We start from the raw sequence: 57,671 nt of genomic DNA on the forward strand, positions 1-57,671 counted from the left end.
GCCATTTCATCGCCATCCCGCCGAGCATACAGGCCTCGGAAGAACCAATGGTGTTGGTGCCAACGGCCTGACCATTTTTCGGTGCAGGCGCATGCCACAGATCGGCAACCATGTTTACGCAACGCAGGTCGATTGCAGCGGATTGCGGATATTCTTCTTTGTCGATCCAGTTTTTATTGATCGACAAATCCATCAATTTATGGACGTTTTCGTCGTCCCAGGTCTGGCAGAAAGTGGCCAGGTTCTGACGAGCGTTGCCATCAAGATATAATTCATCATTGATAATCTGAAATGCAACATCATCGCGCATTTCGTGCAGCGGAAATCGTTTTGACTCCGCGATAGTAGAAATGGCCTTTGCGCCAAAACGTGAATCGAGTAGTTCTGAGCGGAAATCCGTTAACAGCTTCTGGTCCATTTCGAACTCCTTAAATTTATTTGAAGGCAATAAAAAAGTAGGATTTATCCGCAATGGAAGCAAGGTATTACAGGCTTAATTTAAATAACAAAATCCTAAGCAGAAAAACGACTTTTTATAATATAAACATTTAATATGATAATATTAAAAACAGACTTTATTATCGTAATAAAAATCGCCCAAACACTCCTGTTCGGGCGATCAAATTAATTATTGTTTATCCTGCATATACGGCGTGTAAACCCCGTTCAGACTGTGCAGGAAAGCTACGATATCATCCACATCTTCCTGCGGCAGCTCTTTGCCTACCTGATAGCGCAGCATCAGTTTCACCGCCCCGTCCAGCGTCGGCACGTCACCGCGATGGAAGTACGGTGCCGTTAAAGCAACGTTACGTAAACCGGGTACTTTCTGACGCAATTTATCACGCTCTTCTTTAGTAACATTCATACGACCAATATCCGCCGCCGTAATTTCACCAAAGTTAAAGTCTTTTTTCAGCCCCAACGGTTCAAAGGAACGTCCGCCGAGAATAATACCACCATGACAAGTTGCACATTTATTATCTTTAAATAATTGATAGCCTTTTTTCTGTTGCGCCGTCAGAGCATTCTCATCTCCACGCAACCATTTATCAAATGGGGAATCCGGCGTAATTAATGTTTTCTCAAATTCAGCAATGGCATCAGTAATATTTTCGCCACTGAAACCTTGCGGATAGACTTCGAGGAACTGCGCTTTAAGCTGCGGATCTTTTTCCAGCTTAGCAATAATTTCGTCCCAGGATTTCGACGCCATTTCAATCGGGTTCAACGGCGGTCCACCAGCCTGATCCTGCAATGTTGCCGCACGACCATCCCAGAACTGCTCAACGTTAAATACTGAGTTAAATACCGTCGGCGCGTTAATCGGCCCAACTGCGCCACCAACACCAATCGATGTTTTTCTGCCATCGACGCCCCCCGCATTCAACGCATGGCAATGAGCGCATGAAATGGTGCTATCAGCCGATAAACGGGGATCGTGATACAGCGCAAAACCCAACGCCACTTTTTGCGCATCGGTAGGCAGTTTTTGCGGGATGGGCTGCACCGGTTCATTGCGATGCTCCGGAGCAGTATCATTGCTGGCGTAATATTCCGCGCGCTGTTTTGCAATCCAGGCCAGTATTTCCGCCCGCTCTTCATCACTCAACTTACCCGCCCAGTGAAGCGCGGTATAACGCGTTGGCGGCATAGTTTCATACTGCATCACCCATTCAATCTTATTCAGATCGCTTTGCGAAACGGGTTTATTAGCCAGCAGAGCCGCACGCACGGCCTCGAGGTTAAAAGATTTATATCCAAGCTTTATGTCGTAATCCATCAACTGTTTCGCGCCGGGAATATAATAATAGGCAGGTAATTCTGCCGAAGGCGTATGGCAATAATCGCATCCTTTTTCGCGGAGAAAGCCTAAAACCTTATTATTTTCACTGACAGCAGATGCCTGAACATCGGCCTGTTTACTGCGTTTATTATCGTGGTACCACACATAACCAGATAACCCTAAATAGCAAATCGCGACGCCAGCCAGGCCGATCGCGGTAATACGTGAGACCATTTTCATTATTCTTCCCTCACGGTAGTGAGTTATTGTGACCCAGAAAATTTTCCAGAATGCTGCAAACGTCTCTGCGAGACAAAGCCATCATAAAAAACAGGGAGATATGCTTTTTGATAGGAATCAATCAATTACATGAATATAAACTATCAATAAGATAGCCAGTGCCTATTACCCAGATCAGGAATGGCATATCATGATTGCGGCGAGAGCAGGATTGAATGTTCTGAAAATGAAAAACAACACGAAATCCGTATTTTTATAAATTCCATTGATATTAGTGCGTTATATTTTTTGGCAGGTTAATAAACGTGATCCACCGCACGCTTTGTCGCCCACCAGGCGGAGCGAATGACTACCCTTAAAGAAAAGCCCGATAATTAGCGACGAATTTCGGAGGTCGGATCCTTATGCTCAATCAGAAAATTCAAAACCCTAATCCAGACGAACTGATGATCGAGGTCGATCTCTGCTATGAGCTGGACCCGTATGAATTAAAACTGGATGAGATGATCGAGGCAGAACCGGAACCCGAGATGATTGAAGGGCTGCCCGCCTCTGATGCGCTGACGCCTGCCGATCGCTATCTCGAACTGTTCGAGCATGTTCAGTCGGCGAAAATTTTCCCCGACAGTAAAACCTTTCCCGACTGCGCACCCAAAATGGACCCGCTGGATATTTTAATCCGCTACCGTAAAGTGCGCCGTCATCGTGATTTTGACTTGCGCAAGTTTGTTGAAAACCACTTCTGGCTGCCGGAGGTCTACTCCAGCGAGTATGTATCGGACCCGCAAAATTCCCTGAAAGAGCATATCGACCAGCTGTGGCCGGTGCTAACGCATGAACCACAGGATCACATTCCGTGGTCTTCTCTGCTGGCGCTGCCGCAGTCATATATTGTCCCGGGCGGCCGTTTTAGCGAAACCTACTATTGGGATTCCTATTTCACCATGCTGGGGCTGGCGGAAAGTGGTCGGGAAGATTTGCTGAAATGCATGGCTGATAACTTCGCCTGGATGATCGAAAACTACGGCCACATCCCCAACGGCAACCGCACCTATTATTTGAGCCGCTCGCAACCACCGGTTTTTGCGCTGATGGTGGAGTTGTTTGAAGAAGATGGTGTACGCGGCGCGCGCCGCTATCTCGACCACCTGAAAATGGAATATGCCTTCTGGATGGACGGTGCAGAATCGTTGATCCCTAATCAGGCCTATCGCCATGTTGTGCGGATGCCGGACGGCTCGCTGCTCAACCGTTACTGGGACGATCGCGACACGCCGCGTGACGAATCCTGGCTTGAGGACGTTGAAACCGCGAAACATTCTGGTCGCCCGCCTAACGAGGTGTACCGCGATTTACGTGCGGGGGCGGCCTCCGGTTGGGATTACTCTTCCCGTTGGCTGCGTGATACTGGTCGTCTGGCGAGCATTCGTACCACCCAGTTCATCCCCATCGATCTGAATGCCTTCCTGTTTAAACTGGAGAGCGCCATCGCCAACATCTCGGCGCTGAAAGGCGAGAAAGAGACAGAAGCACTGTTCCGCCAGAAGGCCAGTGCCCGTCGCGATGCGGTAAACCGTTACCTCTGGGATGATGAAAACGGCATCTACCGCGATTACGACTGGCGACGCGAGCAACTGGCGCTGTTTTCCGCTGCCGCCATTGTGCCGCTCTATGTCGGTATGGCGAACCATGAACAGGCCGATCGTCTGGCAAACGCCGTGCGCAGCCGGTTACTGACACCTGGCGGGATTCTGGCAAGCGAGTACGAAACCGGTGAACAGTGGGATAAACCCAACGGCTGGGCACCGTTACAGTGGATGGCAATTCAGGGATTTAAGATGTACGGCGATGACCTTCTGGGTGATGAAATCGCGCGCAACTGGCTGAAGACGGTGAATCAGTTCTATCTGGAACAGCACAAACTGATCGAGAAATACCATATTGCCGATGGTGTTCCTCGCGAAGGCGGCGGTGGCGAGTATCCGTTGCAGGATGGGTTTGGCTGGACTAACGGTGTGGTACGCCGTTTAATTGGTTTGTACGGCGAACCATAATATTTTTACAGCCAGCCGCTAACTTCCTGCTGGCTGTAAAATTATCCTCTTCAGGAGGAGATATTTAACATCATTGCCGCCTGGGTGCGATTTTTGACTTCCAGACGGCGATACAGTGATTCCAGATGCGCTTTTACCGTTCCGGTACTGATATTCAGCGCCCTGCCGATCTCTTTATTTGATTCGCCCGCCGCTAACATGGTTAAAATCTCCCGCTGGCGGGCGCTTAACGATTTGAGATCTTTAATGTCCTTTTCCGGCGTCGTTCGCCAGTCTCCAGGCAGAAACATCATCCCCATCGCCGCACTATTTACCGCCAACGCAAATGTCTCGACGGTTGAATCACGAGGCACAATGGCCAGCACATTAAAATGAATAACTTCCTGTAACCACCGTTTGTTGCAATCCGTCGCCGTAATTAACACCTTAACCTCAGGAAATTGCACCACGGTTTTTTGCAGCAACCAGTAGCAAAACTCACCATCCTGATCGCCATCGAGCATCACTAAGGCTTCAGGGTAACTTTCCAGCTTTTGCCATAACTCGTCTGCCTGACTGGCCCCCTGAATACTCACTCCTGGAATACGATGCTGTAAACTGATTTTCATTCCATGAATAAATATTGACTGCCTGTCAAACATGACTATTTGCATAACTGAATCTCCACCTGAATACGTTAAAAAGACTTAAGTAGTGGAAGGGTATTACTCGCGAGAAAAAATAAGAATTCGCCATTTGGCGGTGGCCATTCTACAGAGATAACGCGTAGAAAATAGTTACCGATATAAATAGTTACAGCTAAACGCCTGAAATTACATGTCGAGGGCACTATTTAAAACATTTTTGAGGATTTCCTTATATCGGTAGTTAGTACGCATGCAATCAAAAATGAAATTCCGCGACCATAAACAAAAATAACAAACGGCAATGAGATAAAAATAAGCACAAATAGCCAATACATCTTCTATTCACTTTAAAGGGAATCGCTGAAAAATACGCTCTGTTTAAGGGAATTCACCTTTCTCATAAAGCTATTCCTCCCTTTTCCTGCTGAGAAATCGCCACATTCATCATGACAACATTGTGAAACCCGGCATTAGATGTTAGAAAAAACAATAAACAATGCGATATGCGCGCTACTGTTTCGTTGTGAACAACAATCGGTCAAAGAGATGGATAAAATTCACGCAATGCAGTTGTTCATCAAAGTCGCGGAGCTGGAAAGTTTTTCCCGCGCAGCGGATTTCTTTGCTTTGCCAAAGGGAAGTGTTTCGCGCCAGATACAGGCACTGGAACATCAACTTGGCACCCAGCTTCTCCAGCGCACCACGCGACGGGTCAAACTCACGCCAGAAGGCATGACCTATTATCAACGAGCAAAAGATGTGTTGAGTAATCTCAGCGAACTGGACGGTCTGTTTCAACAGGATGCCACCAGTATCAGCGGTAAATTACGCATCGACATCCCGTCAGGAATCGCGAAAAGCCTGTTACTGCCGCGCTTGTCGGAATTTCTCTATCTGCATCCGGGAATTGAGCTGGAACTGAGTAGCCATGACCGTCCGGTAGATATTCTTCATGATGGTTTTGATTGCGTGATACGCACTGGCGCATTACCGGAAGATGGCGTTATCGCCCGTTCTCTCGGCAAACTGACCATGGTCAACTGTGCCAGTCCACACTATCTGACGCGCTTTGGTTATCCGCAAAGCCCCGATGATCTGACTTCACACGCAATAGTGCGTTATACACCGCACCTGGGTGTACATCCGTTAGGTTTTGAGGTTGCCAGCGTTAATGGCGTCCAGTGGTTTAAGTCTGGCGGCATGTTGACGGTAAACAGTAGCGAAAACTATCTCGCCGCCGGTATTGCCGGTCTGGGGATTATTCAGATCCCGCGCATTGCCGTGCGCGAAGCCCTGCGTGCCGGGCGGCTTATTGAAGTGTTGCCTGGCTACCGTGCCGAGCCGCTGTCCCTTTCACTGGTTTATCCGCAGCGTCGGGAGCTTTCCCGGCGTGTAAACCTGTTTATGCAGTGGCTGGCTGGCGTAATGAAAGAGCACCTGGACTGACCGACTATACTTTTTAAGAATAACCACGACAGAAGGACAAAAGAGCGGATGACGCAGGAAAACGAGATCAAACGTCCCACCCAGGATCTGGAGCACGAGCCGATTAAGCAGTTGGATAATAGCGAGAAAGGCGGCAAAGTTAGCCAGGCGCTGGAAACCGTCACCACCACTGCCGAGAAAGTCCAACGCCAACCGGTTATTGCGCACCTGATTCGCGCGACAGAACGCTTTAACGATCGGCTGGGTAACCAGTTTGGGGCGGCTATCACCTATTTCTCATTTTTGTCGATGATCCCCATTTTGATGGTGTCGTTTGCCGCAGGGGGCTTTGTGCTGGCCTCCCATCCGATGTTGCTACAGGATATCTTCGACAAAATTCTGCAAAACATTAGCGATCCGACGCTAGCCGCCACGTTGAAAAACACCATCAACACCGCCGTTCAGCAGCGGACGACTGTAGGGCTTGTCGGTCTGGCAGTGGCGCTTTATTCCGGCATCAACTGGATGGGTAACCTGCGTGAAGCGATTCGCGCCCAGTCACGCGATGTCTGGGAACGCTCGCCGCAAGATCAGGAGAAGTTCTGGGTAAAATATCTGCGTGATTTTATTTCGCTGATTGGTTTGTTGATTGCGCTGATTGTGACGCTTTCTATCACCTCGGTTGCCGGTTCTGCGCAGCAAATGATTATTAGCGCCCTGCACCTGAACAGCATTGAGTGGCTTAAACCGACATGGCGGTTGATTGGCCTGGCGATTTCCATCTTCGCCAACTATCTGCTTTTCTTCTGGATCTTCTGGCGGTTGCCGCGCCACCGTCCGCGCAAAAAAGCCCTGATCCGCGGAACATTTCTGGCTGCTATTGGTTTTGAAGTGATTAAAATCGTGATGACCTACACCCTGCCATCGTTGATGAAATCACCCTCTGGCGCAGCATTTGGTTCCGTGCTGGGGCTGATGGCATTTTTCTACTTCTTCGCCCGTTTGACGCTGTTTTGCGCGGCGTGGATTGCCACCGCCGAATATAAAGACGACCCGCGAATGCCGGGGAAAACGCAGCCTTAAAATAGGCCGGATGCGGCGTACGAATTTATTCGGCCTGGCTCCCCGTAGGCCGGATAAGATGCGCCAGCATCGCATCCGGCTATAATGCGCACATAACCTCTTGAAACTCTTTCCCAGAGCCTCTTTAGCCATCTATTCAGGAGCAAACAATTTCATTCCAACTCATAACCCCAGCATATAAATCCAGTTGGTAACTTTTATTTAACCTAAAACCAGTTTAATCCACCATTTATAAAATTATGTGAAGCATTTCATAGAAGAAAAATCACTGGCCTAAACATTATCCCCTTTTTGCATGATTTTTGACCATTTCCGCGATTTGTTACACATTGAAATATCACTTTTGCTGTGCGTAATATGGCTATTCGTTAGCCAAAAAATAAGAAAAGATTATGCAAGCAACAGCCACAACACTCGACCACGAGCAAGAATACACGCCGATCAACTCGCGTAATAAAGTCCTTGTCGCCTCTCTCATTGGCACGGCCATTGAGTTCTTCGACTTTTACATTTACGCCACTGCGGCCGTTATTGTGTTTCCGCATATCTTCTTCCCGCAGGGCGATCCAACGGCAGCAACGCTACAGTCGCTCGCCACCTTCGCCATCGCCTTCGTCGCGCGCCCCATTGGCTCTGCCGTTTTTGGTCATTTTGGCGATCGCGTTGGGCGTAAAGCGACGCTGGTCGCCTCGTTGCTAACGATGGGGATTTCGACCGTGGTGATTGGTCTGCTGCCAGGCTATGCCACGATTGGTATTTTCGCCCCGCTGCTGCTGGCGCTGGCTCGATTTGGTCAGGGTCTGGGCTTAGGTGGTGAATGGGGCGGCGCGGCGCTGCTGGCGACTGAAAACGCCCCACCGCGCAAACGTGCATTGTACGGCTCCTTCCCGCAGCTGGGCGCACCGATTGGCTTCTTCTTTGCCAACGGCACTTTCTTGCTGCTTTCCTGGCTACTGACCGACGAGCAGTTTATGAGCTGGGGCTGGCGTGTGCCATTTATCTTCTCGGCGGTGCTGGTCATTATCGGCCTGTATGTTCGCGTGTCGCTGCATGAGTCGCCGGTGTTTGAGAAAGTCGCTAAAGCGAAAAAACAGGTGAAGATCCCGCTGGGTACGCTGCTGACCAAACATGTTCGCGTAACCGTACTGGGTACGTTCATTATGCTGGCAACCTATACGCTGTTTTACATCATGACGGTCTACTCTATGACCTTTAGTACCGCCGCCGCGCCAGTTGGGCTTGGCCTGCCGCGTAACGAAGTGTTGTGGATGCTGATGATGGCAGTTATTGGTTTTGGCGTGATGGTGCCCGTCGCCGGATTACTGGCTGATGCCTTTGGTCGCCGTAAAAGCATGGTAATCATCACCACGCTGATCATCCTGTTCGCGCTATTCGCCTTTAACCCTTTGCTCGGTTCTGGCAACCCGATTCTGGTTTTTGCCTTCCTGCTGCTGGGGTTAAGTCTGATGGGGCTGACCTTCGGTCCGATGGGGGCGCTGCTGCCGGAGCTGTTCCCGACAGAAGTGCGTTACACCGGAGCATCGTTCTCTTACAACGTATCGTCGATTCTCGGGGCTTCCGTTGCGCCATATATCGCAGCCTGGTTGCAGACTAACTACGGGTTAGGTGCGGTGGGGCTATATCTGGCGGCGATGGCTGGCTTGACGTTAATCGCCCTGCTGCTGACCCATGAGACGCGACATCAGTCGTTGTAATCAGAGTGAAAAGCCTGATGCGCTACGCTTATCAGGCCAGAATTTCCATACAATATATTGAATTAGCAAGGATTTGTAAGCCGGAGGCGTTCACGCCGCATCCGGCATGAACAAAGCACACTTTGCCAACAATCTAAATCTGTTTAATTGCCGGATGTCAGACATCCGGCAATTATCATCACTTCTTCATCTGCGACAAAATTGTCCGGCACTGATTAGCCTCCCCTTCGGAAGGTGAGATCAGTGCCAGCAATGCTGCCGCTGGCGTAACCAGCGTTGCCAGTGCCGCCGCAACAGCACCACGGGCAATCAACGGCCCGGCTTTCACCCCAGCCTGCGGATTTTTAAACGTCCCACGCACATACAGCGGCGAACGCAGCGTGATAATGCGAATCCCTTTACTTTCTGGATCGATAGTTAAATCCAGCTGTTCCGAAGCAAAACTTGCCGTGCCGGTAACATTGATCAACGCATTCTCGGTATCAAAAGCGAAAACCTGCGGACGCGCCACACCGTTGGCAATATCCAGATTCGCTGCCGCGCAGTTCACCCGCACCTCATCATCACCAAATATCGCACCGACAATGTAGTTGCCGACATTCAGCCCAACAATCTCCATCAGGTTGCGGCTCACCAGCCCGTCATTCATCAACAGTTTCAGGTTGCCGTTACTGTTGCCTAAAAGCGCCGCCACCGAGTTACCGCTACCGCGCAGTTCCGCGTCACCGTTCATTTCCCCCAGCGTCTTCTGCATCAGTTCTACATCGGGCATCAGTTCTTTCAGTTTCAGTCGACGAGCCTGAATATCTGCCCGCCCCTGCATCGGCTTTTTATCGCCTTCCAGATGAATATTCGCCGCAATGCTGCCGCCCGCTATGCCAAATTTCAGCGGTTGCAGGCGCAGGTCAGCATTTTTGAGGATGATATGAGTAGAAAGATCGCTAATCGGCAGGCTGCTGCCATGCTCAATGCGCCGCCCTTTGAAGCGAACATCGGCATCCATAACGTCCCATTTATCGGTTTCGAAGCGGTCATAAGGCAGCACTTTGCCCGCAGGCTGAACGCTTTTTTCGCCCTTCTTCTGTTCAGACCGTTTCGACTTTTCTGCCCCTTTCCCGGAATCAACGCCAATCAACGGTCCCAGGTCCGCCAGCCGCAATTGCCGCGACTCGACATCACCTTCCAGTTTTGGTCGTGGCTTGCCGGTGGTATAGATCAGAGAACCGTGGATATCGCTATCGCCAATGCGCCCATTAAAACCGCGATAATCAAAGACCGACGATTTTTCAGTGTCGATTTTCGCTACCAGCCGACCATCCGTTTCAAACGGCGGTGTATCGGGCAGCAGAACGCCCGTCAGTTCATAGAGATCACCCAGCGAATCGCCAGAAAATTTAAGCCGTAAATCGACACCCCCCATCTTCATTGGGTCATTCACAACGCCATCAAAAGCAACACGGGTGTTACCAGAGCGGAAATCAGCCTGTACCGGAAACGGCGTTCCTTCGCCACGCAGCGCCAGCATACCGCCTATTTTTCCCGTACCAGTGAGCGGTTCACCGTTATAACGTCCCTGCGCCTTCAGGCCAAAAACGTAATCGCCCACCTTTTCTTTATCCGCTTTACCTTTCGATCCGATAACTTCGCTGAACGGCAGCGGCTTGCCTAACGGATCGACAAAAATTTCCAGATCCGCTTTGCTTACTTTATCATCAATGGCGATCCGCCCTTGATCGAAAAGAATATTATCCAGCTGAAACGACCACGCCGACGGCTTTGCATTCGCGTCTTTGTTGTCATCGTTGGCGAGATTAAACGTCCAGTTATTGTTCTTTTCGGAGAGGCGAATCAGGCGCGCGTCGGGCTTTTCGAGCTTGATCCACGGCAACCAGACCGTTTTGGTCAGCAGCGCCAGCGGGGCCAGCGTCGCTTCTACTCGCGGCAAATGCACCATTGTGACTTCGGGAATATCCGGTGGATTGCCAAGAATGATGTCTTCCGCGTGTACATGGGGCCACGGCACCCAGCTGCGCCAGCCAGTTTCTTGTTTTTGCCGCTCCCACACCACGCCCAGATCGCCACGGATAGCGAACGGACGATTCAACTCCGCAGAGACTTTCTGGTTGATGGTCGGTTTGAGTCGATTCCAGTCAAAAGTTGCAATCAAAATGATCGCCACGACAATCAACAACAAGAAAGCCCCTGAAATCGCAGCGGTTATTTTGCCTGCCTTACTCATCGTTCGCTTCCTCATATTCTTCCTGTGCCAGTCCTAAAGATAGTCCAGCCAGGCGGAAAATGAGGCAGCTTATAGCGCCAGAACCGCCGTATTCAGCGTTTCTATCGGTGCCGGGCGTGAAAGAAACCAGCCTTGTGCGGCGAATGCGGGCGAGTTCTGAACATCACGCCACTCTTCTGGTGTTTCTACGCCCTCGACAATCACCCCGCGACAATAGCGATTCATTAGATGTAAAAGCTGAGAAAAGAGTGTGCGTCCTTCCGGTGACTGACGCAGCATCACAAACAGTTCTCGCGCGATTTTGATGTAGTCATAACGCACTTCACTTAGTGCAGAGAAATTTGCCATCCCGGTACCAAAATCATCCAGCCACAGCGGGCCAAATTCACACATCGAGGCAAAGGTTGAATCTTTCGGCAGGCGGATGTGTTCCACCAGTTCGAAACGCAGCCAGGGAAGATCCTCAATCTGGCGCAGGATTTTTGGTTGCTGACGCAGGGCGATGAGCGTAGGGCCATCAATATTGACCGATGCCAGCAGGCCGTGCTCTACAAAGAAGTCGGCTTTTTGCGCCAGCAAATCAATCTGCTCTTTCACAACCTCCATCCGATGGCTAACGGTGATTTCAGTAAAATAGCGATCCGGCGGCAGGCGTTGCGAAGGGTTCAAGGGATGCGTGACCACCGTTAATAGCTCCACGGCCATTAACCGCCCGCATGTTTGATAGATCGGCTGCCAGGTGTAAGCACGCTCACACTGCAACCAAAAACGCCGTTCCTGCAAGCTCTCGATGCTTGCTTCAGGGTTGCTTATTCGCTGGATAACCTGCCTTATCATCAAAGATGTCCTGTGTTTAAAAGTGATGCTGCCCGGACTCGACAAAGATTATCGGCGCGCAAGGGCAGAACTTTACCGCCTGGACGGGGTAAATTTCCCCACTCCACAACGGAATCTTTCAGGAATACGTTCTGGCTCAAAAAAATAATGGAACACTGTTTTAATATGGTTGACCAGCAAACCACCACAACGCAAACTAACGCTAATTTTTTACAGATCAGGTTCACGACTATGTCCAAAAAGATTGCCGTGATTGGCGAATGCATGATTGAGCTTTCCGAGAAAGGCGCGGACGTTAAGCGCGGTTTCGGCGGCGATACCCTGAACACTTCCGTCTATATCGCCCGTCAGGTCGATCCTGCGGCATTAACCGTTCATTACGTAACGGCGCTGGGAACGGACAGTTTTAGCCAGCAGATGCTGGACGCCTGGCGCGGCGAGAACGTTGATACTTCCCTGACCCAACGGATGGAAAACCGTCTGCCGGGCCTTTACTACATTGAAACCGACAGCACCGGCGAACGTACGTTCTACTACTGGCGTAACGAAGCCGCCGCCAAATTCTGGCTGGAGAGTGAGCAATCCGCGGCGATTTGCGAAGAGCTGGCGAATTTCGATTATCTCTACCTGAGCGGGATTAGCCTGGCGATCTTAAGCCCGACCAGCCGCGAAAAGCTGCTTTCCCTGCTGCGCGAATGCCGCGCCAACGGCGGAAAAGTGATTTTCGACAATAACTATCGTCCGCGCCTGTGGGCCAGCAAAGAAGAGACACAGCAGGTGTACCAACAAATGCTGGAATGCACGGATATCGCCTTCCTGACGCTGGACGATGAAGACGCGCTGTGGGGTCAACAGCCGGTGGAAGACGTCATTGCGCGCACCCATAACGCGGGCGTGAAAGAAGTGGTGGTGAAACGCGGGGCGGATTCTTGCCTGGTGTCCATTGCTGGCGAAGGGTTAGTGGATGTTCCGGCGGTAAAACTGCCGAAAGAAAAAGTGATCGATACCACCGCAGCTGGCGACTCTTTCAGTGCCGGTTATCTGGCGGTACGTTTGACGGGCGGAATTGCGGAAGACGCAGCGAAACGCGGGCACCTGACCGCAAGTACCGTTATTCAGTATCGCGGCGCGATTATCCCGCGTGAAGCGATGCCAGCGTAAAAGCAGCATATGCAAAAGGCTGGATAGAGTGTTACCCCCCTATCCAGCTCATCCATAAATACCTGATGGTTGTGCTAACTCATCACCATCAGGCATTACTGTACAGGTGGAATATCCGTCACTTCAGGATGTACGTCATCCGTGGCGACAGATGTGGCGGCAGCCGCAGTCGATGGGGCCATGATTTGATCCCAGGCCGCCTGCAACGCTTTCATGTTAAATTCCGGCTCGCCTTTCGGCTGCAGCAGTATTAACGCCATATCATTCGACAACTGCTGACGCAGATCCTGATTTAACATCTCCACCGTCAGGCTGTTAAGGAAATCCTGACGCAGTTTCTGATATTGCTCCGGCGCGATATCGACGACCTGATTTTGCAACGAACGCATCCGCTGCCCCATCAGAATATCGGTATCAGCTCGCGCATAGGCGGCAAACAGTTTCTGCAGCTCCAGTTTCTTTTGCGCCACTAACGCATTGAACTCTTCTTCCGGCAGACCTTTATCGCGAACCTTCGCCAGTTCACGCGCCACCAGATTAAGGTTGCTGTTCAGCTTGTCGTTTGGTGATTCGATGTTGATGGCACACTGCGCACGCAGATACAGCACACGACAGTCAAATCCAAGACCGATGTCTTTACTGTTACTGGCGCTTAACGCTTGCTGAACATGCCAGAACAGCGCCTCACGGGCCAGGTCCGCACGCCAGTAGCGCAGCAGTGCGGCTGATTCACGAATCGGCTGCCACGGCGTATCCCACATGATAGATAGCCGGTCCTGACGCACCGCGTCGGTCATAATACTCACCGCTTCCGCACGCAGCGGAGAAAGCGTCGGCACCGGAGCCGGTGTTTCACGTTTGCCTTTCAGTTCGCCAAACGTTTTATTGATTTGGTCGACGACCGAGCGCGCATCCACGTTTCCCACCACCAGCAGCGTCATTGCATCCGGGGTGTACCATTTCTGATAGAAATCTTTAATCTTTTCCGCTTCAACGGGTTGTTTCAGCGGATCGGCAGGATCGTGACCTAACAAGGTTGATCCTTTCAGACGATAACGCCACCAGCCCTCTTTAGTATCGGCAGGCCAGGTTGCCACCATGTCCTGACTTTGCAACGCATGGTTGATGGTTTCTGGCGTGATAGTCAGTTTGCCAGTGGCATTTGCCAGATAAGAGAGCGCCTCTTTCAGCAAGTCGTTACGGTTATTGGGCAAACTCAGATTAAACAGCGTGGTGTCATAAGAGACAATTACCGGCGGCATCGGGCGTTTAGGGTCGATCCCCTGCTGCCACAATGAACGCGCCTGCGCTGCGTCAAGGCCACCGCTTTGCGTTAGCGCAATACGAGGGATGGCGTGACTGTAACCGCTCTGTTGTGTACTTTCGGCGAGCGAACCGGTATTAACCAGCAGGCGAATTTCAACACGATCGCTGGGACGCTGGGGCGTAGTCAGCACTTGCCACTGTAAACCGTTGGAAAGCGTCCCCTGTTGCCATGCTGGATCAGGCTGGAGCGCATCTGCCTGCACATAGCCAGCAGTGGCCATCATCAGCAAACCGCCCGCTAAAAGTCGAATTTTTGTGCCCTGCATGTGAACCCCTGATCAACTATCCTGGTAATAAAAAACTGCCCGTTGTCGGTCAGTCTAAATGACGTTAAAAACACTTCGTGTTAGACCGCAAGAACATGAAAATGTCACGGAAGAAGTGAAATAAACCTGAACTCACCCAGGTGGTAAGTTCAGGCACAGGGGTCAATTATGCGCAAACACCCGCACTCGGGGAAGGGAGTGCGGGCATAAGTGGTGAGATTAAGAGGATAATTCGTGCGTTTTGCCATCCGGCGCACGATTATTCAGCACATCGTCCAGTTTTTTGTGGTCCAGTTCTTTCACCCACTTAGCAACGACAATGGTCGCTACGCCGTTACCGACCAGGTTAGTCAGCGCACGAGCTTCTGACATAAAGCGGTCGATACCGAGGATCAGCGCCAGACCCGCTACCGGCAAATGGCCCACCGCAGAGAGCGTCGCCGCCAGCACGATAAAACCACTACCCGTTACCCCTGCCGCCCCTTTAGAAGAAAGCAGCAACACGATTAACAGCGTGATTTGGTGGACGATATCCATCTGACTGTTAGTGGCCTGGGCGATAAACACCGCCGCCATTGTCAGGTATATCGATGTGCCATCAAGATTAAACGAGTAGCCTGTCGGGATGACCAGCCCCACCACCGATTTGCGGCAGCCGAGTTTCTCCATCTTGTCGAGCATACGCGGCAGCGCCGACTCGGAAGATGAAGTCCCCAGTACAATCAGCAGTTCTTCACGGATGTAACGGATAAATTTGAAGATACTGAAACCAGTCGCTTTAGCGATTGAACCCAGTACCAGCACCACAAACAGGATACAGGTGATGTAGAAGCAGATAATCAGCTGCCCCAGTTGCACCAGTGTGCCGACGCCGTATTTACCGATGGTAAACGCCATTGCCCCGAACGCACCAATAGGTGCCAGACGCATGATCATATTGATGATGCCGAAGATGACCTGCGAGAAACTTTCGATCACGTTAAAAATCAGTTGGCCTTTGCTGCCCAGACGGTGGAGCGCAAAACCAAACAGTACGGCAAACAGCAGCACCTGCAGAATGTTACCGCTGGCAAATGCGCCAATGACGCTCGCCGGGATGACATCCATAATGAAGGCGACAATGCCCTGGTCTTTCGCCTGATCGGCGTAAACCGCTACCGCTTTCGCATCAAGCGTTGCCGGATCGACGTTCATTCCGGCACCAGGCTGCACGACGTTAACGATGATAAGACCAATAATCAGCGCGATGGTACTGACAATTTCAAAGTAAAGCAGTGCGACTGCGCCGGTACGACCGACCGCCTTCATGCTTTCCATGCCCGCAATGCCCGTTACGACGGTACAAAAGATGACAGGAGCGATGATCATCTTAATGAGCTTAACGAAGCCGTCGCCAAGCGGTTTCATTTGCTCGCCTATTTCAGGATAGAAATGGCCAAGGAGAATACCAATGGCTATCGCTGTCAGGACCTGAAAGTAAAGGCTTTTAAACAGAGAGGTTTTCATAGGGTGTCCTTTAGTAAAACCACAGGTCTTGTAAGGTTATGGGGTACCTGCGGCCTTAAAATAACACCCAGACAACATCACAGAAATGTACCTGGATCATAATTGAAACAAAAAGGTTAAAAAGTTTGAGCTGGCTCGCACAAACCAGCACTTTTTAAAGTTTTGTAATCAGTTTGGGGTAGCTACTTTTCTTCCAGGTAACTCTCTTCGAAGATTTCAATAGGGAGTGGGCGAGCAAAAAGGAAGCCCTGGGCAATACCAACGCCCGCTTTTGCCAGCCAGTCGCGTTGTGCTTCAGTCTCCACGCCTTCGGCAATCATTTGTAGGTTCAGGCTCTGCGCCAGCATGATAATTGCAGCAATCATGCTGCTATCTTCCGGCAAACCTTCAACAAACATTTTGTCGATTTTCAGTACGTCGATTGGCAACGATTTCATATGCTGCAGCTGACGCAGCCCTGCGTAGCCCATGCCGAAATCATCCAGCGCCACCCGAACTCCGGCATTGCGCAGCGGACGGAGGATTGCCACCGCAGCATGAGGATCGTCAATACGTCGGCTTTCTGTCACTTCCAGAATCAGTGTTCCCGGCTGAATACGATAGCGGGTTAACAATTCCAGCATATCCGCCACCATATTTGGATGCATCAGTTGCAGCGCTGAGAGGTTTACCGACAAGGGCAGCATAATGCCGCGCTCTTGCCAGGCAGCAAGCAATCGACAGGACTCTTCCAGCACCCAGTGACCGACGGTAACCATCAGCCCACAGCACTCAATGCGATCGATTAAGCCATCGGGCAGGTCCCAACTGCCATCCGGTTGCTGGATACGCAGTAACACTTCCGCACTGACCAGTTTACCGCTGGTCATCTCGACCTGTGGCTGTAACCAAATCGCAAACTGATGATTTTCCAGTGCATTAAGGATATCGCTCTCTTCCGTCAACCGCTTCTGGGCGGCTTCCATCTGCTGCGGATCAAAGAACTGAATCTGATTTTTGCCTTTATGGCGAGCGGTAAATGCCGCAGAAATAGCGCGACTGTAAAGCTGTTCGGCGGTGAGATCGCCGTAGAACATCGCCACGCCAATGCTACAGTGCGGACGGAGTTGAATACGTTCAATCGGCAGGCGCTCGCTCATGATAGTGAGCACTTGCTGACCTAATGTGATAGCGTGCCACGGTTCCTGTACACCGTTGGCAATGACAGCAAAGTCATAACCGCTAATCTGCGCGAGGATCATGCGTGGCGACAGTACCGATTTGAGTTTTTCCACCAGCGTCAGCAGCAGAATTTCTCGTTGCGCCTCTTTCAGCACACCCGCAGTATCACGCAGGGTTTCACAGGTGATGATCATCAGCGCGGTGGTTTGTTTACGCGCCACCACCTGCTCCAGCATCTCCATCAGCAAGGCTTTGTTCGGCAAATCCGACACCGGGAAGCGCATCGCATTTTCGTTCTGTTCTTCATAATGGCGCTGCAGCAATTGCTGGTTGAGGTTGTAACTGCGCACCAACATACCGATTTCATCGTCCTGATGCAGACGCGGTAATGCCAGTTGGTGACCAACAAGCTCCTGGGGTGGGATGGCGTTAAGTTCGCGAGCAATATTGCGTAACGGATGCAAAATCAGGCGGTTAATGCACCAGCTAATCGCCACCGTCAATATTAACGACAAGAGTAAGTAAATGGTCACTAACGTTGAGAGGGTGCTCATCACGAACTTATACATGCGGAAGGAATCCGCCTGTAACACCAGATAGGCAATTGGCTGCGGGTTTGCCGGACGTTCCAGCGAGTAAACGCCCAGCGAGATTTGCACCGGTAGCTCAAACAGGCGAGTAACCATTACCGGCACCGGACGCTCTGGAATAAAACTTTTACGCAGCGCCTGGAACTGGTTAGGCAGCACTACATCGGCACGGCTGACCACGCCTGCCGGTTTAATGCTGGCAAGAATAGCTTCCGCTTCGGGAATATCGCCTTTCAAAATGGCAGAAGATAAGGGTTCGCGGACAGAGCGAGCAATGCTTTCCAGTTGCGTAGCCGTGTTATAGCGATTCTGCTGGACCAGATGGAACAGCAAAACGGTGCAAAAAATAAAAACGAACACCAGGACAACGGCTGCCACCATTGCCATCTGCTTGATTGTTAACGAGCGACTTACGCGCAAATTGTCTCCCCCCGGAAATCCCAGATTGCCGCCCGAGTATACCCGATCGCAGCGGCATTAAGAGAGGCGCTATCTGAAAACTTACCAGTCGGCGTAAGGTATCAGCGGCTGCGGCGGTAAATCCATGTCACCCTGCCATCCGGCGGCGGAATAACGTACGTAGAGCAGGAAATGGCTGGGGGCGTAATCTTTTGCCTGCTGGATATCAATTGCCGTGCCGACAAACCAGTTGGAAGTAACACGTCGTTCAAGTAATGCCCGCGCCGTGTAGCCAAAGCCCTGACTGCTGCCGCCATCGTTGGATTGCCGCGCAGCTTCTTCCTGCCAGTCGGTCGGGATCAGATTCATCAGCGGATAACGCGGCATGGTTTTGGTGCGTGAATGCGACCACGAGCCAGACGCCCCCAGCTCCCACGACCAGTTTTCCGTGCGCTCCCGCCACATCACCGGTATGGCAAACGACAGGTATTCCTGCGGACTGTAGTAACCGCCCTGACCGAGTGAGTAGCCACTCAGGTCTTTGTCATAATGCCAGATCATGTTGTTCAGGCCGATTGTGACGCGGCGATTGTTCTGGTTGATGACCTTATAGTAATAGCCCGTCATCCAGCGCACGCGCCAGTTATCTTCGACATTTTTACCGGTTAACTGATCACCGCTAAGCGATGCCCAGACGCCGTTTGCTTCACCTTTATCGTAGCTCAGACTTAGCCCCACGCCGTCGGCACGCACGCCGCCCCATTTTTTCCCGGTATTGCTCGGAGAGTCTTTTTGCCCACCAAAGGCCAGCAAAGAACTGGAGATAGGCCGACGGTGGGCGTTAACGGTGTAACCCAGCGGCCCGATATCATCGCTGTAACTGATGCCGCCGACCACATCCACCACGTTGAAGCCCATCGGCGTGGTACCGATATCCCAGCTCCAGACGTCATTTCGCCAGCCGACCGCCACGCTGGCACCGGAATCCGACTGGCTGCGGTTGCCGCTACAGTCCTGTAATGTACAGGTGCCCCAGTTGTCATCCCATTTGCCATCGGCATTAGTGGAGAAACTGCCGACGTTCATATTGACGAAATCACTGCGAAAGAACATCCGCCCGTCAGAATAGGGCGCGTCCACCTGCAACATAGTGGTGTGCGCTTTCAGATCGGAGTAACCACCGGTGCCGCTCGAACCCCAGTAATCGTGCTCGAGAGTGACGTTAAGATCCTGCTGGCGATAGAGGTCCGCCGCATCGCTGCGCACGCCGCGTTTCAGCCAGTCATCTTTCTCGTCGTTACGGGTCAGCCGGGTAAAAGTGTCGTTATCCTGCGGACGCGTCGTGGTCACACCGGATGCAACCATGGCGTCTTTGTAGGTTTCCAGCGCCTGCGTTGGATCGCCCGCCTGCGCTTCAAACTTCGCACCATCACGCAGTACCATCGCGCTTTCCATCGACGGTGGCTGAGATTTTGCCTGCGGGATCAACTTATTAAATGTCTGCTGCGCCGCTGCGGTATCGCCAAGCTGCGCCTGTGCCAGCGCCACGCGCCGCTGTGTGTTCAGCGAGGCGTTATCAGTGGCAGGCAGTTTCGCCAGCTGGCTACGTGCCGCCGCTTTGTCACCGGCAGCAATATCCACTTCCGTCAGACCAAGAATGGCATCGGCGTTAGTTGGCTCCCGCGTCAGGACATTCTGATATGCAGCGCGGGCGGCGGTGTAATCACGTCGCTGCTGCGCCCAGTCAGCCAGCGTGAGGTCAATACGCGAGGAAGGCGGTTGCTGGCGCAGCATCGCTTCCGCTTCTGCCTCTTTACCGTTTTCTCGCAGGCGATTAGCGGTTTCCAGCACCTGATCGTTTTGCAGTCGATTAACCAGCTCCTGAATATTGCTGTTCCACTGCCCGCGCGGCAGGCTGTTGATATGCGCCAGCGCCGCTCTGTCCTGGTCGTGACCGGAGAGGTACAGCCCGTAAGCGTAAACCTGCTCCGGGTCGTTCGGCTTCTGCTGCGCCAGATTGCGCATTAACGTATCGGCCTGGCTGCGTTGTCCGGCTTGCCAGAGATCCTGCGAAAGTCGGTAAGTAATCCATACACTGCCGGGGTCCAGCGCCAGTCGTTGCCGCTGAAGTGCTGCCGCCTGCGCCCATTTCCCCTGGTTTTCCAGTGCCTCTGCCTACTGTGCCAGACGGTCGTTTTGCAGGCTGCGTTCGATATCATCAATGCTGCGCCGCTGGCTGGCAGAGAGCGAGGCGATATACGCTTCGGCTTTTTCTGGCGACTGCTGGCGGTAAATATTCGCCAGCCCGCGCACGGCGTTAGTGTTGCCGCTGTCCATACGCAAGGTCTGCTGGTAATAGCGTTCGGCGGCGGGATAATCTTTGCGCGCCATCGCCACATCGCCCAGCCCAAGCACTGCATAGCTGTCGGTGTTATCGACATTACGTGCCTGCTGGAACAGCCGTTCTGCCCGGTCAGGATTATTGGCTTTCAGCGCGGCATCGCCCTGCTGGATCGCCAGCCAGTAGCGGTTTACTTTCAGCAGGCTGTTCCATTTGTCGTTATTGCTGTTGTGCGGATCCAGCGCGAGGGCTTTTTCCAGATTCACCACTGCATTGGCGCGATCGCCTTTCTGGGAATACGCCTGGCCCAGCGCCCCCAGAGCCTCACTGTCTTTCGGGTTCGCCCGCACCGCCTGTTGTAGTTCGGGAATGGCTTTACCCGCCATGCCAGAGTCCACCGCCGCTAAACCTTGCGCACGAGCGCGGAAAGCAGGGTCGGCCAGCTGTTTTTGCTGTTCTGCCAGTTGCGATTGTGCAGCAGCCACGCTATCGCCATCGCTAAAGATCGAGAGATATTTTTTCAGTGCCTGAACGCTGGCATCGCTGACGGGCATGTCTTTAATCTGCCCGTACCAGATTTTAGAGGCCCCTTCGCGCCCGGCGTTCGATTTCGCCATCTGTTCCAGGACGGCAAAACCTTCGTCACGGCGATCGCTACTAAACAGTAATAGCGCCAGATTGTTTTGCAGGCCCGTATTGCCCGGCGTATCCGCATTAATGCGTTTTAGCTGATTAATCGCTTCACCACGGCGAGCCGGAATTTTCGCCACCGTACTCCAGTACTCGACAGCAATGTCACCTTCCGGCGGCGCACCGTTGAACAGCTTGTTGTAACTCGCCACGGCCTCTTCCGCATGACCGGTAGTCGCCTGCAATCGAGCCTGTTGCAGTGCCTGACGACCATCCGGCGTAGACAGTAACATTGTGGTCCGCGACGATTTATACGCATTTGAACTCGGCGCTAACTGCGACAGCCGATCGAGCTGTTTTTGTGCGCCATCAATATCGCCCTGACGTAACAGAGAACGAAAACGGGCAGCAATCACATCCGGGTTATTCGGATCAATAAGTTCCAGCCGATACAACGACTGTTGCACCAGGTCTTCACGATGGGTCGCTTCGCCTAACCGAACTTGCTCCAGCAACTGTTGCTGAGCGGTTGGTGCTGCCTCGACCATCGGCATGACGGCCAGACCGAGGGAAAGCGTGAATATGTTTAGTGTGAATTTGCGCATTCCTGGCCCCAGTCAGGTAATAACTCACCTTTTGTCGAGAAGCGGAAACGGTGTTGATCCCAGCCTTGTCCAAACAGGGTCAGCACATAGTTGTAATAGGCATCGCTGCCGGGAAAGTTATCGGCCACGCGCTGGCGCTGAACGGCCTGCGCATCGCGGTTTTGTAAAAAGGGCAGCATGGCGGCAGAAAAACCGACCGGTCCTTTACCCTGCGCTTTCCCCGTAGGCACATCCACTTTTTCCGGCGGATAACCGTTTTTCTCAGTGAATGTCGCCATCGGTTTAAACCGGTTGAGCATCCGCGCTTTTTGCGGATCGCTGTCAGGCATCATGCCTACCCACATGTAAACGCGGATAGCGTCGTAGCTGCTGATCAATGTTTTTTCGGCTTTTAGCTGCCAGCCTTTGTCTTTCTCATAGCGCACCCAGTCTGGCGAAAAGCCTTTCGGGGCGGTTTCCAGCAATAAACGTTGATTGGTTTCGCGCAGCGTGGTCCACGGCGCGCCAAAGCGGGTGAAATACTGCGCCAGCGTCGGCGGCAGGTAGCTGGGGTTAAAACGCCAGCTGTTATCCTCAGCAAAACCCACTTTGCCCGGTAACAACATGGAGCCCAGCCCAGGCACCGTCACCACTTCCTCCCGCGCGATACGTTTTAGCAATGCGCTGCCGATGTCGGTATAACGCTGCTCTTTCCACAAACGCCCCGCCTCCAGCAACGACCAGGCCATCCAGACATCACCATCGGAGGCCGAATTGCTGTCCAGCACTTCCCACTTACTGTTCTCTTTCTTGCCCCACAGCCAGGCGGGCAAATGTTCTTTTAAAGAACCCTGAGCGAGATTGTTCTGCGTCCAGTCGAGAAGATTATCGAAAGCTGCACGGTCGTTAGCCGCCAGGGCAAAGAACATGCCGTAACTTTGCCCTTCGGAGGTGGTGATTTTGCGCGCGTCGCTGGGGTCGATGACGCGCCCTTCCTGACTGATGTAATCCTTTTTAAACTGCTCCCAGGCAGGCCAGGTACAGGCTGCCTGAACACTAAAGGCAGCCAGCAGCAGCATCGTCACGAGTCCACTACGCAACACATTCATCTTCAATTACTCGTTATCCGGGTTAAGACGACGACGACTAATAATACGCAGCAGACGCCACAGTACCCACGCCAGCAATATCACACTGATAGCCGCCAGCACCGCCAGCAGAATCGGATGGTTTGCCAGCGCATACCACAAGCGCTCGAACCACGGCAGATGACCTACGTAATAAACATCGCCAACACGTAGGCTGTTGATACCGGACTCGCGGATCACCGCGACCGAACCGAACATGGTGGCGCGTTTGCCGCTATCGTTCACCGCATCGTTAAGCATTTCATAACCGCGTGGGCTATCTGCCAGCAGCGCAATCACGCTGCGCTGGTCGTTATACGGCGACTGGAAACCAATCACCGCCGCCATCGCACCGGAAGAGGTCAGCGTTGACTGGGTTTCTGCCGCGCGATCGCTCTCGTCCGGCACAATACCGGGGAACGGGGTCTGGCGCATCGGCGTTTTCACCCAGCTTTCGGTAGCCTGCACCAACAGGTCGATCTGCTTATCGTCTTTCAGTTTGTCCGGGATACCACCGACGATCATGATGTCGGCATCTTTGCCCTGAATGGTGCTGCCATCATCGGTCACCGTCAGGTTAATCGCCGGGAAGCCCGTCTGCGCACCGATAAAGCCAACGGTATTCAGCAAGGTTTCCATCTGTGCTTCGTTTGGCGTTTTCGGCATCACGGTGATGGTTTGCGACAAATCCGCCATCCGGCTGAACGGGAAGCCCGCGTTAGCAAAGGCGCGTAGATCCGGCATCGGGATGAAGTGGTAATACTTCGAGAAGTCGATGGTGGAGTCGTCACCAATCACCACATGATTCTGCACCGGCTGGAAGGTAATGCAGTTATCCACCGAACCGCCCGGCATCGGGTTCATATACTCAAAGTCGAACCGCAGCTGGTTGGTCGCGCCCAGTTTCAGCGCCGGAATAGAGACATCCGTTTTGCCATCCAGCAAACCTTGTAATACCGGAATCCGCAGCAGCAGGCGGTTCGCCTCCTGTTTGCTGCTCAGGTTGAAGGATTGCAGGAACTGGTTATTCAGGCTGATATCCATCCGCGAACTGTCTTTCACCGGCGGCATGGTGTAGCGGTAATTAATATCCATATCAATGCCGGTACTGCGCATCAGGTAGAGATCCGGCGGCAGGTTTAGCGAAACGTTAATCGCTGCTGGCTCAAGACCGCTGGATTGTAATTGTTCTTCATAGGTTTTCAGTTCACCAAAGGTGACCGGACGATCGGTACGCACCCAGTTCGGCGCATCGTACGGTTTACGCGGTAGCAGCGGTTTCACTTCATTCACTACCACACTTTCACCACGGAACAGAATGTTACCCTGAGCGATACCTTTCGCTGCCTGCAACAAGTCTTTGTCGTCACGACCAAACACCACCAGCAGTTTGACGTAAGGATTCTGCGGATGGTTAATCATCTCAATCACCGGGGCTTTTACCGCCGGATGATCGCGCAGGAAGTCCGGGCGTTTGTCATTGGTGGCAAAGACAATGGCATTGCGATCCGGCAGTTGGTTATAGAGCACCGGGAAGTTCTGCCCACGCCAGCCAGAACGCGAACCAAACCACGAGGCGACAATGGCAGATGCTTGTTGCAGCTCAACATCCGGCGCACCCGCAAAGACCATCGGCAAGGTGTTGGTGCGGTTATCACGCGGGTCAAAGAATGGCACCGGGAAGTGTGACAGGTCATTCTTCACATTCAGGGTCTGATAGGTCAGATCCAGTCCACTGCTCCGCCCAACATCCAGCCAAAGCGTGGTGCTGGCCGGGTTTTCGCACACGTCCTGATAATGGCCGACAAACTCCAGCCGCACACGGTTGAAATCAGTAATAAACAGCGGGTTAATGGGCATTTGTGCCAGCGTTTTTTTACCCAACTGTTCTTTGGTCACTGGCAGCACGCCCATCAGTTCATCATTGAGATAAACCTTTAACTGCGACTGGACAGGCAGTAATGATGGCGATGGCGTGTATTCGAGGTTGAGCATCGCCTTCGTCACCACTTCATCGCTGCGCATACCAAACTCAATGCTGCCGTTCGGGTTAATGCCACGTAGCACCATGCTGCCCGGCGACGGCGCAATTTGCGCAAAGGTCAGCTTCACATCACGGGAAGGACCGTTCTGCGCCACGACTGGCGCATCTGCGCCCTGCACGCCCGGCATCACTTGCCCCACCTGCGGATTTTGCTCCGCCTGGGCGGCTACAGCTGGCTCAGCATTGATCAGTGGTTGCGTTGCTGGCGTCGCCTGCGTCATGAAAGAGGGGAACACACTCATCCCCAGAGCCACTGCACAAATCCAGAATATTTTTCTTTTCATCGCGTTATCATCATTGTTGAGCCAAAGCCTGATCCGATGGTTGTGCCGTTTCGCTCCGCTCCGGGCGGCGCGGAATAAACGATACAACCCAGGAAACCAGAGAAGTCAGCACACGGAATATGCCCTTCACCGAAGAAGGCGCAAATTCCGCCAGATGGCGGTAGCCACGGAAGCCGAGCTTCAGAATATCCAGCAGACTTTCCAGCGGCTTATCTTCCGGGTAGCTGTCCTGCCAGAGCGCCCATGTATCCGCACGGGCAAACGTACACTGCACAAAATCGATATGTTGCTGGGTAGTGAGCGGCATTAATTTCAGCCCAACTTCATTACCCATCACGCGCGCCACCTGAGCCGGGAAGACGTATTCCTGCTGACCGCGTTTAAGCAACAGATTCACTTTCTGCCCTTCCAGAATCTGCGCCTGACCGTTGATCTTGATCCCCAAACCACCGTCGGAGAAATCCTGAACGGTACACGAGAAGAGGTGACCATCTTCGCGGGCAATTGCTGCGGGCATCGTCATCTCCACGCGGTGCGATCGGCGTACCTGTTTGCTTTCTACCGATACTGCGACTGCGCCGCCGAGAATAATCAGGTTGTAGAATACCCACACCATACTGACGACCACGGTGAGCATCTCGGTTGGCGGACCATAGAAGTAGCGCCAGATCCCAACCGCTACGCCCACCTGGTTGAGCAGAACAAGGAAGATGTAGGGCCGCGAGATCACCCAGTCGACGTACTCTTCTTCCACCAGTCCACCTTTGGCGGTGACGTTAAATTTGCCTTTGTGCGGGTTAATCAGCGCCACCAGCGTCGGTGGTGCGATATACCACGCCAGCACTGTTTCGTAGATTTCACTCCAGAAAGAGTGGCGATATTTGCCCTGGATCTTCGAGTTAGTCAGGCTGGCATGGATCATATGCGGTAGCACAAACAGGGCGATCATCAACGCTGGCGCGTAGATGATGTAGGCATGAAACAGCAGGAACGCCAGCGGCGCAGTCAGGAAGATCAGCCGTGGAATGCCCGACAAGAAGTGGAACATGGCGTTGACATAGCACAGTCGCTGAGCAAACTTCAGCCCTTTACCGGTGAGCGGGTTATCGAGACGGAAGATTTGCACCATCCCGCGCGCCCAGCGAATACGCTGACCGATATGCGCCGAGAGACTTTCGGTCGCCAGCCCCGCTGCCTGCGGAATACGCATATACGCGGAGGTGTAGCCACGACGGTGCAGACGCAGAGAAGTGTGCGCATCTTCGGTTACCGTTTCGACAGCAATACCGCCAATCTCATCCAGCGGCTTACGGCGAATCACCGCACATGAGCCGCAGAAGAAAGTGGCATCCCACATATCATTGCCGTCCTGCACCAGACCATAGAACAGCGTGCCTTCGTTCGGTGTTTTACGGAAACGCCCCAGGTTGCGTTCAAACGGATCCGGCGAGAAGAAGTGGTGCGGCGTCTGCATCATCGCCAGCTGTTTCTCTTTCAGGAACCATCCCATGGTCATTTGCAGGAACGATCGCGTTGGTACGTGGTCGCAGTCGAATATCGACACGAACTCGCCTTTGGCATATTTCAGCGCATTGTTGATGTTGCCCGCTTTCGCATGTTCATGAGTGGTACGGGCGATATATTTCACCCCCACGTTTTGCGCAAACTGGCGAAACTCTTCCCTGCCGCCGTCATCGAGGATCCAGATGTTCAGCTTGTCTTTCGGCCAGTCGATACCCAGCGAAGCGTAAATGGTATTTTTCACCACGTTGAGATCTTCGTTGTAAGTCGGGACAAAGATATCCACCGACGGCCACAGCGACATATCTTTCGGCAATGGCACCGGCTAACGATTCAGAGGCCATACGACCTGGAAATAGCCGAGCACCAGCACAATCCACGCGTACGTTTCGGCGAACAGCAGAATAAGCCCGCACACCAGGCTGACCGGATCGTCCCAGTTTAACGTCGAGGTGTAACGCCACCAGATATAACGGCAAGAAACGGTCAGCGACAGCACAATCAGCATCAGCGCCGAGAAGCGCCCCGGCATCCGCCGTACGATCAGCGCTACCCCCCACAGCAGCATCAGGAAGATAAACTGCGCTAGCGGGTTAAACGGCTGAGTAACGCAGATTAACGCCAGAATCAGCGAGAAGGTGACGATGATACCAAGGATCAACCGCCGCGCCCCGGCACTCAAATGACCGAGCTCTTTTTTCTCATCAAGATGCTGTGTTTTATGGCTAACGCGCTCAGGCAGCTCGTTCATCCATTGATGGTAACGTCCACGAATATTTTGTAGACCTGAAAATGCCCGCCTGCGCGGTTTCGGCGTTTCTTTGCGCGATGCACCGATCAGTAACCAGCATGTTTGAATAAGATAACGGACCGGGTCCAGCGGACGCGGACGCGAGGCGTTGATATGCGGATACAGGTTTTTATGTTCTGCGCGAATACGCTGCCAGCGCGGGTGCTCCAGCGGAATAAAAATCCAGGCCAGGATCATCCAGAAACAGCCGAGCGTCGCGCTGAAAGCCGACGCGCCGTGACGACGATAATCGCGATAACGCCCAATAAGCCGTGCGTTGACCGGCGGGATAAGCAACCACCGGGTCAGGATACTCATGATGCACTCCCGACTGGCGTTTTCAGCCCGGAATAGTTCAACAGGCACCAGTTCGCCAGCGTCAGTATTTCTTCAGCCGCCAGCGCATCACTGCGAAATTCACCGACTGGTTGCTTAGCTGCCAGACATTCAGCCATCGCTTCATCACGATGAATGAGCATCGGCAGCAATCGGCGCTGGCTTTGCAACCAAAGCTGGTAAATATCGTCCTGAACCTGGCTGCCAATACGGAAGTCATTAATCAAAATATGTGCACCATCCGGCAGCGCTTGCTGATGCAGTCGGATATGGCAGTTGGCATCCACATTGACGATTGCCAGCGAGTGATCGCACAAACTCAGCAGCTGGTGGGTTATCTGCGAGGCATCACGCGGTAAGTCAATTAAAATCCACTGGTAACGCCCGCTGGCTTTTAGTTGCTGTAAGCCGGAGCAAATATCGCTCAGCCGGGTTTGCCAGTGCTGTGGATTTTCTTGTTCTTCAATGGATAACTGACCAAAAGGCAGCAAATCGAGCTGCGAGGTATAGCGCAACCCGGCGTCACGCCAGTCCTGGCCATCCAGCATAGCTCTTGCCCAACCCTGACGGTGGGTAAAATCAACGTTAAATGACAGGCGCAACAAGTTGTCCGGGCAGGCATCGACCACCAGGACATTTTCTCCCAACATTTGTAATGACCAGGCTAATGCGGCGGTGATGGTTGTTGTCCCCACGCCTCCCCGAACCCCCTGCAATCCCAGTACGGCCATTCACCAATCCCCTACTTTTGTTGCGCAAACTCTGCCAGCAACGGCCAGCGTTTTAATGCCGCGGCCAACTGTTCGCGTTGGGAAATATCGGCATAATCAATATCAGGCAGTGAAAATGCCTGCTTTAACGCCAAAATATCATTCTGGAAGATATAGCCTATCGCGGGATCAGGCAGAGTATCTGGTTCATTGTTATTCATTTTTCTTGATCCCTATGAAATAACCGTACCGTTCATGAGACAATTCTAACTGTGAGCATTTCGTCGGTTTATTGTTTACGGCGAGACGGGAATGTGCTCACTTTTTGACTTTCCGTTACGCAACAGAAAAAGTTAAAAACGAAAAGACTAAAATCACATGTCTTGTGACCTGCTAAATTGATTCACATGCTAAATCTGATAAGTTTTAATTTCAATGGTAGGTTTATTTCTTAGCTTTCGCTAGTAAACTGATAATCAGACAAAATGTTGACATGAGGGACATTGTGGACCCTGTATTCTCTATCGGTATCTCATCATTATGGGATGAGCTGCGACATATGCCAGCAGGCGGCGTCTGGTGGTTTAACGTCGATCGCCATGAAGATGCTATCAGTCTGGCGAATCAAACAATTGCATCCCAGGCTGAAACCGCACACGTCGCGGTCATTAGCATGGACAGCGATCCAGCGAAAATCTTTCAATTAGATGATTCTCAAGGGCCGGGAAAAATAACATTATTTTCAATGCTAAATCATGAAAAAGGTCTATACTATTTGGCCCGTGATTTGCAGTGTTCTATTGATCCCCATAATTACCTTTTTATTCTTGTTTGCGCAAATAACGCATGGCAAAACATTCCTGCCGAGCGGCTTCGCTCATGGTTGGATAAAATGAATAAATGGAGCCGGCTAAACCATTGTTCGCTTTTGGTAATTAATTCCGGAAATAATAACGATAAACAATTTTCATTGTTACTTGAGGAATACCGTTCACTTTTTGGTCTTGCCAGTTTGCGTTTTCAGGGCGACCAACATTTGCTGGATATTGCTTTCTGGTGCAACGAAAAAGGGGTCAGCGCCCGTCAGCAGCTTAGCGTTCAGCAACAAAATGGTTGCTGGACATTAGTTCAACACCAGGAGGCGGAAATCCAACCACGCAGCGACGAAAAACGCATTCTGAGTAATGTTGCTGTACTGGAAGGTGCGCCGCCGCTATCGGAACACTGGCAACTGTTCAACAATAACGAAGTCCTGTTCAATGAAGCCCGTACCGCTCAGGCGGCGACGGTGGTCTTTTCTTTACAGCAAAATGCGCAAATCGAGCCACTGGCCCGCAGCATTCATACTCTGCGTCGCCAGCGCGGTAGTGCGATGAAAATCCTCGTACGGGAAAATACCGCCAGCCTGCGCGCCACCGATGAACGTTTATTATTGGCCTGCGGTGCAAATATGGTTATCCCGTGGAATGCGCCACTCTCCCGCTGTCTGACGATGATCGAAAGCGTGCAAGGGCAGAAGTTTAGTCGCTATGTGCCGGAAGATATCACTACCTTGCTGTCAATGACCCAGCCGCTCAAACTGCGTGGTTTCCAGAAGTGGGATGTGTTCTGTAATGCCGTCAACAACATGATGAATAACCCTCTATTACCTGCCAACGGTAAAGGCGTTCTGGTTGCCCTACGTCCGGTACCGGGTATCCGCGTTGAGCAAGCCCTGACGCTATGTCGCCCTAACCGTACCGGCGATATCATGACCATTGGCGGTAATCGGCTGGTGCTGTTTCTCTCATTCTGTCGGATTAACGATCTGGATACCGCGTTGAATCATATTTTCCCATTGCCTACTGGCGACATTTTCTCAAACCGAATGGTCTGGTTTGAAGATGATCAAATCAGTGCCGAGCTGGTGCAGATGCGCCTGCTTGCCCCAGAACAATGGGGCATGCCGCTGCCTTTAGCGCAAAGTTCTAAACCGGTCATCAATGCCGAGCACGATGGTCGCCACTGGCGACGAATACCAGAACCAATGCGACTGTTAGATGATGCTGTGGAGCGCTCATCATGATGACCATCAGCGATATCATTGAAATTATTGTCGTTTGCGCACTGATATTTTTCCCGCTGGGCTATCTGGCGCGGCACTCTTTGCGACGCATTCGCGACACCTTACGTTTGTTCTTTGCTAAACCTCGTTATGTTAAACCGGCCGGGACGTTACGCCGCACGGAAAAAGCCAGGGCAACCAAAAAATGACTCAATTTACGCAAAATACCGCCATGCCTTCTTCCCTCTGGCAATACTGGCGCGGCCTTTCCGGCTGGAACTTCTATTTTCTGGTTAAGTTCGGCCTGTTGTGGGCGGGATATCTTAACTTCCATCCGCTCCTCAATCTGGTGTTTGCCGCGTTTCTGCTGATGCCCATTCCGCGCTACAGCCTGCATCGCTTGCGCCACTGGATTGCCCTGCCGATCGGCTTTGCTTTGTTCTGGCATGACACCTGGTTGCCTGGCCCGGAAAGCATAATGAGCCAGGGTTCGCAGGTGGCGGGGTTCAGTACCGATTATTTAATCGATCTTGTCACACGCTTTATTAACTGGCAGATGATTGGGGCCATTTTTGTTTTATTCGTGGCCTGGTTATTCCTGTCACAATGGATTCGCATTACCGTTTTTGTGGTTGCCATTCTGCTATGGCTGAACGTACTTACCCTGGCGGGACCAAGTTTCTCCTTGTGGCCAGCCGGTCAACCGACGACCACTGTAACAACGACGGGTGGTAACGCAGCGGCAACCGTTGCGGCGACGGGTGGCGCACCGGTAGTGGGTGATATACCCGCACAAACTGCACCGCCAACAACAGCAAACCTTAACGCCTGGCTGAATAATTTCTATAACGCGGAGGCGAAACGTAAATCGATCTTCCCGTCTTCGCTGCCCGCTGATGCTCAGCCATTTGAACTACTGGTGATTAATATCTGTTCGCTTTCCTGGTCGGATATTGAAGCCGCCGGATTGATGTCGCATCCACTGTGGTCGCATTTCGATATTGAGTTCAAGAACTTTAACTCCGCCACCTCCTACAGTGGCCCGGCGGCGATCCGTTTACTGCGCGCCAGCTGCGGGCAGACTTCGCACACTAATCTGTATCAACCGGCAAATAACGACTGCTATCTGTTTGATAACCTGTCGAAACTGGGCTTTACCCAGCACCTGATGATGGGACATAACGGCCAGTTCGGCGGTTTTTTGAAAGAAGTTCGCGAAAATGGCGGCATGCAGAGCGAATTGATGGATCAAACAAATCTGCCGGTTATTTTGCTGGGCTTTGATGGTTCGCCGGTTTATGACGATACCGCCGTGCTTAACCGTTGGCTGGACGTTACCGAAAAAGATAAAAACAGCCGTAGTGCCACGTTCTACAACACGCTTCCACTGCATGACGGCAACCATTATCCGGGCGTCAGCAAAACAGCGGATTACAAAGCGCGGGCGCAAAAATTCTTTGATGAACTGGACGCCTTCTTTACTGAACTGGAGAAATCGGGTCGTAAAGTGATGGTGGTCGTGGTGCCGGAACACGGCGGCGCGCTGAAGGGCGACAGAATGCAGGTATCTGGTCTACGTGATATCCCTAGCCCGTCTATCACAGACGTCCCCGTTGGGGTGAAATTCTTCGGCATGAAGGCACCACATCAGGGGGCTCCGATTGTCATCGACCAACCGAGCAGCTTCCTGGCTATCTCCGATCTGGTGGTTCGCGTTCTTGATGGCAAGATTTTCTCCGAAGACAATGTTGACTGGAAAAAACTCACCAGTGGGTTGCCACAAACAGCACCGGTCTCCGAGAACTCAAATGCAGTAGTTATTCAATACCAGGATAAACCGTACGTTCGCCTGAACGGCGGCGACTGGGTGCCTTACCCGCAATAAGAACGAAAAAGGCCGCAGAGTTTCACCCCTGCGGCCTGATCCGGACGCAAATTGCCATTACGGCAGCCTGACGCCCGCATGACACGTTACTTCCGCTTATTCAGCCAGTTCACGATCATACTGGCAAGAATGCCAGCAATGACCGGAGCCGCTAAATCATGCCAGAAGGCCATGCCCAGTTCTGCGAGCGTCATATAGCCGCCTGTGTTGTAATGACAACGTTTCGCGGCTATTCTTGAGTGGTCTAGGTTCAAGATTAGCCCCCGTGATATTGTCAGGTGCATACCTGCAACGTGCGGGGGTTTTCTCTCTCCAGCAACCAATGCCACCAGGGATAAAGCCCCCGCAACATTGCGCCTCACCGGAACCTTTCCGGCTTGCCGCTGATTTTACGATTGTTTTTTGCCGTCAGCACCCGGCAATCTTCCTCATTGCGTGATGCCTTCCAGCTTAATTTCTTTATTTGCAATAGTTGCAGCTCATATCCGGGCTGACTCCAGACTAGTAGTGAAATGCGCAATTTTGTAGAATTGCGCCTCCTCGCGACCTCCCCAGTGAATCTGTTGCCTCATTTTTTACATACTGCGTATTCGACTTCTCCACCTGTTGCGCAAGAGAAACTGGGGTTATTCATTTTTGCGAGGCCGACTTCTTTCTGGACAGGACTTTATGCAGCACAACACACTACCGAAACACGATCAGAAATTGCCGTTTACACGCTACGACTTCGGCTGGGTTTTATTATGCATAGGCATGGCGATTGGTGCCGGAACCGTGCTGATGCCAGTACAAATTGGCTTGAAGGGAATTTGGGTATTTATTACCGCAGCGATCATTGCTTATCCTGCCACCTGGGTAGTACAGGACATTTATTTAAAAACCCTTTCTGAAAGCGATTCCTGTAATGACTACACCGATATTATCAGTCATTACCTGGGGAAGAACTGGGGAATTTTCCTCGGGGTTATCTACTTTTTGATGATTATCCACGGGATTTTTATCTACTCTCTCTCCGTGGTTTTCGACAGCGCCTCGTACCTGAAAACCTTCGGTTTAACCGATGCCGATCTTTCTCAATCTCTATTTTATAAAGTCGCCATTTTCGCCGTACTGGTGGCGATTGCGTCTGGTGGTGAACGATTACTGTTTAAGATTTCCGGACCAATGGTGGTGGTCAAAGTGGGGATTATTGTCGTGTTCGGTTTTGCGATGATCCCGCACTGGAATTTCGCCAATATAACCGCCTTCCCGCAAGCCTCCGACTTTTTCCGCGATGTCCTGCTTACTATTCCATTTTGCTTCTTTTCCGCGGTATTTATTCAGGTACTTAACCCAATGAATATTGCCTATCGTAAACGGGAAGCGGATAAAGTACTGGCAACCCGGCTCGCGCTGCGTACCCACCGGATTAGCTATATCACGCTCATTGCGGTGATCTTGTTTTTTGCCTTTTCGTTTACCTTCTCAATTAGCCACGAAGAAGCCGTTTCTGCCTTTGAACAAAATATCTCGGCACTGGCACTGGCCGCGCAGGTGATCCCTGGGCATATCATTCATATCACCTCTACGGTACTGAATATCTTTGCCGTACTGACTGCATTCTTTGGCATTTATCTCGGTTTCCACGAGGCCATTAAAGGCATTATTCTCAATCTGTTAAGCCGAATTATTGATACCAGGAAAATTAACTCACTCGTGCTGACTCTGGCGATCTGCACTTTTATCGTCATTACGTTGACGATTTGGGTTTCGTTTCGTGTATCGGTACTGGTGTTCTTTCAGTTGGGAAGCCCGTTATATGGCATTGTGTCGTGCCTCATTCCGTTTTTCCTGATCTATAAAGTCTCACAACTGGAAAAACTTCGCGGGTTTAAAGCCTGGATGATTCTGCTGTACGGCATTTTGTTATGCTTGTCGCCACTGTTGAAGTTGATTGAGTAAACCGGAGCGCATGGCCCCGGTTTTGTGAGTTAACGCTGCGGATTTTCATCCTGATCAACGGCAAAACAGGCTACCAGTTGACCGCCGTAGTCTTTTAGCTGCGGCTGCAACTGGATGCAGGGGCCGAAGCGCCGACGACAGCGGGCGTTGAAGGCGCAGCCTGGCGGTGGATTCAGCGGGCTTGGCAGTTCACCGGTAAGTTTGATGCGTTCGCGACGATCGTCCGGGTTCAGGCGTGGTGTCGCGGAGAGCAATGCCTGAGTGTACGGGTGGCGCGGGTTATTGAAGATTTGGTCCTTCGTCCCCTTCTCCACGCAGCGGCCCAGGTACATCACCATCACTTCATCAGCAATGTGCTCCACCACCGACAGATCGTGCGAGATAAAGACATAAGATAGCCCCAGTTCCTGCTGCAAATCCATCATCAGATTCAGCACCTGCGCACGCACTGAGACGTCCAGCGCAGAAACCGGCTCATCGGCAATCACCACATCCGGGTCGAGCATCAGACCTCGGGCAATGGCGATACGCTGACGCTGACCGCCGGAGAACATATGCGGATAGCGGTCGTAATGCTCGGTTTTCAGGCCGACTTTCGCCATCATCGACAGGGCTTTTTCCTGACGCTGTTCTTTGCTTAAGCTGGTGTTGATCAGCAGCGGCTCTTCGAGAATCTGCCCAACTTTTTTACGCGGATTCAGCGAACCGTAAGGGTTCTGGAAGACAATCTGGATTTTCTGCCGACGTAGCTTCTGCGCCTGCGGATCGTGCTTGAGCAGATCCTGCCCCTGGTAATACAGTTCGCCGCCGGTGGGCGTTTCAATCATCGTCAGCAACCGACCGAGGGTCGATTTACCGCAGCCAGATTCACCTACTACTGCCAGCGTTTTGCCACGTTCAAGGTTAAACGAAACGCCATCCAGCGCCTTCACCAGACGTTCCGGCGCGAACATGCCTTTCTTCACCGGATAATGTTTTTTCAGGTCGATAGCCTGCAACAGCGGTTGTTGCGAGGTGGCCTCATGCGTACTCATAGTGTCGGCCTCCCGGCATCATCAAGTGGGTAATGGCATTTGGACTGACGCCCGTCAGCGAGCATATTCAGCGCCGGTTCTTCAGCACGGCATTTGTCAGTGGCGTAGGGGCAGCGCGGGTTAAGCAGGCAGCCGTTCGGGCGGTCGTACTTGCCGGGAACGACACCTGGCAACGACGCCAGACGTTCTTTGTCCTGAGCAAATTCCGGCAGCGCACGCAGCAATGCCTGAGTATACGGGTGACGCGGCGCCTGGAAGATAGCGTGCGCATCGCCCGTTTCTACTACCTGGCCTGCATACATCACGATGATTTTATGTGCCGCTTCCGCCACCAGCGCCAGGTCATGAGTGATCAACACCAGCGCCATGTTCTCTTTCTGCTGCAACTCCAGCAGCAGTTCGATGATTTGCGCCTGGATGGTCACGTCCAGCGCAGTGGTCGGTTCATCGGCAATCAGCAGTTTTGGTCGACAGGCAATCGCCATGGCGATCATCACGCGCTGGCTCATGCCGCCGGAAAGCTGATGCGGGTAAACATCCAGACGCGATGCCGGATCGGGAATACCGACCAGATTCAGCAGGTCAATCGCTCGCTGACGGCGGGTACTTTTGTTGCCGCCCTGATGCACCTTAATCGCTTCCATAATCTGGAAACCCACGGTGTAGCACGGGTTAAGGCTGGTCATCGGGTCCTGGAAGATCATTGCCACTTCGGCACCCACCAGGTTGCGGCGCTCTTTTTCTGAGATACGCTGCAAATCCTGACCGTTAAACTCCAGCTTTTCCGCCATTACGCGGCCCGGATAATCAATCAGCCCCATAATTGCCAGCGAACTGACCGATTTACCAGAGCCGGACTCACCCACAATCCCGACCACTTCACCCTGTTTTACGCTGTAGCTGATGCGGTCTACGGCGCGGAACGGTGCGCTTTCGTCGCCGAAATGCACCGATAATTTATCTACATTTAATAACGCCATCTCGAACCTCTTACTGCTTCAGTTTGGGATCGAGCGCGTCACGCAGACCGTCACCCATCAGGTTAAATGCCAGCACCGTCAGCAGGATCGCCAGACCCGGGAAGGTCACGACCCACCAGGCGCTTTGCGCGAACTGCAACACGTCAGAGAGCATGGTGCCCCACTCCGGCGTTGGCGGCTGCGCGCCCATGCCGAGGAAACCAAGAGCAGCCATATCGAGAATGGCGTTAGAGAAACCGAGCGACGCCTGAACAATCAGCGGCGCAAGGCAGTTCGGGAAGATGTTAATAAACATCTGGCGCATTGCCCCGGCACCCGCCACGCGAGACGCGGTGACGTAATCGCGGTTAACTTCCACCAGCACGGCGGCGCGGGTTAAGCGCACATAATGCGGCAGCGCAACGAAGGTTAGCGCCAGCGCGGCGTTACCAATCGACGGGCCGAAAATCGCCACCAGCACCAGTGCCAGCAGTAGACTTGGCAGCGCCAGCATGATATCGACCACGCGCATGATGATGTTATCGACCAGACCGCCAAAGTAACCAGCGATCAGGCCGAGAATAACGCCCATAATCAGCGATAACACCACTACCAGACAGCCAACCAGCAGCGACAAGCGCGCGCCGTACATCAGCCGCGACAGCACATCACGCCCCACGTCATCAGTGCCCAGCAAGTGCGCCATGCTGCCGCCTTCCTGCCAGGCTGGCGGGGCGAGCAGTGCATCGCGGAACTGTTCCGCTGGGTTATAGGGTGCAATCCAGTTGGCAAAGATCGCGATAAACAGCACGATGACGACGTAAACCAGCCCGACAACCGCGCCTTTGTTGCGTTTAAAATAGTGCCAGAACTCCTGTAACGGGGTCATCGGCACCGGTGCGCTAATCACTTTATTTTCAGTAACCTGTGACATGATGTCCCCTTACTTCTTATGACGAATACGCGGGTTCACCACGCCGTACAGCAGATCGACCAGCAGGTTGACGAGGATAATCATCGTCGCCACCAGCAATACGCCGCCCTGCACTACCGGATAATCGCGGCGTTGCAGTGCGTCAATCAACCAGCGCCCCAGACCGGGCCACGAGAAGATGGTTTCAGTCAGAATCGCCCCCGCCAGCAATGTTCCCACCTGCAGGCCGATAACGGTCACCACCGGCAGCATCGCGTTACGCAGCGCATGGACGATAATCACCCGCATCCGGGTAAGACCTTTGGCACGCGCGGTGCGGATATAATCTTCGCCCAGCACTTCCAGCATCGAGGAGCGCGTCATACGCACAATGACCGCCAGCGGGATGGTACCCAGCACAATGGCGGGCAGGATCATATGGGCGACGGCATCGATAAAGTTACCGTCTTCACCCCAGATGGCGGTGTCGATCAGCATAAAACCGGTTAACGGATTGGAATCATCGAGGAACACCATGTCGCTCACACGACCGGAGACAGGCGTCAGGTTCCAGTGCACCGAAACCAGCATGATCAGCATCATGCCCCACCAGAAAATTGGCATCGAGTAGCCGGTCAGCGCCAGGCCAACCGCTGTGTGATCGAAAATGGAACCACGTTTAACCGCAGCCAGCACACCAACCGGAATCCCGACTGCGGTCGCAAAAATCATCGCGCAGACGCCAAGTTCCAGCGTGGCCTGAAAGCGCGGCACGAACTCTTCCCATACCGGAATTCGGCTTTTCATGGAAATGCCTAAATCACCGTGCATTACGCCCCAAATGTAATGGAGATACTGCTGCCACATCGGTTTATCTAAGCCGAGTTCAGCCAGCAATTGCGCGTGACGCTCTGGGGAGATCCCACGTTCGCCCGCCATGATCATCACCGGATCGCCCGGGATCATGTGGACAAAGGCAAATGTGAAAAGGGTAATACCGATAAACGTGGGGATGACGAGTCCCAAACGTCGGAGAATAAACTGCAACATAACCCGGATTCTCTATAGTGACCCGCAGCCTGGAACTGCGTGTCTGTATTGCTCACAAATCAATTCCCGCCCTTGTGGAACAGGGAATGAAGTATTGCTGCCGGATGGCGCTGCACGCAGAGGCACAGCGCCACCGGGTATGCAGATTGTTGACAAAGAGCGCTTTGTTTATGCCGGATGCGGCGCAAACGCCTTATCCGACCTACAAAATCGTGCAAACTCAATACATTGCAGAGTTTTCGTAGGCCTGATAAGCGGAGCGCATCAGGCAGTTTTGCCTTTGCCATCAGTCTTGCATGGCTTTAATTATTCGATAGAGACATTTTCGAAGTGATGTTTGCCTAATGGATCAACCACATAGCCTTTAACTTCTTTGCGTACCGGTTCAAACACGGTGGAGTGAGCGATGATCAGTGCCGGAGCCTGATCGTGCATCACGACCTGTACTTGTTTGTACAGTTCAACACGTTTATTGTGGTCGTCGGTAGCACGCGCCGGTTGAATCAGATCTTCAAACGGTTTGTAGCACCATTTTGAGTAGTTGGAGCCTTGTTCAGAGGCGGCGCAGCTGAACAGGGTGGCGAAGAAGTTATCCGGATCCCCGTTATCGCCAGTCCAGCCCATCATTACCGTCTGATGCTCGCCATCTTTCGCACGCTTGAGGTACTCACCCCATTCGTAGGTGACGATTTTGGCCTGCACGCCCACTTTCGCCCAGTCTGCCTGAATCATCTCCGCCATGCGGCGAGCATTCGGGTTATACGGACGTTGTACCGGCATTGCCCACAGGTCGATGGAGAAACCTTTTTCCAGACCCGCTTCTTTCAGCAAGGCTTTCGCTTTTTCAGGATCGTAAGTGTAGTCCTGAACGTCGTCGTTATAGCCCCACATGGTTGGCGGGATCAGGTTTTTCGCTGATACGCCCGCGCCCTGATAAACCGCTTTGATGATGGCGTCTTTGTTCACCGCGTAGGTCAGAGCCTGGCGAACTTTCACGTCATCCAGTGGTTTTTTCTGCACGTTATACGAGAGATAACCGACGTTCAGCCCCGGCATTTCCATCAGGTTGATGGATTTATCCTGCTTCATGCGGGCGATATCTGCCGGGTTCGGGTACGGCATCACCTGGCATTCGTTCTTCTGCAATTTCGCGTAACGCACGGAAGCGTCAGGAGTAATAGAGAAGACCAGCGTATCGATCTTCGGTTTGGTGCCCCAGTAGCCATCAAACGCTTTATAGCGAATACGGGAATCTTTCTGGTACTGCTGTAACTGGAACGGGCCGGTACCGATTGGGTTGAGGTCCAGTTTTTCCGGTGTACCGGCTTTCATCATCGCGTCAGCATATTCTTTTGACAGAATAGAGGCGAAGTCCATTGCCAGGTCAGCGAGGAACGGCGCTTCCGGGCGAGTCAGCACAAACTGAACGGTGTTATCGTCCACCTTTTTCACTTCGCTGATCAGCTCTGGTAAGCCCATGCCTTCGAAGTATTCGTAGCTGCCGCCAGAGACTTTATGGTACGGGTTTTGCGCGTTTTTCTGACGATCGAACGAGAACACTACGTCATCGGCATTCAGTTCGCGCGTCGGTTTGAATTCTTTATTGTCGTGCCACTTCACACCTTTACGCAGATGGAAGGTATAGGTTTTACCGTCTTCGCTGACTTCCCACTTTTCAGCGAGGCCCGGGATCACTTCAGTGGTGCCGATTTTAAATTCAACCAGACGGTTATAAAGCGGTACGGAAGAGGCGTCATAGGTGGTGCCGGAGGTAAACAGCTGCGGGTTAAACCCTTCCGGAGATCCTTCTGAGCAATAAACCAGAGTTTTAGCCTGAACACTTGCTGCGACGGTCATAGCCACCAGGCTGAGACCAAGCTTCAGCATCCCTGACTTTTTCAAGGAAATACGCATTATTCTGCTCCAATTGTGATGTTTGTTGTTTTAACCCTTTGCAGTGGGTTGTCGCTGCCTGACCTTTTTTGTTTTTTGCCCGGTCGGGTCAACGTTATGAGGTGGGGATGCCGTACTAATTAACATCAGTGTAACAGTGCGGATCCTCCATAAAATGCCCCTCGTGACCTACAATCTGTCAACAGAATGTGAAAACGTCAATACAGCCAACCGGGATTTACACCAACGGTGAGAATCCACAAACAAAGATTAAAAAAACTTCAAACAGCTATTTGCAGCAGAGAAATTTGTGCTACGCCAACACAACCAGAACAATCAGCTTAATATTTAGCAACATTTGGTGATTAAGTTTTATGCATTTAATGAAAAAAATCTGAGGTAAAGGTGGATATCTGAGCGATTAATACCATGAACGCTAAAACGCACAGCGGAAAATGCCAGCGCCAGCCATAAGTAACGCAAAAAAAGATTTAAGCAAATATAAAAAAAGACAATGGTTTCTGTCACAAATCCGTTAATGGATAGTGAGATATGGGGCGCAAATTTGGCAGGGAAATGTGTGGTGTGTAGATCGGATAAGGCGGTCGCGCCGCATCCGACAATGGGCCGGTACATTTGCCTGATGCGACGCTGGCGCGTCTTATCAGGCCTACGTCGAGTCGAACCTCCCCGCCCCCGGAGGTTCTCTTCCTCATGAGCTACAGATGCAAAAAAGCCTGCTCGTTGAGCAGGCTTTTCGAATTTGGTCGGTGATAGAGGATTCGAACCTCCGACCCCTTCGTCCCGAACGAAGTGCGCTACCAGGCTGCGCCAATCACCGAATGCGGGGCGCATCTTACTGCGCAGATACGCCCTCGTCAATCCCTTAATAGCAAAATGCCTTTTGATCGGCGAGAAAGTCAGCAGGCCTAGTTAGCCGACGCCTCTTTTGCCTGCGGGATGTGACACCAGTTGTTGTTTTCGTTAATTCCACCATCCGGTGAAGTATAGCCAAGACAACCCATGATGGTGTCGTACAGCTCTACATGACGGCGTGGCACTTTCATGTCGGCTTCTTTTTTCAGCTGCGCAAATGCCTGCGCATTGACCGGATTTTCCAGATATTTATCCGACATCCAGACCATCATCGGCACACGGAACTGTTCCGGCGGTGCCAGTTCACGCGGCGTGCCGTGCAGGTGCTCGCGTTCATTAATTGACTCACCGTGGTCAGCTGCATAGAACACAATCGCTTTCTTATCGCGAACCTGATCAATCACGCTGGAAATAAAGTGATCCACATAGGTCACCGAGTTGTCGTATGAGTTGATCATCTGCGCTTTGGTACAGCCGCTATCAACACCAATACATTCCGGCTTCCACTGCGCAAAGCTGCGCGGGTAACGCTGGGTGTAGTTAAAGTGTGAGCCTTTGGTATGCAGAATGATCAGATGCTTACCATCCGGGTTGCGCCCCAGCGATTGCTGCATTTCGTCTACCAGCAACATATCATCTACCGGTTTGCCACGGTTACGTGGCTCCGCACCAATCTGCTCACGATAAGCAATGTTGTCCGCCATCGTATTGCTGTAGAACCACATTTCGCTTTGCATAGCGTAGAGATCAGAACTGAATCCTAACTGCTTCAATACCGCGAAAATGTTCTGTTCTTTTAATGTGCGCTGCGGATTATCTTCTGCTCCACCCTGACGTACAAACATGCAACGCAGTGAGAGTTTGGTTGCAGTATCACAGGAGTAACCACGGAACGCCGCCAGATTTTTCTCCTGAGCCAGCTTCGGTGTGGTATTGCGTTCATAGCCGAAAATGCCCATATGATCCCAGCGCGTGGTTTCACCAATAATGAAAACGACATATGTATCATCAACGTTTTGTGGAGCCTGGTACGTAAACTTCTTCGCAGGGTTAAGGAGAGAATTGTTATCGGAAGATTCATCGACCCGCGCCCAGGCATAAAGACCTAATGCCGAAAGCCAGTTTGATGGCAGATAAGAGTTCGCGACGACGCCGCCATAACTCGGCAAATCAACACCTGTCGCCCTCTCCACTTTCTTCTGCTGGATATCCAGCAAACGAATCGGTGCCCAAACCATAATACCTGCCAGTACGACGACCGCCAGGCTGCGAATACGTTGCCCTGGGGTTCGCAGTTGTCGGAGCAAGGTGTAACGACAGCGGTTATTCCAGATAAGGATAAGAGGCAACGCGCTTACGGCGATTAACCAGAGAATAAAGTTCAGACCAACAACTTCTTTTGACAGGTCGATATCGGTGGTCATGACGGATGCGATGATGCCATAACCAATGACTACATTAAGGAAGGTCATGTAATAGCTGGCACCTGCGGAAAAGAGCACCACCAGCGATGCCAGAATACGCCAGCTGCGGCGGCCAAACAGCGAAAGAAGACGCAGTAAAAAGAAGGTCACCAGTACGGTGGCGGCCAGTTCAACAACAGCAGAAATACCTTTCCAGACGGTAAAATCGTGCGCATAGCTGCCGAAGCGGCGGTAAAAAACCGCGCCATTCATAAAAAGGCCAATATAGATTGCAAGCAAAAAGCTCAGCTTCTGCTGTGTAATCGATTTGATGTATCTCATGCAAACAAACCCTGGGGTAAAGGGGAAAAAATATCCAGCACTCCGTTTTTACAGTGGGAGTATCAGGATAAAATGCCGGAGTAGTGAACGCTATCCTCTGCTCATGTCGTTAAGTAGACCACAGAGAGAAGGAAAAGTGGCAATGAAGTGAGTTTTAGCTACAGATATTTACAAAAAGCAAGTCAGAATGCAGACCAATAATTAACTGTTCTTGTAAAAAAGAGGAGTAATCTCCTCTTTTTCTGCCAAAAGTCCGAAACTGGTTACTCATACTCCACGGAGAAATTGACCATGGCATTTGCATGTCCAGACGTTGCATTGGCGTTTACAACGACATAACTCGCTTTGTAGTTCAGTTGGGTTGTTGTTCCATTTACTGGCCACTCTATCGCCGTTCCACCAGCGACTTTCGGAATCTGTTTTGTGCCCTTGCCGTCAACAATTTGCAGGGCTATTCCCGTTGCGCCTCCGGCATCCAGAGCAAAAAGAGAGTTATCATTGGTGTCAGGAAGGCCGTCCATTGTTACTTTAGCTTTTGATATTCCGTCACAATCTTTTAATTCGATTACGAAATTTTTTTCGTTTATGACTCTTCCGACCGTGACTGGCTTCATTAACATCATTTTCCCCATGACAACTTCTAAATCAGCGGCTTCAAACTCACACCCTTTGGCCACGACTGAAAGAGAAAACGTCAGTTTTCCTGCTTCACCGAGGCTTATTTTAGCTTCAGCGCCGGGAAAATATGCCAGAGCTAAAAAGGGTAACAGGCAACGTATACTATTTCTCCACATGATGACTAATCCATATCCAGAAAGATTGTTGCAACCCCACTATATTGCCCTGCCGCTGGAGCATTTCCGGTCGTGCTGATTGGTGCTGCTTTCAGTTTAATTGTTGCATCGCGATGTTTTTGGGAATCGTTCGAACCGAGGTTTAAGTTAACACTGCTGTTGGTATCGTTAGGCTTTAAGACATTGCCGTTTGGATCCATAACCAACACACCAATGTCTGGGTTACCCATATCGATGGCACGCTCGTCAGCCTGACTTGTGTTTCCTTCAATCCTTAGAGATACCTGAATGCCATCGGTAATATTTTCACAATCGAACTGGAGGTTAATCTCTTTTTCAGTCCCTCCAACTGGAATGGTTCCTTTTTTATTTTTAAACGCCGAAGATGGGTACTCGCCGAAGGGGACATCCAATACCGTACCGGCGTCAATTTTACAGCCTTGTGTAAAGGTCAATTTTCCTGCAATACTGACCGTAGAAAGTGGATCCCTGTATGTATTTTTTTTCTTTGAGGCATACATTGTTGCAATAAGCGTATAGGGAATTTCCACCTCACCCTGAACAGGCTTTGCTATATAAAATGACAGATAGCCATTACTGCCAAATTGCCCCAGATTATTACCTTTACAGTCTTGAGAAGAGTTATTTAAATTAGGGATCTGACTATTGGCCTCCGGAACGCGGAACATCACGCTTGGACCTTGAATCATGGTCATTACTTCCAGCTCATCGGTTAACCGGTAGTATTGCTCACTGTTTATTTTTCGCGTTGCCGTAGATAAGTTACTCACGACTTTAATCAGTGTATCCTTTTCCGTTTTATAAGTATCCGGACACTCACAAATAAAATTAAAAGGCTGCCCAACACCAGTCCATGAGTAAATTAATTTTAATTCAGTACCCGCTTCATTTTTGCTGGCATCCATAATATCAATATCAAAATTGACTGGGTAATCATGAACACCTGAAGTCGATGTACAGGGTCCCCAATCTGCAGCCATAACATTATTGGCCGTAAACAACATGCTTCCAACAAAAAACAGACTTGAAATTTTCATCATATTATCTATCCCTGATCATTGGCAATTTGTTGTTACAGAAATAATACCTGACGATTTTTTCTTAATCGGCAGTTCATATTTCGCAACGCATTGTTGTGAAGTATCTTTACCCCATACGATCTTCACATCCCCTTTTTTAGGCATCCCACTGATATATAACTGCCCATCTTCACCAACAATACCGCTAATCTGTTCACTTTTATCTGAAACCAGCGTTGCAGTTGCACCAAAGGGGACGCTCACTTCATTTTGCCGAATTAATGTCATAAGAACTCGATAACCCACACGGGTATCGAAATGCGCCCGTACGACAGCTCCTCGCGTTGGCACAACTGTCTGGAATGCGCTGTTCATATCAACGCTGTCATTCAACGTTTCACTGCGAATGGACACATCATTTTCACGGTAGATGCTCAGATAAGGAACGACCGCATTACCTTGCCAGTCAACACTCACACCACTATTATTTAATACTTTCGCCCCCCGGGCACCTGGTGCTGAAACTATACCAATGGTTTCACCCAAAGGTTGGGAAAGCGAGATCCCTTCACTGTGCGCTACAATGCCACCACGCAGGCTGTAGTTAGTCTGCTGGTAGTCTTTACCATAGCTGTAACCCACGCTGATATTACCGGCGCCGCCCTGGTACGCCAAACTGGCATTACCGCTATTACCAACACCATTACTGGAATACCCTTCCTGAACGTTATAGCTAAGATTGCGATCTTCTAACAGAGTGCCATTGACGCCAAGCTGTTGTGTCGTACGACCATCCTGATCGGTTGTCACGCGGTAGTTACTCCATGCCCGACCAAACGGAATGGAAACATTAAATGACCATAACTGGTCGTTTTCATCCCATTCAGGGCTTTTATTCCAACTGTAAGCAATACTGTAATTAACACGCCCAATACGACCGTTGTACCCGGTTGCCAAAGAAAGGCGCTTACCGTCATCATTCCAGTAATCCTGCTGGGTCATATTGAAATAAACCGACCCATAGGTGCCCAATTGCTGTGTCAAATTACCCTGAATTTCACTACGCTTATGGTAACGTCCGTAATCGCTGTCAGCACCGCTACGCACATCTGTTGCTTCCTGGAAGGTATAAAAACCACTGGTAGAATACTTGTAACCCAATAAACGGAAATCTGTGCCGCTGGCAAAGCTTTTTGAATAAAGAAAGCGGTACGATTGTCCCTGATCGGTTGCATTATTATTTAATGTACTTTTTGCCTGAGTAATATCAACAGATATTGCACCAATAGAGCCAAAGTTTTTTCCCAATCCCAGAGCAAATGCGTTGTAATCCTTAGAAATTAATGCGCCACCATAGGTGGTCATACCAAACGGTAAACCATACATCGCATTAAACTGACCAAAGCGTGGGTTGGCGCTATCGTAATTACCAGCACGGTATTCACCAGCAGAAAGGCTATATTTGAGATGCCCTTCACGTTGGAAAATAGCGACTGAAGAGAATGGCTGAATAAATCTTTGTTCACTACCATCAGCCTCTTTAACAATTACGGTTAAATCACCGCTGTTCGCTGTGGGGTATAAATCGTTAATTTCAAACGCACCTGGCTGAACAAATGCTCGATAAATCACGTAACCATTTTGTTCAATACTGACTTCCGCGTTACTTTTCGCTATCCCTCGAACTACCGGAGCAAAACCACGTTGGCTGTCTGGCAACATTTCTTCATCAGAGGCCAGTAATGCTCCGCGCATCTGCACACTGTCAAAAATATCTGAAGGTGTTGCTGTATCACCCAATGTCAGTTGCGCTTTCAGCGGAACAATGGCTCGTGTTACATAGGTGCCAATATTGTCCCACTGCTTCTCGCCGTTACTATAGCTCCAGTTACTGTAATTTCGCAGACGCCATGCCCCAAGGTTAAGGCCGCTTCGCATACTTAAGTAGTAGCTATCGTTAGTCTGGCTAGTTTCGTTTTTAACCTGGTGATGATTACCATTTTCATCAATGTAGCGATTATAACTTTTTGTATCATGAGAACTGTTACTACCGCTGAAACTGTAATCAAGAAGCAACGCGGGCACACCATCGTCCCAGCGAGATTCAGGTACTGTACCGCGAGCAACCTGCTGCATTGCCGCCTGAGGAAAACTCATCACCAGCTTTTGTTCGCTAAAATCAAAATGACTGGTCGCCTGAGGGATAATTTCATTAAACGCCACACAGGCTTCTGCTGGTATAAGGTTAAGTGCTGAAAAACTGTCTACACGAACGCCCATATCGGCCAGTTGTGTCCGGCTTAAACAAGGTATGAGAAACTCCCCCATCTCCTTTCGTTGGGATTCTGTAGCCGCCTTAAACTCCAGAGTGCGCGTTTCCATTTTTTGTTCATTGACGATTAAAGAAACGCGATATGTTCCAGGCAACTGCGCGCCATGGTCAGTTTCGTACATGGAAAGGTCAACATGCTGGTTGATCCCTGCGGTATCTTCCAGAAAACGCGGATTAAATTTTCCAGCTGTCGCAGAAAAAGAGCCTGCAACCGTAAGCGCCAATACAGATAAAGAAAAGGGCAAAGAAGTGTAAGTGCGCGAAACGACCATCCATGACATTAAGTTGGTTCCCCTGAAAACTATTAATTAATTTCGCGAGTCAGATATTCACCTGAAGAGCCAAAATCATTAATTGTATTATATTTTATTTGCGAAGCACTGTTCACACCTGCAGGCAAATTGATATTCAAAGACCCTTTTGCTGGCACCATACCGGACTTTTCAATTTCGTGTCCGTTAATAAATACATCACTGAACGTGATGTTAAAAACAGTTGGATTGTCAATTTTTATCTGTTTACCGTTTCGCGTAAAACGTAGTTCTCCTGGCGAAGATTTAATATCCCCTTTTAGACCTGCTGGGCGATAAAAAAGCTTGATGCGAGTACGAACTGCAATCTGCAAGACATTTTTCCCTTCATTTTCTTCATTTTGAGAAGGAATCGCTTTGACGTTTACCCAGTAAACAGATTCACGATCCTGAGGTAAGGACGGATTCACATTTACAATACGTAAGATGTTGTTTTTTCCTGGCTCAAGTTTGAATAATGGCGGAGTAATGATGAATGGTGTTTTTTTACTACCCGTTGCATCATCAACCCATGACTGAATAAGAAATTCTTCTGATTTATTTTTGTTTTGTACGGTTAGCGATGCTTCTTTCTTATTACCGTCATAAATCACCCGAGTAGAACTAAGCCCAACCCCACTCGCTAGTGCAGACTGCGAAATTAACACCCAAAGAGTTAACGCAATGAATTTTTTTTTCATCATTCTATCCATGAACGTTGAACACAATTGGCGGAGAATTCATCTTCGCCAATTGTGAAACTAACTATTACTCGTAAGACAGATTGAAATCAACCTGAGCATTACCATAACCAGTAGTTACAGCAGCTAAAGTAGAAACGTAGTTTGCGGTGAAATAAAGAACTGTCTGACCTTTTTTCAGGTCAGTGCTGGCTTCACCACTATTCATCGCAACCAGGGTGTTGCTGTTATCATAAATACCGATACCTACGCCTTTCGCCGCGCCTGCTTCGGTGCTAACAGAGATAAGTTCAGGTTTATCGGTATCACCAACGCCACTAAAGCTGACTTTCGCCTTTTTCAAAGTGGTGATATCACAATCTTCCAGCTTGATTTCGAAAGGTTTTGATGGTGATTTATCACCGACTGCAGCAAATACAGATTTTTGCACCTGACCCAGTACAACTTCCTGATTCTGAGAATCAACTGACAGTACGCAAGCTGCATCGACGATTTCACCTGTAAATTTCACAGTGCCATCACCGGAATCCGCTGCAAATACGGAACCAGAAGTTAACGCCAGTGCTGACAAGGCAAAAACAACCTTTTTCATGAATAACTCCATTTATATAGATAAATATGCTTAATGTTGTTCACACAACGGGGCGCAGATTATACAAATGGCACTAAAAAATAAAATTATTTTTACTGAATATTAATTTTTGCAATAAGTTGAAATATGCTTCAACTTCAATCAATTACACATAAAACGCAATTTAATTACCATTTTTTTAAGAAAATATTTATATTTACATAAAGAATGTATAAACGAAAAATATTCATTTTTTTGGATGCCATTGTTCTTTTAACATGCAACCATAAAAAAAGGGAGACTTCGAAGTCTCCCTCATCGTATTTATTTCAGCAGCAACATATTTCTAAATATGTGCCTCACGCAACATTTTCTGCTCTGGCTGGCGAATGGTCGTAGAAAGCGCCAGTGACAGAATCAGCAGGGCGAAAATCACGTAGAAAGTCACATAGAATCCGCCAAACAGTGAAGCGATAATCGAACCACAAATGCTGCCGATACCGAAACCGAGGTAAATGACGCCGTAGTTTTTCGCCAGGTTATTGAGGCCGAAGAACTCACTAACCAGCGACGGGAACACAGTAATCGTGCCACCAAAGTTAAATGCCACACAGGCAATCGCTGCAAAGAACGTCACTGCATTCAATGGTGCAAACAGCAGGGCCGCCATCCCCACCAGCGCAATCACCTGACCAATGGTGATAACACGGATACGGGCGATTTTGTCAGACAGAATGCCCAGCACCAGACGACCAGAAAGGTTGGCGATGGAAATAACCGTCACAGCATTGGCTGCGGAAATTGCATCAAGATGCGCCAGACTTTGAGCGATATCTTTCGCTACACCAATCACATACAGACCACTCATGCACGCAGTCAGGAACATAACCGCTAACATCCAGTACTGCGGTTTACGCATCGACTCTGCCAGGGTGTAGTCCTTCTCCACCACACCATTGCTGGTTTTCACTTCCTGCTTCGGCGCATCTTTCATTAACGTTGCGCCAAAGACAATCATCACCAGTACAATCGCGCCCCAAATAACAAAGGTTTTTTCCAGACCCACCGTTTCGAGCAGGTGCGTGTCGATAAATTTAAAACCCAGGCTGCCCAGACCATAAGAACCGATAGCAAAAGCAGAGATAAGTCCCTTACGCTCCGGAAACCACTTCACGCAGTTAGAGAGCGTCAACAGGTAACCCGCACCATCCGCCAGACCAACCAACACACCGGCGCTTAACCACAGCATCATCAGGTTGTTGGAATGTGCTGTCAGGAAGAAACCTAATCCCAGCAAAATGCCGGAAGCCATAGTGACGCGTTTAACACCAAAACGTTCCTGCAATTTGCCCGCAACAGAAGACGAAATTGCCAGCCCCAGACTTAACAAGCCGAAAGAGAAAGCAACCTGGCTTACAGGAGCCCCCAGCTTGGCAGAAAGCGCACCGTTAAACAGACTCCAGGTATAAACCGACCCCAGAGCAAACTGGGTAATGATAGTACCGATGAGTGTCAGCCAGCGAGTACGCTGATAATTTGAAGGTGTCATGGCAGTATTCCTGCAGTAATAAAAAGGAAAAATCTCTGCTGACAACCATAACGAAGTGCGCTTTATGCCTGGGGAAAAACGGCATGAAATGCCATCAGAACGGAATGAAATGCACTAGTTCAGGAATGAATGACTCGACAATTATTCGCCAAATTTATTATTTAGTAAGTTAGTCCCCACTATCGCCACATTAGTTGTTATTTATGGGTTTCAATTGTATCTATAACGTTAAAATCTGGCGCTAACCCCCATCGTATACAGATAGTCGCTATTGTTAGTGGTATTTTCTGCCTGAGATAGCGCAGCATAGGCAGCAATATTTTGATTGAGCAACATATCAGCGCCTACGGTGACATCCAGCCAGTTGCCGTTCTGGTTTGTCGCCGTCATCCGGCTCAGGCCTGATTGCGCCTTCCAGATATTCTCGCCAAATTGCTGGTTATAGCTGATTTGCGCCCAGGGTCGAAGATCGCCAAGCCGGGAGTCAACACGCCAGCCTAAGGTACTCACGCTGGCATGCCACAACGGATCGGTCAGCGTGGTAGTACTGTCGCCAAACTCGTTATACATCGAGGTAGTTGTGCCATCGTAATGTAATGCCGCGACCGGGCCGGTTGTAACCTGCTCATATAAAGGAAAATTCCAGCCCATACTCATACTGCTGGTCACATCCACAGGGGTTTCTTCCGCCAGATTGACTTCCAGTCCCAGCGCCCTTTGGCTACTTTGAATACGTTGCGACAAAATATCGTTGTAATCAGGTTGATGATCGCTATCCCAGGTGTAACGCTCTGTGGAATGTCCGGGTTGCGTATCAACGATATATTCTTGTTGCCAGGCGTAAGCTGTGTTGAGAAAAAAGGCACTGATTACCACGCTCGCAAGCAGGCTTAGCTGCCAGCGACCACCGCTTTTTTTTATGATCATTAACACGACTCCAGGGAAGAGCCGAATTCGGCAATATTATTGTCATTGTATGAAGGATATCGGGCATAGTAGCCCTGTATTAAATATTGACTTTTTCACCGATGCGTCAAGAAAAGCGGCTGAAATTTTTACGATCGGGCACATAGCGAGGGAAAGTATGGAACGTTGCGGCTGGGTGAGTCAGGACCCGCTTTATATTGCCTACCATGATAATGAATGGGGCGTGCCTGAAACTGACAGTAAAAAACTGTTCGAAATGATCTGCCTGGAAGGGCAGCAGGCTGGATTATCGTGGATCACCGTCCTCAAAAAACGCGAAAACTATCGCGCATGCTTTCATCAGTTCGATCCGGTGAAAGTTGCCGCAATGCAGGAAGAGGATGTCGAAAGACTGGTACAGGACGCCGGGATTATCCGCCATCGTGGGAAAATTCAGGCAATTATTGGTAATGCGCGGGCGTACCTGCAAATGGAACAGAACGGCGAACCGTTTGCCGACTTTGTCTGGTCGTTTGTCAATCATCAACCACAGGTGACACAAGCCACAACGTTGAGCGAAATCCCCACATCTACACCCGCCTCCGACGCCCTATCTAAGGCACTAAAAAAACGTGGTTTTAAGTTTGTCGGTACCACAATCTGTTACTCCTTTATGCAGGCATGTGGGCTGGTGAATGATCATGTGGTTGGCTGCTGTTGCCATCCGGGAAATAAACCATGATTCGGGAAGTGCAACGTTCAGAACTCCCCGCGATCCTCCAACTGTGGCTGGAAAGTACAACCTGGGGGCATCCCTTTATAAAATCGAGTTACTGGCGTGACTGCATTCCGCTGGTGCGGGATGCGTATCTTGCCAACGCGCAAAACTGGGTCTGGGAAGAAGACGGTAAGCTTCTCGGTTTTGTCAGCATTATGGAAGGCCGATTTCTGGCAGCAATGTTTGTCGCACCGAAGGCCGTCAGGCGCGGTATTGGTAAGGCGCTGATGCAGTATGTGCAGCAGCGCCATCCCCATCTGATGCTGGAGGTTTATCAAAAAAATCAACCGGCGATAGATTTCTACCATGCGCAGGGTTTTCACATTGTCGATTGCGCATGGCAGGATGAAACCCAACTACCCACCTGGATTATGAGCTGGCCGGTGGTTCAAACGCTGTAAGTGTCAGTTCCGGACCGTTGTATTTTTCCAGCCATGCCAGCGCCGTATTACCCGCACAGCCATTCCCCAGCCGCGAGCTGGGGAGATCTTTGGTCAGCACGTTCACTGCGCCGTTTTTACAAATGCCGCCAGCGGTTAAATCCAGATCTGGCCATGCGCCTTCGTGAATACAAATCACGCCAGGTTTTATTCCCTCGCTAATGACCGCGCCGGCAAGAATTTGCCCGCGTGAGTTCCACAGCCGAACAGTATCGCCATCTTGTATGCCGCGCGTCTGGGCATCGTCAGGATGAATGGTGACAGGCTCACGATTTGCCACCGCGTACAATTCGCGCAGAGAACTGTAATTCAGCTGGCTGTGCAGACGATGCGCCGGATGAGCTGAAAGTACCTGCAACTGTTCCGGTTCGGCATTGCCCTGCCATTCGTCCGGCTCCAGCCACATTGGATGCCCCGGGCAATCCGGATAAGCGTAATCGGCAATACGCTGCGAGAAGATTTCAATCTTACCGCTGGCGGTTTTTAATGGATGCGCCTGCGGATCGCGGCGAAAATCGGCGAAGCGAATAAACCGCTCACTGTCCGGGTTTTCCGGCATCTCAATTAACTGGTTGGCTTGCCAGAACTCAGCAAATGGCGGCAATTCAACCTGCTGGCTTGCCCCGCGCTGCCGGGCAACGTTATAAAACGTTTCCAGCCATTGCAGCTCACTTTTTCCTTCCGTAAAACGTGCATAACCGCCCTTCTCCCAACGTTCACTCAAGTCGGCAAAAACATCAAAATCATTACGCGCTTCATCGCGTGGCGGCACCACTTGCTTCATCGGCACCAGATGCTGATTACTGTAATCACCGGTCATGGTGAGATCATTACGCTCAAAAGAGGTTGTCGCAGGCAGAACGATATCCGCGTGTTTCGCCGCAGCCGTCCAGAAGCATTCGGAGATCACCACCAGCTCCGGTTTTTGCCAGGCACGGATCAGGCGATTGGTATCCTGATGATGAGTAAAGTTGGCACCACCCGCCCACCAGATAAAACGAATATCCGGGAAATGTCGGTCCATACCGTTATGTTGATATGCGCCACCAGGGTTTTCCAGTGCTTCAACAATGCGGGCGACAGGGATTTTATCTACCGCATCGGTGCCACCCGGCAAGCTACCCTGCATGGAAGAGAGCACCGCAGCGCGGCGCGTGGGGTTACCACCATTGGCAAAATGGTAAGAAAGACCAAAACCGCCGCCGGGTGTGCCGATTTGCCCCAACATTGCCGCCAGCGTGACGATCATCCAGTGTTTTTGCTCACCAAACTGTTGGCGCTGCATTCCCCAGCCTGCCATCAGCATGGTTGTATTTTGGTGGAAAATAGCCGCCAGCTCGCGGATTTTCGCTGCGCCAACACCACAAATCTCTGCCGCCCATTCGGCGTTTTTCGCTATACCGTCACTCTCGCCCAGCAAATAAGAGGCGAAGACGGCATAACCTGTGGTGCAACGCGCCAGAAACGCTTCGTCGTGCCAACCATTTTCCACCAGCGTATGGGCGATCCCCAGCATCAACGCAACATCGGTGCCCATGTGTGGTGCCACCCACTCCATTTTATCGCCAAAGAAATCGATGGTTTCCGATCGCATTGGATCAATGCAGATCAGCTTTTTCCCGCTGTCACGCAGTGCGGAAAAGTAAGAAAGCCCCTGCTCATCGGATGCATTCCACGCAATTTTCAGCGTATTGAGTGGGTTAGCACTCCACAGCACCACGACATCGCTATGTTCCAGCACCAGCGGCCAACTGGTTTGCTGTTGATAAACTTCGCTGCCACCCACGACATACGGCATGATCGCCTGTGCCGCGCCGGTCGAATAATCCCCCAGATGCCCAGTATAACCGCCTGCCAGCGCCATATAGCGTTGTAATAATGTCGAGGCCTTATGCAGCACGCCGTTTGAACGCCAGCCGTAGGAACCAGCAAAAATCGATGCCGGGCCATAAGCCTCACGAATGCGTTTATGTTGATGGTGAATAAGCTCCAGCGCCTCATCCCAACTCACGCGAACAAATTCATCCTGCCCACGAATGCCTTGCGGATTTTCCGGTGACGCAAGAAAGCCTTTGCGCACCATTGGAAATCGCACCCGCGTATTGCTGTGAACCTGGTCGCGAACCGCGCTCTGCAAGGAGTTTTCCATTCCTGTGGCTAACGCGCCACGCGAGCTAAACACGGTTTCGCCGTCGGTTTCAACCAGCATAGGCCCCCAGTGGGCGGCAGTCAGAACGGAATATCGTGAGGATGAGTTGGCCAAACCGAAGACTCCTGAAAGGTTAGATGTATTGAGCAGTTAAATATTACTTACAAATTTCCGAGTATTCCCAGGAATAATCTTCATGCTCACGCGGCATAATCTCCCGCCACGGAACCCGTGGCAAAGAATAAAAAGGTTATTAAGGATTAACAATGAAGAAACGTGTTTATCTTATTGCCGCCGTAGTGAGTGGCGCTCTGGCGGTATCTGGCTGTACAACTAACCCTTACACCGGCGAACGCGAAGCAGGTAAATCTGCTATCGGCGCAGGTCTGGGCTCTCTCGTTGGCGCGGGTATTGGTGCGCTCTCTTCTTCGAAGAAAGATCGCGGTAAAGGCGCGCTCATTGGCGCAGCAGCAGGCGCAGCTCTGGGCGGCGGCGTTGGTTATTACATGGATGTGCAGGAAGCGAAGCTGCGTGACAAAATGCGCGGCACTGGTGTTAGCGTAACCCGCAGCGGGGATAACATTATCCTCAATATGCCGAACAATGTGACCTTCGACAGCAGCAGCGCAACCCTGAAACCGGCGGGCGCTAACACCCTGACCGGCGTGGCAATGGTACTGAAAGAGTATCCGAAAACGGCGGTTAACGTGATTGGTTATACCGACAGCACGGGGAGTCACGACCTGAACATGCGTCTCTCCCAGCAGCGTGCGGATTCCGTTGCCAGCGCGTTGATCACCCAGGGCGTGGACGCCAGCCGCATCCGTACTCAAGGCCTTGGCCCGGCTAACCCAATCGCCAGCAACAGCACCTCTGAAGGTAAGGCGCAAAACCGCCGTGTAGAAATTACCTTAAGCCCACTGTAATCCCTTTCATGTCAGGTGATGCAGAAATCACCTGGCATTCTTCAGTTTTCCTTCATCATATTTCAGGCTAAGGTGATCGCCTTATCAGTGAATGGAGAGAAGCATGAAGCCGTCCGTTATCCTCTACAAAGCCTTACCTGATGATTTACTGCAACGCCTGCAAGAACATTTCACCGTTCACCAGGTGGCAAACCTCCGCCCACAAACCGTCGAACAAAATGCAGCAATTTTTGCCGAAGCTGAAGGCTTGCTGGGTTCAAACGAGAATGTTGATGCCGCATTGCTGGAAAAAATGCCGAAACTGCGTGCCACATCAACGATCTCCGTCGGCTATGACAATTTTGATGTCGATGCGCTTACCGCCCGAAAAATTCTGCTGATGCACACACCAACCGTATTAACAGAAACCGTCGCCGATACGCTGATGGCGCTGGTGTTGTCTACCGCTCGTCGGGTTGTGGAGGTAGCAGAACGGGTAAAAGCAGGCGAATGGACCGCGAGCATAGGCCCGGACTGGTACGGCACTGACGTTCACCATAAAACACTGGGCATTGTCGGGATGGGACGGATCGGCATGGCGCTGGCACAACGTGCGCACTTTGGCTTCAACATGCCCATCCTCTATAACGCACGTCGCCACCATAAAGAAGCAGAAGAACGCTTCAACGCCCGCTACTGCGATTTGGATACTCTGTTACAAGAGTCAGATTTCGTTTGCCTGATCCTGCCGTTAACGGATGAGACGCATCATCTGTTTGGCGCAGAACAATTCGCCAAAATGAAATCCTCCGCCATTTTCATTAATGCCGGACGTGGCCCGGTGGTTGATGAAAATGCACTGATTGCTGCATTGCAGAAAGGGGAAATTCACGCCGCCGGGCTGGATGTCTTCGAACAAGAGCCACTTTCCGTAGATTCGCCGTTGCTCTCAATGGCCAACGTCGTCGCAGTACCGCATATTGGATCTGCCACCCATGAGACGCGTTATGGCATGGCCGCCTGTGCCGTGGATAATTTGATTGATGCGTTACAAGGAAAGGTTGAGAAGAACTGTGTGAATCCGCACGTCGCGGACTAAGCCGCGACTGCGTGGAGTAAAGCCCGATAATCGCTCGGGCTTTTACTCTTTATTGGGTTGCAGTAACTGCTGTAGTCCAGGCCTGATTAAACGCCTGATGTTGTGCCGGTAATGGCGCAATCAGTTTGTTATATTCACTTGCCTGCTGTGAAGTCGGGAACTGGATGCCATTTGCGACAAAGCTCACCTGAGTACCTTGCTGAGCAATGTAGTCTCCAACCATCACCAGTTGTTGCGTGAAAGTTTGTGCCGCCGGAATCAACGGTTGCAATGCATCAGCTGGCGTCGTTACCACTTTGGTGAATGCCTGATCAAAAACCGGTTTCAGGTCATCACTCTGTTTTAACGCAGAGTGTGCAGCATCGGCCTGCAACTTCGCATTTTGCAGCTGTTGCGCCAGCACACCCAGCGAACCGTTCATTTCACGCAGCGGACCGCTTTGCGTAACGTAATCCTGCGGTACGCGAATTGCGTTAACGCTGTCTACAACCGGGCGCAGACCGGAATCCATCGCCTGATTCACCTGCTGAGAATAACCATACAGAATCGCGTAATCAGAGACAAAAGGACCAAACTGTTTTTTCTGATCGGCAGTCAGGGTTGGTAGACGTTCACCGCTACGCATCACTGTATTCTGCAGGAAGTCGATAAACGCTTTACGCTGATCGCCTTCTTTATCAAAACACCCACTCAGGCTAACTACCATTAATAACGCCGCAAGAGGCGCAAACCAGCGAGAGCAGGACTTTCCTGTCGCCATTTTCTTACTCCTTTCACCCAAAAAAAGCGCACAACGACACACGCGTGTCTGACGTGACAAGGATAGTCCAGGACAGGCTTGCAGGATACCCTTTCTACGTAATCTTCCTGGTAAAATCATGGAGAAAATGAAACAAGGTTAATTTGTTGTTTCATTGTTAAAAAATGATATTGCCGTTGCTTTTTTTGTAGCCAGAGATTTACGCCTTCGCAGAACGTTAGATTTTCGAAATCTTT

41 protein-coding genes, 1 tRNA gene and 2 pseudogenes are annotated in these 57,671 nt (G+C 51.0%); 13 read left to right on the forward strand and 31 right to left on the reverse strand.

Annotated features, from left to right (window positions below; translation table 11 throughout):
* On the reverse strand, positions 1–418 hold a 418-nt coding region (locus C4F37_RS06045), incomplete at its 3' end, for a pyridoxal-dependent decarboxylase (protein ID WP_001713074.1).
* A 210-nt stretch (positions 419–628) separates the two neighbouring features.
* Positions 629–2,026: a cytochrome c peroxidase gene (gene ccp, locus C4F37_RS06050; protein ID WP_001540010.1), complete on the reverse strand. Its 1,398-nt coding sequence runs from the start codon at positions 2,024–2,026 to the stop codon at positions 629–631.
* A 404-nt stretch (positions 2,027–2,430) separates the two neighbouring features.
* On the opposite strand from ccp, the gene C4F37_RS06055 reads away from it, so the two are divergent.
* Positions 2,431–4,080, forward strand: coding sequence for an alpha,alpha-trehalase (locus C4F37_RS06055; protein ID WP_001540011.1), 1,650 nt, complete (start codon positions 2,431–2,433; stop codon positions 4,078–4,080).
* Positions 4,081–4,130: 50 nt separating this feature from the next.
* Here the strand turns inward: C4F37_RS06055 and C4F37_RS06060 are convergent, their stop codons facing one another.
* A complete protein-coding gene (locus tag C4F37_RS06060; protein WP_001167663.1) occupies positions 4,131–4,733 on the reverse strand; it encodes a helix-turn-helix transcriptional regulator in 603 nt (200 codons plus the stop codon).
* Between the two features lie 519 nt (positions 4,734–5,252).
* On the opposite strand from C4F37_RS06060, the gene C4F37_RS06065 reads away from it, so the two are divergent.
* The 3 genes from C4F37_RS06065 to C4F37_RS06075 all read left to right on the forward strand — a co-directional run bounded on the left by C4F37_RS06065 (position 5,253) and on the right by C4F37_RS06075 (position 8,929).
* Positions 5,253–6,152, forward strand: coding sequence for a LysR family transcriptional regulator (locus tag C4F37_RS06065; RefSeq protein ID WP_015912563.1), 900 nt, complete (start codon positions 5,253–5,255; stop codon positions 6,150–6,152).
* 48 nt (positions 6,153–6,200) lie between these two features.
* Positions 6,201–7,214, forward strand: coding sequence for an inner membrane protein YhjD (gene yhjD, locus C4F37_RS06070; protein ID WP_000191257.1), 1,014 nt, complete (start codon positions 6,201–6,203; stop codon positions 7,212–7,214).
* A gap of 392 nt (positions 7,215–7,606) precedes the next feature.
* The gene (locus tag C4F37_RS06075; protein ID WP_001149007.1) at positions 7,607–8,929 is read left to right on the forward strand and encodes an MFS transporter; all 1,323 of its coding nucleotides are present in this window, start codon (positions 7,607–7,609) and stop codon (positions 8,927–8,929) included.
* A 178-nt stretch (positions 8,930–9,107) separates the two neighbouring features.
* Here C4F37_RS06075 and C4F37_RS06080 read toward each other — a convergent pair whose 3' ends face one another.
* Entirely contained in the window at positions 9,108–11,168 is a 2,061-nt protein-coding gene (locus tag C4F37_RS06080; protein ID WP_001540013.1) for an AsmA family protein, read from the reverse strand.
* 69 nt (positions 11,169–11,237) lie between these two features.
* The gene (pdeH, locus tag C4F37_RS06085; protein WP_001329855.1) at positions 11,238–12,005 is read right to left on the reverse strand and encodes a cyclic-guanylate-specific phosphodiesterase; all 768 of its coding nucleotides are present in this window, start codon (positions 12,003–12,005) and stop codon (positions 11,238–11,240) included.
* A 231-nt stretch (positions 12,006–12,236) separates the two neighbouring features.
* Between pdeH and kdgK the strand changes: the two genes are divergently transcribed.
* Positions 12,237–13,166 carry a 2-dehydro-3-deoxygluconokinase gene (kdgK, locus tag C4F37_RS06095; RefSeq protein ID WP_001297976.1) on the forward strand — a complete coding sequence of 310 codons (930 nt, stop codon included), beginning with the start codon at positions 12,237–12,239 and terminating at the stop codon, positions 13,164–13,166.
* 95 nt (positions 13,167–13,261) lie between these two features.
* On the opposite strand, the gene C4F37_RS06100 is transcribed toward kdgK, so the two are convergent.
* From C4F37_RS06100 to bcsR, 9 genes and pseudogenes are all read right to left on the reverse strand, one after another.
* Positions 13,262–14,758: a M16 family metallopeptidase gene (locus C4F37_RS06100; protein WP_001163136.1), complete on the reverse strand. Its 1,497-nt coding sequence runs from the start codon at positions 14,756–14,758 to the stop codon at positions 13,262–13,264.
* Positions 14,759–14,977: 219 nt separating this feature from the next.
* A complete protein-coding gene (gene dctA, locus C4F37_RS06110; protein WP_000858214.1) occupies positions 14,978–16,264 on the reverse strand; it encodes a C4-dicarboxylate transporter DctC in 1,287 nt (428 codons plus the stop codon).
* A gap of 182 nt (positions 16,265–16,446) precedes the next feature.
* On the reverse strand, positions 16,447–18,435 hold the full coding sequence (hmsP, locus tag C4F37_RS06120; protein WP_001266324.1) for a biofilm formation regulator HmsP: 1,989 nt from the start codon (positions 18,433–18,435) through the stop codon (positions 16,447–16,449).
* Between the two features lie 81 nt (positions 18,436–18,516).
* A pseudogene (gene bcsC / locus C4F37_RS06125) lies at positions 18,517–21,990 on the reverse strand (cellulose synthase complex outer membrane protein BcsC).
* A complete protein-coding gene (bcsZ, locus tag C4F37_RS06130; RefSeq protein ID WP_001540016.1) occupies positions 21,972–23,078 on the reverse strand; it encodes a cellulose synthase complex periplasmic endoglucanase BcsZ in 1,107 nt (368 codons plus the stop codon). Before bcsZ ends, bcsC begins: the two are co-directional and overlap by 19 nt.
* A 6-nt stretch (positions 23,079–23,084) precedes the next feature.
* On the reverse strand, positions 23,085–25,424 hold the full coding sequence (gene bcsB, locus C4F37_RS06135; protein WP_024193511.1) for a cellulose biosynthesis cyclic di-GMP-binding regulatory protein BcsB: 2,340 nt from the start codon (positions 25,422–25,424) through the stop codon (positions 23,085–23,087).
* A 10-nt stretch (positions 25,425–25,434) separates the two neighbouring features.
* A pseudogene (gene bcsA, locus C4F37_RS06140) lies at positions 25,435–28,053 on the reverse strand (UDP-forming cellulose synthase catalytic subunit).
* Positions 28,050–28,802, reverse strand: a complete 753-nt coding sequence (gene bcsQ, locus C4F37_RS06145; RefSeq protein WP_000279525.1) for a cellulose biosynthesis protein BcsQ — start codon at positions 28,800–28,802, stop codon at positions 28,050–28,052. The pseudogene bcsA and the gene bcsQ overlap by 4 nt, the downstream one beginning before the upstream one ends.
* Before the next feature lie 11 nt (positions 28,803–28,813).
* The gene (bcsR, locus tag C4F37_RS06150; protein ID WP_001063314.1) at positions 28,814–29,002 is read right to left on the reverse strand and encodes a cellulose biosynthesis protein BcsR; all 189 of its coding nucleotides are present in this window, start codon (positions 29,000–29,002) and stop codon (positions 28,814–28,816) included.
* A gap of 272 nt (positions 29,003–29,274) precedes the next feature.
* Between bcsR and bcsE the strand changes: the two genes are divergently transcribed.
* The 3 genes from bcsE to bcsG are packed head-to-tail and all read left to right on the forward strand — an operon-like array spanning position 29,275 to position 32,710.
* Positions 29,275–30,846 (forward strand): cellulose biosynthesis c-di-GMP-binding protein BcsE, encoded by a 1,572-nt coding sequence (gene bcsE / locus C4F37_RS06155; protein WP_074159041.1) that lies wholly within the window; start codon positions 29,275–29,277, stop codon positions 30,844–30,846.
* Positions 30,843–31,034, forward strand: a complete 192-nt coding sequence (gene bcsF / locus C4F37_RS06160; RefSeq protein WP_000988308.1) for a cellulose biosynthesis protein BcsF — start codon at positions 30,843–30,845, stop codon at positions 31,032–31,034. The genes bcsE and bcsF overlap by 4 nt, the downstream gene beginning before the upstream one ends.
* Positions 31,031–32,710 carry a cellulose biosynthesis protein BcsG gene (gene bcsG, locus C4F37_RS06165; protein WP_000191567.1) on the forward strand — a complete coding sequence of 560 codons (1,680 nt, stop codon included), beginning with the start codon at positions 31,031–31,033 and terminating at the stop codon, positions 32,708–32,710. Before bcsF ends, bcsG begins: the two co-directional genes overlap by 4 nt.
* 86 nt (positions 32,711–32,796) lie before the next feature.
* On the opposite strand, the gene C4F37_RS06170 is transcribed toward bcsG, so the two are convergent.
* Positions 32,797–32,904, reverse strand: a complete 108-nt coding sequence (locus tag C4F37_RS06170) for a type I toxin-antitoxin system toxin Ldr family protein (RefSeq protein WP_001295224.1) — start codon at positions 32,902–32,904, stop codon at positions 32,797–32,799.
* Between the two features lie 475 nt (positions 32,905–33,379).
* Here C4F37_RS06170 and C4F37_RS06185 point away from each other — a divergent pair, with 475 nt between their 5' ends.
* Complete coding sequence (locus tag C4F37_RS06185; RefSeq protein WP_001298005.1) at positions 33,380–34,651, forward strand: aromatic amino acid transport family protein; 1,272 nt, start codon at positions 33,380–33,382, stop codon at positions 34,649–34,651.
* A 29-nt stretch (positions 34,652–34,680) separates the two neighbouring features.
* Here C4F37_RS06185 and dppF read toward each other — a convergent pair whose 3' ends face one another.
* The 14 genes from dppF to C4F37_RS06265 form a co-directional block, all read right to left on the reverse strand.
* Positions 34,681–35,685 carry a dipeptide ABC transporter ATP-binding subunit DppF gene (gene dppF / locus C4F37_RS06190; protein WP_000103577.1) on the reverse strand — a complete coding sequence of 335 codons (1,005 nt, stop codon included), beginning with the start codon at positions 35,683–35,685 and terminating at the stop codon, positions 34,681–34,683.
* Positions 35,682–36,665 (reverse strand): dipeptide ABC transporter ATP-binding protein, encoded by a 984-nt coding sequence (gene dppD, locus C4F37_RS06195; protein WP_001540025.1) that lies wholly within the window; start codon positions 36,663–36,665, stop codon positions 35,682–35,684. The genes dppF and dppD overlap by 4 nt, the downstream gene beginning before the upstream one ends.
* Positions 36,666–36,675: 10 nt before the next feature.
* Positions 36,676–37,578: a dipeptide ABC transporter permease DppC gene (gene dppC / locus C4F37_RS06200; protein WP_000084677.1), complete on the reverse strand. Its 903-nt coding sequence runs from the start codon at positions 37,576–37,578 to the stop codon at positions 36,676–36,678.
* 9 nt (positions 37,579–37,587) lie between these two features.
* A complete protein-coding gene (gene dppB, locus C4F37_RS06205; protein WP_001540029.1) occupies positions 37,588–38,607 on the reverse strand; it encodes a dipeptide ABC transporter permease DppB in 1,020 nt (339 codons plus the stop codon).
* Between the two features lie 306 nt (positions 38,608–38,913).
* Entirely contained in the window at positions 38,914–40,521 is a 1,608-nt protein-coding gene (dppA, locus tag C4F37_RS06215) for a dipeptide ABC transporter substrate-binding protein DppA (RefSeq protein WP_001774075.1), read from the reverse strand.
* A 743-nt stretch (positions 40,522–41,264) separates the two neighbouring features.
* Positions 41,265–41,341, reverse strand: a tRNA-Pro gene (locus C4F37_RS06220).
* An 88-nt stretch (positions 41,342–41,429) separates the two neighbouring features.
* Entirely contained in the window at positions 41,430–43,121 is a 1,692-nt protein-coding gene (eptB, locus tag C4F37_RS06225) for a kdo(2)-lipid A phosphoethanolamine 7''-transferase (protein ID WP_001269201.1), read from the reverse strand.
* 263 nt (positions 43,122–43,384) lie between these two features.
* On the reverse strand, positions 43,385–43,915 hold the full coding sequence (lpfE, locus tag C4F37_RS06230) for a long polar fimbrial protein LpfE (protein ID WP_000269272.1): 531 nt from the start codon (positions 43,913–43,915) through the stop codon (positions 43,385–43,387).
* Between the two features lie 5 nt (positions 43,916–43,920).
* Positions 43,921–44,976, reverse strand: a complete 1,056-nt coding sequence (locus C4F37_RS06235; protein WP_001540033.1) for a fimbrial protein — start codon at positions 44,974–44,976, stop codon at positions 43,921–43,923.
* 15 nt (positions 44,977–44,991) lie between these two features.
* On the reverse strand, positions 44,992–47,568 hold the full coding sequence (gene lpfC, locus C4F37_RS06240; RefSeq protein ID WP_001540035.1) for an outer membrane usher protein LpfC: 2,577 nt from the start codon (positions 47,566–47,568) through the stop codon (positions 44,992–44,994).
* A gap of 23 nt (positions 47,569–47,591) precedes the next feature.
* Positions 47,592–48,278, reverse strand: a complete 687-nt coding sequence (gene lpfB / locus C4F37_RS06245; RefSeq protein WP_001557136.1) for a long polar fimbrial biogenesis chaperone LpfB — start codon at positions 48,276–48,278, stop codon at positions 47,592–47,594.
* A 67-nt stretch (positions 48,279–48,345) separates the two neighbouring features.
* Positions 48,346–48,870 carry a long polar fimbrial major subunit LpfA gene (gene lpfA, locus C4F37_RS06250; protein ID WP_001540038.1) on the reverse strand — a complete coding sequence of 175 codons (525 nt, stop codon included), beginning with the start codon at positions 48,868–48,870 and terminating at the stop codon, positions 48,346–48,348.
* Between the two features lie 325 nt (positions 48,871–49,195).
* Complete coding sequence (locus C4F37_RS06255) at positions 49,196–50,398, reverse strand: L-lactate MFS transporter (protein ID WP_000189047.1); 1,203 nt, start codon at positions 50,396–50,398, stop codon at positions 49,196–49,198.
* A gap of 228 nt (positions 50,399–50,626) precedes the next feature.
* On the reverse strand, positions 50,627–51,325 hold the full coding sequence (locus C4F37_RS06265) for an autotransporter outer membrane beta-barrel domain-containing protein (protein WP_000584472.1): 699 nt from the start codon (positions 51,323–51,325) through the stop codon (positions 50,627–50,629).
* Between the two features lie 157 nt (positions 51,326–51,482).
* Between C4F37_RS06265 and tag the strand changes: the two genes are divergently transcribed.
* Together tag and C4F37_RS06275 are read left to right on the forward strand one after the other, a co-directional pair.
* Positions 51,483–52,046 (forward strand): DNA-3-methyladenine glycosylase I, encoded by a 564-nt coding sequence (gene tag, locus C4F37_RS06270; protein ID WP_000438947.1) that lies wholly within the window; start codon positions 51,483–51,485, stop codon positions 52,044–52,046.
* Positions 52,043–52,483, forward strand: a complete 441-nt coding sequence (locus tag C4F37_RS06275; RefSeq protein WP_000617662.1) for an N-acetyltransferase — start codon at positions 52,043–52,045, stop codon at positions 52,481–52,483. Before tag ends, C4F37_RS06275 begins: the two co-directional genes overlap by 4 nt.
* Here C4F37_RS06275 and bisC read toward each other — a convergent pair.
* Entirely contained in the window at positions 52,452–54,785 is a 2,334-nt protein-coding gene (gene bisC / locus C4F37_RS06280; protein WP_001540040.1) for a biotin sulfoxide reductase, read from the reverse strand. The two genes, C4F37_RS06275 and bisC, sit on opposite strands and share 32 nt — an antisense overlap.
* Positions 54,786–54,937: 152 nt before the next feature.
* On the opposite strand from bisC, the gene C4F37_RS06285 reads away from it, so the two are divergent.
* A complete protein-coding gene (locus C4F37_RS06285) occupies positions 54,938–55,597 on the forward strand; it encodes an OmpA family lipoprotein (protein WP_000747632.1) in 660 nt (219 codons plus the stop codon).
* A 103-nt stretch (positions 55,598–55,700) separates the two neighbouring features.
* Positions 55,701–56,675 carry a glyoxylate/hydroxypyruvate reductase GhrB gene (gene ghrB / locus C4F37_RS06290; RefSeq protein WP_001557137.1) on the forward strand — a complete coding sequence of 325 codons (975 nt, stop codon included), beginning with the start codon at positions 55,701–55,703 and terminating at the stop codon, positions 56,673–56,675.
* A 49-nt stretch (positions 56,676–56,724) separates the two neighbouring features.
* On the opposite strand, the gene C4F37_RS06295 is transcribed toward ghrB, so the two are convergent.
* The gene (locus C4F37_RS06295) at positions 56,725–57,435 is read right to left on the reverse strand and encodes a DUF3053 domain-containing protein (protein ID WP_000190516.1); all 711 of its coding nucleotides are present in this window, start codon (positions 57,433–57,435) and stop codon (positions 56,725–56,727) included.
* Positions 57,436–57,671 lie beyond the last annotated feature (236 nt).

This window comes from Escherichia sp. R1 (assembly GCF_003000935.1).
Classification (GTDB): domain Bacteria; phylum Pseudomonadota; class Gammaproteobacteria; order Enterobacterales; family Enterobacteriaceae; genus Escherichia; species Escherichia coli.

Coding starts and splice junctions, on each gene's coding strand:
- ccp (WP_001540010.1), bottom strand. CDS start 2,026: ATGAAAATGGTCTCACGTATTACCGCGATCGGCCTGGCTGGCGTCGCG.
- C4F37_RS06055 (WP_001540011.1), top strand. CDS start 2,431: ATGCTCAATCAGAAAATTCAAAACCCTAATCCAGACGAACTGATGATC.
- C4F37_RS06060 (WP_001167663.1), bottom strand. CDS start 4,733: ATGCAAATAGTCATGTTTGACAGGCAGTCAATATTTATTCATGGAATG.
- C4F37_RS06065 (WP_015912563.1), top strand. CDS start 5,253: ATGGATAAAATTCACGCAATGCAGTTGTTCATCAAAGTCGCGGAGCTG.
- yhjD (WP_000191257.1), top strand. CDS start 6,201: ATGACGCAGGAAAACGAGATCAAACGTCCCACCCAGGATCTGGAGCAC.
- C4F37_RS06075 (WP_001149007.1), top strand. CDS start 7,607: ATGCAAGCAACAGCCACAACACTCGACCACGAGCAAGAATACACGCCG.
- C4F37_RS06080 (WP_001540013.1), bottom strand. CDS start 11,168: ATGAGTAAGGCAGGCAAAATAACCGCTGCGATTTCAGGGGCTTTCTTG.
- pdeH (WP_001329855.1), bottom strand. CDS start 12,005: ATGATAAGGCAGGTTATCCAGCGAATAAGCAACCCTGAAGCAAGCATC.
- kdgK (WP_001297976.1), top strand. CDS start 12,237: ATGTCCAAAAAGATTGCCGTGATTGGCGAATGCATGATTGAGCTTTCC.
- C4F37_RS06100 (WP_001163136.1), bottom strand. CDS start 14,758: ATGCAGGGCACAAAAATTCGACTTTTAGCGGGCGGTTTGCTGATGATG.
- dctA (WP_000858214.1), bottom strand. CDS start 16,264: ATGAAAACCTCTCTGTTTAAAAGCCTTTACTTTCAGGTCCTGACAGCG.
- bcsZ (WP_001540016.1), bottom strand. CDS start 23,078: ATGAATGTGTTGCGTAGTGGACTCGTGACGATGCTGCTGCTGGCTGCC.
- bcsB (WP_024193511.1), bottom strand. CDS start 25,424: ATGAAAAGAAAAATATTCTGGATTTGTGCAGTGGCTCTGGGGATGAGT.
- bcsQ (WP_000279525.1), bottom strand. CDS start 28,802: ATGGCCGTACTGGGATTGCAGGGGGTTCGGGGAGGCGTGGGGACAACA.
- bcsR (WP_001063314.1), bottom strand. CDS start 29,002: ATGAATAACAATGAACCAGATACTCTGCCTGATCCCGCGATAGGCTAT.
- bcsE (WP_074159041.1), top strand. CDS start 29,275: ATGAGGGACATTGTGGACCCTGTATTCTCTATCGGTATCTCATCATTA.
- bcsF (WP_000988308.1), top strand. CDS start 30,843: ATGATGACCATCAGCGATATCATTGAAATTATTGTCGTTTGCGCACTG.
- bcsG (WP_000191567.1), top strand. CDS start 31,031: ATGACTCAATTTACGCAAAATACCGCCATGCCTTCTTCCCTCTGGCAA.
- C4F37_RS06170 (WP_001295224.1), bottom strand. CDS start 32,904: ATGACGCTCGCAGAACTGGGCATGGCCTTCTGGCATGATTTAGCGGCT.
- C4F37_RS06185 (WP_001298005.1), top strand. CDS start 33,380: ATGCAGCACAACACACTACCGAAACACGATCAGAAATTGCCGTTTACA.
- dppF (WP_000103577.1), bottom strand. CDS start 35,685: ATGAGTACGCATGAGGCCACCTCGCAACAACCGCTGTTGCAGGCTATC.
- dppD (WP_001540025.1), bottom strand. CDS start 36,665: ATGGCGTTATTAAATGTAGATAAATTATCGGTGCATTTCGGCGACGAA.
- dppC (WP_000084677.1), bottom strand. CDS start 37,578: ATGTCACAGGTTACTGAAAATAAAGTGATTAGCGCACCGGTGCCGATG.
- dppB (WP_001540029.1), bottom strand. CDS start 38,607: ATGTTGCAGTTTATTCTCCGACGTTTGGGACTCGTCATCCCCACGTTT.
- dppA (WP_001774075.1), bottom strand. CDS start 40,521: ATGCGTATTTCCTTGAAAAAGTCAGGGATGCTGAAGCTTGGTCTCAGC.
- eptB (WP_001269201.1), bottom strand. CDS start 43,121: ATGAGATACATCAAATCGATTACACAGCAGAAGCTGAGCTTTTTGCTT.
- lpfE (WP_000269272.1), bottom strand. CDS start 43,915: ATGTGGAGAAATAGTATACGTTGCCTGTTACCCTTTTTAGCTCTGGCA.
- C4F37_RS06235 (WP_001540033.1), bottom strand. CDS start 44,976: ATGATGAAAATTTCAAGTCTGTTTTTTGTTGGAAGCATGTTGTTTACG.
- lpfC (WP_001540035.1), bottom strand. CDS start 47,568: ATGTCATGGATGGTCGTTTCGCGCACTTACACTTCTTTGCCCTTTTCT.
- lpfB (WP_001557136.1), bottom strand. CDS start 48,278: ATGAAAAAAAAATTCATTGCGTTAACTCTTTGGGTGTTAATTTCGCAG.
- lpfA (WP_001540038.1), bottom strand. CDS start 48,870: ATGAAAAAGGTTGTTTTTGCCTTGTCAGCACTGGCGTTAACTTCTGGT.
- C4F37_RS06255 (WP_000189047.1), bottom strand. CDS start 50,398: ATGACACCTTCAAATTATCAGCGTACTCGCTGGCTGACACTCATCGGT.
- C4F37_RS06265 (WP_000584472.1), bottom strand. CDS start 51,325: ATGATCATAAAAAAAAGCGGTGGTCGCTGGCAGCTAAGCCTGCTTGCG.
- tag (WP_000438947.1), top strand. CDS start 51,483: ATGGAACGTTGCGGCTGGGTGAGTCAGGACCCGCTTTATATTGCCTAC.
- C4F37_RS06275 (WP_000617662.1), top strand. CDS start 52,043: ATGATTCGGGAAGTGCAACGTTCAGAACTCCCCGCGATCCTCCAACTG.
- C4F37_RS06285 (WP_000747632.1), top strand. CDS start 54,938: ATGAAGAAACGTGTTTATCTTATTGCCGCCGTAGTGAGTGGCGCTCTG.
- ghrB (WP_001557137.1), top strand. CDS start 55,701: ATGAAGCCGTCCGTTATCCTCTACAAAGCCTTACCTGATGATTTACTG.
- C4F37_RS06295 (WP_000190516.1), bottom strand. CDS start 57,435: ATGGCGACAGGAAAGTCCTGCTCTCGCTGGTTTGCGCCTCTTGCGGCG.